Source organism: Dactylosporangium sp. NPDC050588 (assembly GCF_040654975.1).
Classification (GTDB): Bacteria; Actinomycetota; Actinomycetes; order Mycobacteriales; family Micromonosporaceae; genus Dactylosporangium; species Dactylosporangium maewongense.
The window spans coordinates 1-41,550 of sequence record NZ_JBFAJA010000108.1; the positions used below are offsets into that span (position 1 = coordinate 1).

General features: G+C 73.9%; 13 protein-coding genes. 11 read left to right on the forward strand and 2 right to left on the reverse strand.

From position 1 onward, the window contains the following. The 5 genes from AB0I21_RS49355 to AB0I21_RS49375 all read left to right on the forward strand — a co-directional run. Positions 1-3,207, forward strand: a 3,207-nt coding sequence (locus tag AB0I21_RS49355) for an amino acid adenylation domain-containing protein (protein ID WP_360571737.1), incomplete at its 5' end; no start/stop codon positions are given. Beyond that, entirely contained in the window at positions 3,207-16,673 is a 13,467-nt protein-coding gene (locus AB0I21_RS49360; protein WP_360571739.1) for an amino acid adenylation domain-containing protein, read from the forward strand. The genes AB0I21_RS49355 and AB0I21_RS49360, both read left to right, overlap by 1 nt. 191 nt (positions 16,674-16,864) lie before the next feature. Further along, positions 16,865-17,161 (forward strand): LysR family transcriptional regulator, encoded by a 297-nt coding sequence (locus AB0I21_RS49365; protein WP_360571740.1) that lies wholly within the window; start codon positions 16,865-16,867, stop codon positions 17,159-17,161. A gap of 324 nt (positions 17,162-17,485) precedes the next feature. Continuing rightward, positions 17,486-18,523, forward strand: a complete 1,038-nt coding sequence (locus AB0I21_RS49370; protein WP_360571742.1) for a ParB/RepB/Spo0J family partition protein — start codon at positions 17,486-17,488, stop codon at positions 18,521-18,523. Between the two features lie 31 nt (positions 18,524-18,554). After that, positions 18,555-19,760 carry a cytochrome P450 gene (locus AB0I21_RS49375; protein WP_360571744.1) on the forward strand — a complete coding sequence of 402 codons (1,206 nt, stop codon included), beginning with the start codon at positions 18,555-18,557 and terminating at the stop codon, positions 19,758-19,760. A gap of 58 nt (positions 19,761-19,818) precedes the next feature. Here the strand turns inward: AB0I21_RS49375 and AB0I21_RS49380 are convergent, their stop codons facing one another. Next, positions 19,819-21,783 carry an ABC transporter ATP-binding protein gene (locus AB0I21_RS49380; RefSeq protein ID WP_360571746.1) on the reverse strand — a complete coding sequence of 655 codons (1,965 nt, stop codon included), beginning with the start codon at positions 21,781-21,783 and terminating at the stop codon, positions 19,819-19,821. A gap of 101 nt (positions 21,784-21,884) precedes the next feature. Next, positions 21,885-23,474, reverse strand: a complete 1,590-nt coding sequence (locus AB0I21_RS49385; RefSeq protein WP_360571748.1) for an MBL fold metallo-hydrolase — start codon at positions 23,472-23,474, stop codon at positions 21,885-21,887. Positions 23,475-23,895: 421 nt separating this feature from the next. On the opposite strand from AB0I21_RS49385, the gene AB0I21_RS49390 reads away from it, so the two are divergent. The 6 genes from AB0I21_RS49390 to AB0I21_RS49415 form a co-directional block, all read left to right on the forward strand. Then, positions 23,896-24,135 (forward strand): MbtH family protein, encoded by a 240-nt coding sequence (locus tag AB0I21_RS49390; protein WP_360571750.1) that lies wholly within the window; start codon positions 23,896-23,898, stop codon positions 24,133-24,135. Between the two features lie 31 nt (positions 24,136-24,166). Continuing rightward, the gene (locus AB0I21_RS49395) at positions 24,167-25,939 is read left to right on the forward strand and encodes a fatty acyl-AMP ligase (RefSeq protein WP_360571752.1); all 1,773 of its coding nucleotides are present in this window, start codon (positions 24,167-24,169) and stop codon (positions 25,937-25,939) included. Further along, positions 25,936-27,645 carry an acyl-CoA dehydrogenase gene (locus AB0I21_RS49400; protein WP_360571754.1) on the forward strand — a complete coding sequence of 570 codons (1,710 nt, stop codon included), beginning with the start codon at positions 25,936-25,938 and terminating at the stop codon, positions 27,643-27,645. The genes AB0I21_RS49395 and AB0I21_RS49400 overlap by 4 nt, the downstream gene beginning before the upstream one ends. Continuing rightward, positions 27,635-29,320, forward strand: coding sequence for an acyl-CoA dehydrogenase family protein (locus AB0I21_RS49405; RefSeq protein ID WP_360571756.1), 1,686 nt, complete (start codon positions 27,635-27,637; stop codon positions 29,318-29,320). The genes AB0I21_RS49400 and AB0I21_RS49405 overlap by 11 nt, the downstream gene beginning before the upstream one ends. Then, positions 29,317-29,601, forward strand: coding sequence for an acyl carrier protein (locus AB0I21_RS49410; RefSeq protein ID WP_360571758.1), 285 nt, complete (start codon positions 29,317-29,319; stop codon positions 29,599-29,601). The genes AB0I21_RS49405 and AB0I21_RS49410 overlap by 4 nt, the downstream gene beginning before the upstream one ends. Positions 29,602-29,655: 54 nt before the next feature. Then, on the forward strand, positions 29,656-41,550 hold an 11,895-nt coding region (locus AB0I21_RS49415; RefSeq protein WP_360571760.1), incomplete at its 3' end, for an amino acid adenylation domain-containing protein.

The following is a 41,550-nucleotide window of genomic DNA, read 5'->3' on the forward strand; positions in this document are numbered from 1 at the left end:
GAGCTCACCGGCGACGAGGTGCAGGCGGTCGTCGGTACCGTCGACGGCGGCGCGGCGAACGTCGCCGACATCTACCCGCTCGCCCCGCTGCAGGAGGGCATGCTCTTCCACCACCTCCTGGCGGACGGCGGCGACGACGTCTACGCCGTGCCACGCATCTTCGAACTGCCCGACCGGGCCGGCCTCGACAACTTCGTCGCCGCGCTGCAGCGGGTCGTCGACCGGCACGACATCTTCCGCACCTCCGTCGTGTGGGCCGGGCTGCGCGAGCCGGTGCAGGTCGTGTGGCGGACGGCGGCCCTGCCGGTGACCCAGGTCGACGGGGTCACCGACGCCCAGGAGCTGCTGTCCGTGGTCGGCCTGTCGATGGACCTCGGCCGGGCCCCGCTGATCGACGTGCACGTCGCCGCCCTCGACGGCGGCCGGTGGCTGGCGATGGTCCGCATCCACCACCTGGTGCAGGACCACACGGCGGTCGAGGTGGTCTACAACGAGGTCCGGGCGATCCTGACCGGGCGGACCGGCGAGCTGACCGCGCCCCTGCCGTTCCGCAACTTCGTCGCCCAGGCCCGGTCCGGGCTCGGCACCGAGGAGCACGAGCGGTTCTTCCGCGACCTGCTCGCCGGGGTCGACGAGCCGACCGCCGCCTTCGGCATCAACGCGGTCCGCGGCGACGGATCCGGTGTCACCAGCGGGTTCGGCCGCATGGACGACGCCCTCGGGGTGCGGCTGCGGGAAGTGTCCCGTCGGCTCGGCGCCAGCCCCGCGACCGTCATCCACGTGGCGTTCTCGCGGGTCCTCGCCGTCGTCGCGGCCCGCGAGGACGTGGTCTTCGGCACGCTGCTCTTCGGCCGGATGAACGCCGGCGCCGGCGCCGACCGGGTCCCCGGCCTGTTCATCAACTCCCTGCCGGTGCGGGTGCGGACCGGCGATCTGAACGTGGTCGCCGCCGTCGCCGCGATGCGCGGGCAGCTCGCCGGTCTCCTCGAACACGAGCACGCGCCGTTGGCACTGGCCCAGCGGGCGAGCGGCGTGCCGGCGAAGACGGCACTGTTCAACTCGCTGTTCAACTATCGACACAACACGCTCGACCGGACGGCGCCGGAGACCGACACTGCCGCAGGTGACGACAACGACACGACCGCCGACGTGCGGCAGGTGTACGTCCGGGAGAGGACCAACTACCCGCTGTCCGTGGCCGTCGATGACGACGACGAGAGCTTCGGCCTGCTCGTCGACGCGGTCGCCCCGATCGACCCGGACGCGGTCGTGAGCATGATCTTCACCGCGGTCGCCGGTCTCGTCGAGGCCCTCGAATCGGACCTGAGCGGCGGGTCGACGACCCCGCTGTCGGCGGTGCCGGTCCTCGACGCGGCACACCTCGACCGGGTCCTCGCCGACTGGAACGACACCGCAGCGCCGTTGCGGGCCGACCTCGTCCCGGTGTTGTTCGCCGAGCGGGTGGCGCGGACGCCGGACGCGGTGGCGGTGGTGTGTGACGGCGTGGAGGTGTCCTATGTGGACCTCGATGCCCGCGCGAACCGTCTCGCCCGCTACTTGGCTGGTGCGGGGGTGGGGCCTGACTCTGTCGTCGGCCTGTACCTGCCGCGCGGCATCGACATGGTGGTGGCGCTCCTGGCGGTGTGGAAGGCGGGCGGCGCGTACCTGCCGATCGACCTGGCGTACCCGGCGGAGCGGATCGCGTTCATGCTTGCCGACGCGAAGGCCGCGGTGCTGCTGGGTCTTGAAGACGACCTGGACGAGCTGCCTGCGGGGCGGGTGCGGACCGTCGCGGTCGACGACCCGCGAATCGGCCGGCAGTCGCCGGATCCGCTGAACGTGGCGGTCCTGCCGGATCATCTCGCGTACGTCATCTACACATCCGGCTCGACCGGCACGCCGAAGGGCGTCGCGGTCACCCACGGCGGCCTGACGAACTACGCCCAGTGGGCCGCCGCCGAGTACGGTCCGGCCGGTCAGGGTGCGGTGCTGCACTCCTCCCTGGCGTTCGACCTGACGGTGACGAGCGTGATCGTGCCGCTGATCGCCGGGTCGCGGGTGGTGGCCAGCGTCGACGGCGGTGCCGAGGGCTTGGCGGACGTCGTCAACGGCTCGGGTGGGTTCGACGTGTTGAAGGTCGTCCCCGCGCATCTGCCGATGCTGAGCGAGCTGCTGACCGGCCCGACCGCCAAGGTCCTGGTCGTCGGCGGTGAGGCGCTGACCGCCGGACCGGTCCGGCAATGGCTGGACCTGGCACCCGGCTCGGTCGTCGTGAACGAGTACGGCCCGACCGAGACCGTCGTCGGCTGCTGCGTGTACCGCGTGACGGCGGGTCAGGAACTGGCGGATCAGGTGCCCATCGGCAGGCCGATCGCCAACACCCGCCTGTATGTGCTGGACGAGCGACTCCGGCCGGTGCCGGTCGGGGTGGCCGGTGAGCTGTACATCGGCGGCGCGCAACTGGCCCGCGGCTACGTGGGCCGGGGTGGGCTGACGGCGGCCCGGTTCGTCGCCGACCCGCTCGGTAGCGGTGAGCGCCTGTACCGCACCGGCGACGTCGTGCGCTGGAACGCCGACGGGAACCTGGTCTACCTCGGCCGCGCCGACGAGCAGGTGAAGATCCACGGGTACCGGATCGAACCCGGCGAGATCGAAGCGGTGATCGCCGGTCACTCGGAGGTCGCCCGGGCCGCCGTGATCGCCCGTGAGGACGTCCCCGGCGACCGGCGGCTCGTCGCCTACGTCGTGCCCGACGAGGACGAGGAGCCGGACGCGACCGCGTTGCGGGCCTACGTCGCGGCCCGGCTGCCGGAGTACCTGGTGCCGTCCGCCGTGGTCGTCCTCGACGCGCTGCCGCTGACCACCAACGGCAAGCTCGACCGGCGGGCGCTGCCCGCACCGGAGGCCGCCGCGACCACCGGCGGCGGCCGGTCGCCCGCCAACCCCCGCGAAGAAGCACTCTGCCGGGCGTTCGCCGAGGTGCTCGGCGTCGACCACGTCGGCGTCGACGACGACTTCTTCGACATCGGCGGCAACTCGCTGCTCGCCGTCCGGCTCACCAGCCGCATCCGCTCGCTGCTCGGCGTGGAGGTCACGCTGCGGCTGCTGCTCGACGAACCGACCGTCGCCCGGCTCGCCGCCCGGCTCGAGGACACCACACCAGCCCGGCCGGCGCTGCGGCCGATGCGAACCACGGAGGAATCCTGATGTACCCGTTGTCCTACGCGCAGCGCCGCCTGTGGTTCATCGACCGGCTCGAAGGCCCCAGCGCCACCTACAACATCCCGACCGTGCTGCCGCTGCCCGGTGACATCGACGCCGGCGCGCTCGGCGCCGCGATCCGGGACGTGATCGGCCGGCACGAGGTCCTGCGGACCGTCTTCCCGGTCGTCGGCGGCGAGCCGCAGCAGGAGGTCCTTGGCCTCGACGGCCTCGACTGGCGGCTGCACGTCCACACGGTCGCCCCCGGCGACCTGCCCGCCGCGATCGACCGGGCCGCCGGGCACGTCTTCGACCTCGCGACCGAGGTACCGATCCGGGCGTCGCTGTTCGAGGCCGGGCCGGACGAGCGCGTCCTCGTCCTGGTCGTGCACCACATCGCCAGCGACGGCTGGTCCCGCGGACCGCTGATCAGGGACGTGACCATCGCCTACGAGGCCCGGCTCGGCGGTCACGGCCCGCGGTGGGCGCCGCTGCCGGTCCAGTACGCCGACTACACGCTCTGGCAGCGGGAGCTGCTCGGCAGCGATGACGACCCGGGCAGCCTCGGCAACCGGCAGGTCGCGTACTGGCGGCAGGCGCTCGCCGGCATCCCGGACGAGCTCGCGCTGCCCTTCGACCGGCCCCGGGCCGTCGTCGCCGACCACGCCGGGCACGCCGCCGAGGTGCGGATCCCGGCGGCCGTCCACGCCCGGCTCATCGACGTCGCCCGCGAGCACGACGTCACCGTCTTCATGCTGCTGCAGTCCGCGACCGCGGTCCTGCTGTCCAGGCTCGGCGCCGGCACCGACATCCCGATCGGGGTCGCGGTCGCCGGCCGTACCGACGACGCGCTCAACGACCTGATCGGCTTCTTCGTCAACACGCTCGTGATCCGGACCGACCTCACCGGCGACCCCACCTTCGCGCAGATCCTGGCCCAGGTCCGGGACACCGGGTGGCGGGCGTTCGAACACCAGGACGTGCCGTTCGAGCGGCTCGTCGAGGAGCTCGCCCCGGCCCGCTCGCTGGCCCGGCAGCCGCTGTTCCAGGTGCTGCTCACCGTCGAGGACGCCGAGACCGTCCCCGACACGCCGGACCCGCGGCCGGGTCAGGGCGCCGGTGTCCCGGTCGCGAAGTTCGACCTCGACGTCAGCCTCGGCGAGACGTTCCACGCCGACGGCACCCCGGCCGGCGTGGTCGGCTCGGTGACCGGAGCCGCGGCGCTGTTCGACGCGCAAACCGTCGCGGCGGTCGCGGCCCGGCTCGCCAGGGTCCTCGGCGCCGTCGTCGCCGACCCCGGCCTGCGACTGTCCGAAGTGGACGTGCTCGACGCCGAGGAGCGGCGGCGGGTCCTGGTGGACTGGAACGCGACCGGGTTCACCGCGCCGGAGACCACGCTGCCGGCGCTGTTCGCGGCCCAGGTCGCGCGGACCCCGGACGCGGTGGCGCTGCTGTCCGGTGCCGAGTCGGTCACGTACGCGCAGCTGCACGAGCGGTCGAACCGTGTCGCGAACCGCTTGCGGGGCACCGGCGTCGGCCCGGAGACGGTCGTCGGTGTCCGGATGCGCCGCGGGATCGACCTGCTCGTCGCCGTGCTCGGCATCCTCAAGGCCGGCGGCGCCTACCTGCCCCTCGACCCGGATCTGCCCGACGAGCGGGTCGCATTCATGGTCGCCGACGCCGGCGCGGCCCTCGTGCTGTCCGATGTGGACGGCGACGACGCCACCGACCTCGACGCGGTGCTGCTCCCGTCGCACCCGGCGTACGTCATCTACACGTCGGGCTCGACCGGCACGCCGAAGGGTGTGGTGGTGGAGCATCGTTCGGCGGCGGTGTTGGTGCGGTGGGCGGGGGAGCGGTTCGGTGGTGCGCTGTTCGGGCGGGTGCTGGGTGCGACGTCGCTGAGCTTCGACGTGTCGGTGTTCGAGCTGTTCGGCCCGTTGTGCAGCGGCGGGTCCGTCCGCATCGTCGACGACCTCCTCGCCCTGGCGGACGGGGACGTGGACGACGTTTCACTGATCTGCGCTGTGCCGTCGGCGCTGATGCCGGTCGTCGGGTCGGTGTCCGCGGACATGGTGGTGCTCGCCGGCGAGGGCCTGTCCGCCCCGGTGCTCGGCACCATCGGTGCCGCGGTGCCGGCGGTGGCGAACATCTACGGCCCGACCGAGGCGACGGTGTACGCCACGGCGTGGTTCGACGACGGCGTCAGCCGGCCCGTGCCGCCGATCGGCCGCCCCATCGGCGGAGCCCGCGTGTACGTCCTCGACGACCGCCTGCAGCCCGTCGCGCCCGGCACGGCCGGTGAGCTGTACCTGGGCGGGACGGGCGTGGCCCGCGGCTACCTGAACCGGCCCGGGCTGACCGCCGAACGGTTCGTCGCGGACCCGTTCGGGCCCGGACGGCTGTACCGCACCGGCGACCTGGTCCGGTGGGACGCCGACGGCGACCTGGTCTACCTCGGCCGCACCGACCAGCAGGTGAAGGTCCGCGGGTTCCGGGTCGAGCCGGGCGAGATCGAGGCGGTCCTCGCCGGGCACGCCGACATCACGCAGGCCGTCGTCGTCGCCCGTGACGACCGGCTCGTCGCCTACGCGGCCGGCACCGCGGACAGCGCGGCGCTGCGCAGGCTCGCCGCCGCCCGGCTGCCCGACTACATGGTCCCGGCCGCGGTCATCGTCCTGGACGCGCTGCCGCTCAACGCCAACGGCAAGCTCGACCGCGCGGCCCTGCCCGCCCCCGACTTCAGCGCCGCCGCAGGCGCCGGCCGCGGACCCGCCGACGTCCGCGAGGAGCTGATCTGCCAGGCGTTCGCCGACGTGCTCGGCCTGGAGACCGTCGGCGTCGACGACGACTTCTTCGCCCTCGGCGGGCACTCCCTGCTCGCTGTGCGCCTCGTCGAACGGCTGCGGACCCGCGGGATGGCGGTGTCGGTGCGGGCCCTGTTCCTGACCCCGACCCCGGCCGGGATCGCGGCGGCCGCCGGCGGCGTCACCGTGGCGGTCCCGCCCAACCTGATCCCCGCGGACGCGCGGGCGATCACGCCGGAGATGCTGCCGCTGACCGACCTCACCGAGGCCGAGGTGCGGACGGTCGTGGCCGCGGTGCCGGGCGGCGCCGCCGGCATCGCTGACGTCTACCCGCTCGCCCCGCTGCAGGAAGGCATCTTCTTCCACCACCTCCTCGCCGACGGCGGCCAGGACGCGTACGTGACCCCGTTCGTCCTCGAGTTCGCCGACCGCGCCCGCCTCGACGCGTTCACCGCCGCGCTGCAGCAGGTCGTCGACCGGCACGACGTCTTCCGTACCTCGGTGGTGTGGTCCGGGCTGCGGGAACCGGTCCAGGTCGTGTGGCGGACGGCGACCCTGCCCGTCACCGAGGCCGGCGGCACGACCGGCGCCGAGGACCTGGTGGCGGCGGTCGGGCTGGCGATGGACCTCGGTCGTGCGCCGCTCATCGACGTCCACGCCGCGCAGGTCACCGGCGGGCCGTGGCTGGGCCTGGTGCGCATCCACCACCTCGTCCAGGACCACACCGCCCTCGAGGTCGTCCTCGCCGAGATCGCCGCGGTCCTCGCCGGCCGGGCCGGCAGCCTGCCGGAGCCGCTGCCGTTCCGGGACTTCGTCGCACAGACCCGGGCCGGCCTCGCCGACGGCACCCACGAGGAGTTCTTCCGCCGGCTCCTGGCCGGCGTCGACGCGCCGACCGCCGCGTTCGGGGTGACCGACGTGCACGGCGACGGCGCGGCGGCGGTCCGCACCGGCACGACGGTCGAGCCGGCGCTCGCGGCGCGGCTGCGCCGGGCCGCCCGCGACCTGCGGACCAGCCCGGCGACGGTGCTGCACGTGGCGTGGGCGCGGGTCCTGGCCGCCGTCTCCGGCCGCGATGACGTCGTCTTCGGCACCGTCCTGTTCGGCCGGATGAACGCCGGCGCCGGATCCGACCGGGTGCCCGGGCTGTACATGAACACCCTGCCGGTGCGGGTCCGCACCGGCGACCTCGACGTCCTCGGCGCCGTCACGGCCACGCGGCAGCAGCTCGCCGAGCTGCTCGAGCACGAGCACGCCGCCCTCGCCCTCGCCCAGCGGTCCAGCGCCGTCCCGGCGGACGCGCCCCTGTTCACGACCCTGCTCAACTACCGGCACAACACCGCCGGCGCCACCGGTGACCCGGACGAGGGCGGATTCGCCGGGATCCGGCCCGTGTACTCGCGGGAACGCACCAACTATCCGCTGACGGTGTCGGTCGACGACGACGGCGACGCGCTCGGCTTCGTCGTCGCCGCCGTCGCCCCCATCGACCCGGCCGCCGTGGCCCGCATGCTGCTCACCGCCATCGAAGGGCTGGTGCCGGCCCTCGAGGCGGGCGCGCCGCGCACCCCGCTGCCGGCCGTGCCGGTCCTCGACGCGGCCGAACTGGACCGGGTGCTGGTCCAGTGGAACGACACCGCGGCCGACGTGCCGTCCGGGACCGTGCCGGACCTGTTCGCCGCGCAGGCGAGCCTGACGCCGGACGCGCCGGCGGTGGAGTTCGAGGACACGGTGCTCACCTACCGGGAGCTGTCCGCCCGGTCCGACCGGATCGCCCACCGGCTCGCCGCCCTCGGGGTCGGCGCCGAGTCGGTGGTCGCGGTCCACCTGGACCGTGGCGCCGACACCGTCGCCGCGGTGCTCGGCGTGTGGAAGGCCGGCGCCGCGTACCTGCCGGTCGACCCCGAGCTGCCGGCCGAGCGGATCGCGTTCATGCTCGCCGACGCGGGCGCCGCGTGCGTCATCACCGGCGGACCGGCGACCGGTCTGGGCGTCCCGGTCGTCGACGTCCGCGACCCGGCGGGCGCGGCCGGCGACACGATCAGCAGGACAGTGCTGCCGGACCAGGCGGCGTACGTCATGTACACGTCCGGGTCGACCGGCGTGCCGAAGGGCGTCGTCGTCACCCACGCCGGGATCGTGAACCGGCTGGCGTGGCTGCGGACCCAGATCCCCCTCGCGGCCGGGGACCGGCTGCTGCACAAGACCCCGCCCGGGTTCGACGTCTCGGTGTGGGAGCTGTTCCTGCCGCTGGTGCAGGGCGCGGTCACGGTCGTCGCCCGGCCCGGCGGCCACCGCGACCCGGCCTACGTCGCCGAGCTGATCCGCGAGCGGGCCATCGACACCGTCCACTTCGTCCCGTCCCTGCTGGAGGCGTTCCTGGCGCTGCCGGAGGCCGCGGCGTGCACCGTCCTGCGGCGGATCGTGTGCTCCGGTGAGGCGCTCACGGCGCGGCTGCGGGACCGGAGCCTCGCTGTGCTGCCCGGGGTCGCGCTGTTCAACCTGTACGGCCCGGCGGAGGCGCCGACCGAGGCCGGATGCGAGGTCCCGGCCGGCGGCGCCGACGTCCCGATCGGCCGGCCGGTCGCCAACACCCGGGCGTTCGTGCTCGACGAGCGGCTCGCGCCGGTCCCGGTCGGGGTCGCCGGCGAGCTGTACGTCGCCGGCGCCCAGCTCGCCCGCGGCTACGCCGGCCGGGCCGGGCTGACCGCCGAACGGTTCGTCGCCGACCCGTTCGACACCGGCGGGCGGCTCTACCGGACCGGCGACGTGGTGCGCCGCGACGCCGGCGGCGACCTGGTGTATCTCGGCCGCGCCGACGACCAGGTGAAGATCCGCGGGGTCCGGGTCGAGCCGGCCGAGGTCGAGGCGGTGCTCGCCGCGCACCCGCTGGTCGCCCGGGCCGCCGTCGTCGCGAGGGAGGACACCGCCGGCGACCGGCGCCTCGTCGCGTACGTCGTCGGGACCGCCGACAGCGCGAGCCTGCGCGCGTACGCCCGCGGCCGGCTGCCGGAGGCCATGGTGCCGTCGACGGTCGTGGTCCTCGACGAGCTGCCGCTGTCGGTCAACGGCAAGCTCGACCGTGGGGCACTGCCCGCTCCGGACCTCACGACCGGGGCCGGGCGCGCCCCGGCGAACGCCCGCGAGGAGCTGCTGTGCCTGGCGTTCGCCGACGTGCTCGGCGTCGACGGGGTCGGCGTCGACGACGACTTCTTCGCCCTCGGCGGGCATTCGCTGCTCGCCGTCCGGCTCGTCAGCCGGATCCGGGCCACACTCGGCGTCGAGGTGTCGCTGCGCAGCCTGTTCGAGGCGCCGACCCCGGCCGGCCTCGCGGCCCGGATCGCGGGTGCCGGCGTCGCCCGGCCCGCGCTGGAGCCGGCGCGGCGCCCGGCGCGGCTGCCGCTGTCGTTCACGCAGCAGCGGCTGTGGTTCATCGGGCAGCTGGAAGGCCCCAGCGCCACCTACAACCGGCCGGTCGTCCTGCGGCTGTCCGGCAGCATCGACCGCGCCGCCCTCGACGCGGCGTGGCGGGACGTGATCGGCCGGCACGAGGTGCTGCGCACGGTCTTCCCGACCGAGGACGGGCAGCCGTTCCAGCACATTGTCGACGTCGCCGACCTCGACTGGCGGCTGCAGGCCGCGGACGTGACGGCACAGGAGCTGCGCGCCCGGGTCGCGGCGGCGGCGGACCACGCGTTCGACCTGGCCACCGAGATCCCGATCCGGGCGTGGCTGTTCACCGCCCCCGGCGAGCAGGTCCTCGTCGTCGTCGTGCACCACATCGCCAGCGACGGCTGGTCCACCAAGCCGCTCGCCGACGACCTGTCCACGGCGTACGCGGCCCGCCTGCACGGCCGGGCGCCGGTGTGGCAGCCGCTGCCGGTGCAGTACGCGGACTACACGCTGTGGCAGCGGACCCTGCTCGGCGACGACGAGGACCCGGACAGCCTGATCTCCCGGCAGGTCGCCTACTGGCGGCAGGCGCTCGCCGGCGCCCCCGGGGAGCTGGCGCTGCCGGTGGACCGGCCCCGCCCGGCGGTCTCGCAGCACCTCGGGCACACCGTGCCGGTGCACATCCCGGCCGGCGTGCACACCCGCGTCCGCGCCGTCGCCCGCGAGCAGGGCGTGACGGTCTTCATGCTGCTGCAGGCCGCGCTCGCCGTGACGGTCGCCAAGCTCGGCGCCGGCACCGACATCCCGATCGGTTCGGCGATCGCCGGACGCACCGACGAAGCCCTCGACGACCTCGTCGGTTCCTTCGTCAACACGCTCGTCATCCGCACCGACGTGTCCGGCGACCCGACGTTCGCGGAGCTGCTCGCCCGGGTGCGGGAGACCAGCCTCGCCGGGTTCGAGCACCAGGACGTGCCGTTCGAGCGGCTCGTCGAGGAGCTCGCCCCGTCGCGCTCCCTCGCCCGGCACCCGCTCTTCCAGGTGCTGCTGACGATGCAGAACAACGCCGCCGCGGAGCTGGACCTGACGGGCGTGAGCGCCGGGCAGGTGGCGGCGCAGTGGGCGACCGCGGCACCCGCCCCGGCGGGTGAACCGGCCGACGGGCCGGAGACGGTGGCGCCGGTGGTGACGGCGGCCAAGTTTGACATCGACGTCATCGTCGGTGAGGTCTTCGACCCGGACGGGTCGCCGGCCGGCATCCGCGGCGGACTGACCGGCTCCGTCGACCTGTTCGACGCCACGACCGTCGCCGGGTTCGCCGATCGGTGGGCGCGGGTCCTGGCCGCGGTCACCGCCGACCCGGACCTGCCGGTCTCGGCCGTCGACGTGCTCGCCGCCGGCGAGCGGCACCGGCTCCTCGTCCAGTGGAACGACACGCGCACGGCGCTGCCGGACCTGGCGGTCCCGGCGATGATCGCCGCGCAGGCGGCCAGAACCCCCGGCGCCGCCGCCATCGTGAGCGACGAGGCCGGGATCACCTACGCGGAGCTGGAAGGCCGGGCGAACCGCCTCGCCAGGTTCCTGACCGGGCTGGGGGTCGGCGCCGAGTCCGTGGTCGGCCTGTGCCTGCCGCGCGGGCTGGACATGATCGTGGCCCTCCTCGCCGTGTGGAAGGCCGGCGGCGCGTACCTGCCGCTGGACCCCACCCACCCGCCGGCCCGGCTGTCGTTCATGCTCGCCGACGCCCGCGCCGCCGTCGTGCTCGGCACCGAGGACCTCCTCGACGAGCTGCCGGCCGGCCGGATCCGCACGGTCGCGCTCGACGACCCGCGGATCGCCGCCCGGCTGGCCGCGACGTCCGGTGAACCCCTGGACGTCCGCGTCCTGCCGGGCCACCTGGCCTACGTCATCTACACGTCCGGCTCGACCGGCACCCCGAAGGGCGCCGGCATCACCCACGGCGCCCTGGCCAACTACGTGGCCGACGTGCCCTCCCGCGTCGGGCTGGCCGGCCCGGGCCGCTACGGCGTGCTGCAGGGGCAGGTCACCGACCTCGGCAACACCGTCGTGTTCGGGGCGCTCGCCACCGGCGGGACGCTCGTGGTCGCGCCGGAGACGGTTGTCACCGACCCGGCCGGGATGGCCGTGTTCCTCGACACGCGACGGGTCGACGCGCTGAAGGTGGTGCCGTCGCACCTGGCGGCGCTCGGCGCCGGGCCGGACGGGCTCGCCGGCGTCCTGCCCGGCCGCGGCGTGGTGCTCGGCGGCGAGGCGGCACCGGCGGGCCTGATCCGCGACCTCCTCGCCACGGACCGGGCCGTCCACAACCACTACGGGCCGACCGAGACGACGATCGGCGTGCTGACCGCCCGGCTGGACCAGCACACCGTGCGCGACGGGGTGGCGCCGATCGGCCGGCCGGTCGCCAACACCCGCGTCTACGTCCTCGACGACCGCCTCACCCCGGTCCCGGCCGGCGTCGCGGGCGAGCTGTACGTCGCCGGCGCGCAGCTGGCCCGCGGCTACGTCGGGCGGGCCGGGCTGACCGCGGGCCGGTTCGTCGCGGACCCGTTCGGCGCCGGCGAGCGGCTGTACCGCACCGGCGACGTCGTGCGCTGGAACCCCGACGGGCACCTGCTGTACCTGGGCCGCGTCGACGAGCAGGTGAAGATCCGCGGCTACCGGATCGAACCCGGCGAGATCGAGGCGGTGCTGACCACGCACCGGCAGGTGGCCTGGGCGGCCGTCGTCGCCCGCGAGGACACCGCGGGCGAACGCCGCCTCGTCGCCTACGTCGTGCCCGACGACGAGGACGACCTGAAGGACCCCGCGCTGCCGGCCACCGTGCGGCAGTACGCCGCCGGCCGCCTGCCAGACCATCTCGTCCCGGCGGCCGTGGTGGTCCTCGCCGCCCTGCCGCTGACCGGTAACGGCAAGCTCGACCGCCGGGCCCTGCCCGCGCCCGGTTTCGCGACCACCGCCGGCACCGGCCGGGGCCCGGCCGACGCCCGCGAGGAGCTGCTCTGCCAGGCGTTCGCGCAGATCCTCGGCCTGGACTCGGTCGGCGTCGACGACGACTTCTTCGACCTCGGCGGGCACTCGCTGCTGGCCGTGCGGCTGGTCAGCCGGATCCGGACGCTGCTCGGCACCGAGGTCGACATCCGCGCCCTGTTCGAGGCGCCGACCCCGGCCGGCCTCGCCGCGCGGCTGTCGACGGCACGGGCCGCGCGCCCGCCGCTCATCCCGCAGCCGCGCCCGGACCGGATCCCGCTGTCCTACGGCCAGCGCCGGCTGTGGATCATCGACCAGCTGGAGGGCCCCAGCCCGACCTACAACATCCCGGTCGCGGTCGGGATGCCCGGCCCCGTCGACCGGCCGGCGCTCGCCGCGGCGCTGCGTGACGTGCTGGGCCGGCACGAGGTGCTGCGCACGGTGTTCCCGTCCGCGGACGGCGAGCCGTTCCAGCGCATCGTCGACCTCGCCGACCTGCGGTGGGAGCTCGAGGTCGTCGAGGTGACGGAGGAGGAGCTGCCGGCCGCCGTCGAGCGGGCCCGCCAGCACGTGTTCGACCTGGCCACCGACGTGCCGATCCGGGCGTGGCTGTGCACCGCCGGGCCCGACACCGACGTCCTCGTCGTCGTGGTGCACCACATCGCCGGTGACGGCTGGTCGTGGACCCCGCTCGGCAACGACGTCGACGTCGCCTACACCGCCCGGCGGGCCGGCGTCGCTCCACAGTGGACGCCGCTGCCCGTGCAGTACGGCGACTACGCGCTCTGGCAACGGCAGCTGCTCGGCGACGACCGGGACCCGGACAGCCTGATCTCGCGGCAGGTCGCGCACTGGCGGCAGGCCCTCGCCGGGCTGCCGGAGGAGCTGGCCCTGCCGTTCGACCGGCCCCGGCCGGCGGTCATCGGCCACCGCGGCACCCGCACGGCGGTCGAGGTCCCCGCCGACGTGCACGCCCGGCTCCTCGCCGTCGCCCGCGAGCAGGGCGTCACCATGTTCATGCTGCTCCAGGCGGCGCTGGCGGCACTGCTGTCGAAGCTCGGCGCTGGCCAGGACGTCCCGATCGGTTCGGCGGTCGCCGGCCGCACCGACGAAGCCCTCGACAACCTCGTCGGCTACTTCGTCAACACGTTCGTGATGCGCACGGACCTCACCGGCGACCCGACCTTCGCCGAGCTGCTCGCCCGGGTGCGGGAGACGGCGCTGTCGGCGTTCGAGCACCCCGACGTGCCGTTCGAACGCCTCGTGGAGGAGCTGGCCCCGGCCCGGTCCCTGGCCCGGCACCCGCTCTTCCAGGTGATGCTGCTGCTGCAGGACCCGGCCACGGCGGGCGACGGCCCGCCCGCGGCCGGACCCGAGCCGCAGGAGGGCGCGGCGACGGCGAAGTTCGACCTCGACTTCAGCATCGGCGAGCTCTACGACGCCGCGGGCGCACCGGCCGGCATGGTCGGCGGGCTGGTCGCCGCGACCGACCTGTTCGAGACCGCGACGGCGCAGCGGATCGTCGAGCGCTGGGTCCGGCTGCTCGCCGCGGTGAGCGCCGATCCGCTGCTGCGCCTCAGCGAGGTCGAGGTGCTGTCCGGCGACGAGCGCGCGACGGTCCTCGGCGCCTGGAACGACACGGCCGCCGCCGTGCCGGACACGACGGTCGTCGGCATGTTCGAGGCCCAGGCCGCCCGCACTCCCCAGGCGGTCGCCGTCATCCGCGGCGACACGGAGGTGACCTACGCGGAGCTCGACGACCGCGCCAACCGCCTCGCCCGCCTGCTGATCGGCCGGGGCGTCGGGCCGGAGTCGATCGTCGCGGTCGTCCTGGAACGCGACGTCGACCTGCTCGTCGCGCTGCTCGCGGTGCTCAAGGCGGGTGCCGCGTACCTGCCGATCGACCCGGCCTACCCAGCGGGGCGGACCGCGTTCGTCCTCGCGGACTCCGGCGCGGTGTGCCTCGTCAGCGACGGCGGCCTCCTCGACCGGCTCGAGGAGTTCGAGGTGCGGGTCGGCGGGCACGACATCGTGCCGGTCGTGCTGCTCGACGACCCCGGCGTCGCCGGTGAGCTCGCCGCGCTGCCGGGCGCCCCGGTCGAGGAGGGTGAGCGGCGCGGTGCCCTGCTGCCCGAGCACCCGATCTGGGTCATCTACACCTCAGGCTCCACCGGCCGCCCGAAGGGCGTCCTCGTCGGGCACCGGGCCGTCGTCAACTTCCTGGAGTCGATGCGGCAGCGGTTCGCGTTCGGGCCCGGCGACCGGCTCCTCGCGGTCAGCACGGTCGGCTGCGACATGGCGGGGCTGGAATTCTACCTGCCGCTCGTCTGCGGGGTGCCGATGATCCTCGCCTCGCAGGAGCAGGTGCTCGACCCGTGGGCGCTGCGGGACCTGATCCGGTCCCGGGAGGCGACGGTCGTGCACGCCACCCCGAGCCTGTGGCGCGGCCTCGTCGCCGACGCCGACGACCGGGTCGACTGGTCCAAGGTTCGGGTGTACGTCGGTGCCGAGGCGCTACCGGACGACCTGGCACGCACGCTGCTGGAGCGGACCCCGGCGCTGACCAACCTGTACGGGCCGACGGAGACCACCGTCTGGTCCACCGCGCGGCACACGACCGCCGGCGCCGCGGACCTGACGTCGATCGGCGGGCCCATCGCCAACACGCAGGTGTACGTCCTGGACGACGCGCTCAACCCGGTCGCGCCGGGCGTGCGCGGCGAGCTGTACATCGCCGGGGACGGCCTGGCCCGGGGCTACCTCGGCCGCCCGGGACTGTCGGCCGGCCGGTTCGTCGCGTGCCCGTTCGGCGGCGGCGGGCAGCGGATGTACCGCACCGGCGACGTCGTGCGGTGGAGCGACGAGGGCGACCTCGCGTTCCTCGGCCGCGCCGACGACCAGGTGAAGATCCGCGGGTTCCGGGTCGAGCTCGGCGAGGTCGAGGCGGTGGTCGCCGCCCACCCGCGGGTCGCGCAGGCGACCGTGATCGCGCGGGAGGACGACCCGGGCGACCGGAGGCTCGTCGCCTACGTCGTCCCCGCCGACGCGTCAGCCTCGTCGGCCTCGTCAGGGGAGTCCGTCGACGACGAGCTGCCCGGCCAGGTGCGGGCGTTCACCGCGCAGCGCCTGCCCGCCTACATGGTGCCGTCGGCCGTGGTGGCGCTGCCGGTGCTGCCGCTGATGCCCAACGGGAAGCTGGACCGCAAGGCGCTGCCGGTGCCCGGCCCGGTGACCGCCGCGGTCGACGACGACATCCAGGTGACCGCGCTGGAGCGGCACATCCGCGAGGTGTTCGCCGAGGTGCTCGGCGTGGAGACGGTCGGCGACGAGGACGACTTCTTCGCGCTCGGCGGGCACTCGCTGCTGGCGGTCCGGGCGGTGGCGCGGCTGAAGGACCGGGGCCTGTCGTTCGCGGTGCGGGACATCTTCGCCGCCCCGACGGTGAAGGGCCTGCTGGGCCGCGCGGGCCTGTCGTCCCTGCGGGACGTGCTCGGGGTCCTCATGCCGATCCGGGAGGACGGCGACCAGCCCGCGATCTTCTGCGTGCACCCGGCGGGCGGCCTCGGCTGGTGCTACCTGCCGATGGCGGGGGCCGTGCCGCGCGACATCCCCCTGTACGCACTGCAGGCCCGCGGCCTGGACGGTGCCGCCCCGTTCGCCGCCTCGCTGGGCGAGATGGCGCAGGACTACATCGACCAGCTGCGGACGGTCCAGCCGGCCGGGCCGTACCGGCTGATGGGCTGGTCGTCCGGCGGGCGGGTGGCCCACGAGATCGCGGTGCGGCTGCAGGCTGCCGGGGAGGAGGTGTCGGCGTTGATCCTGCTCGACGTGTACCCGCCGCGCCCCGAGCCGGAGCACGGGCCGCTGGACGGCGAGGCGGCCGGTGGAAGTTCCACGGACCTCGAGGAGCCGGCGCCGCCGGACCCGGAGGCCGAGCTGCTCGCGCTGCGTGACTGGGTCCGCGGGATGGCGGGCCCGCTCGGCGGCCTGTCCGACGAGGACTGCGTGCACTTCGCGCACTGCTTCCTGAACAACCAGAGGATCTCCGCCGAGCACACCTACGGCCGGTTCGAGGGCGACGTGATGGTGCTCGTCGCCGGGGCGGACCGTCCGGCGGACGCCCGGTCGGCTCAGGACTGGCAGCGCTACGTGAGCGGCGCGGTCCGGGAGGCGGAGATCGACTGCCGGCACAGCCAGATGGTCGAGCCGCGGTGGCTCGGCGAGGTCTGGTCGGCCGTCGAGGAATACGTCCAGGGCGGCGAACGGATCGGCGACCAATGATGTATCGGCATACACTCACCCGGTCGGTTTTGGCCAGACTTGATCGACGGCGCCGGTTACGCAACGAATGCCCGCTTACTTCCTCGGAGTACGAGAAGGGCATTGACAACGTACTGAAATGTCGCGATCGTTGCCCCGGTAGACGGCCTTCTGCACGGGGTGGGAGGCCGTCCGCAACGGGGAGGCGTTGGATGCACGAGCGTGAACTTCGAGCTTTCACCTCAATCGCCCGGACCGGCCGCATCGATCTCGCGGCCAAAGCGCTCGGCTATTCGCAGCCCGCACTCAGCTATCAGCTCCGGCAGTTGGAGACCACGCTCGGCGCGACACTGTTCACGCGGGACTCCACCGGGGCGAAACTGACCGTGACCGGGCAGGTGTTACTGCCGACGGCGCAGGCGGCGCTCGCGCTGATCGAGAGCATGAAGCAGACCGCGGGCGCGGTCGACCGCCATGCCGGTGGGCGGCGCAACGACAAGAAGCGGTAGCCGCCGCAGCGCTCACCGACCGCGGTGCGCAACTGTGCGAGTTGACAGTTGCGCGCCGCGGTTTTCTCTGTTCGCGGGTGTTCAACTGTGCCCTTGCATCAGTTGAGCGGGCATTCCGGTCGTCGCGGGGCGTATACATGCCGCGACCCTGTGTGTCGATACCCCATTCGAGTGATTAGCAGACCGTACGGCCCCGCACAACCCAACATCAGGTTTGTCGATGTAGCCATGCAATCCCGTGGATGCGGTGGATACCGTTCCTGACGCATCGTCCAGTACAAGGAGGGCGGGCACGGGGGAGTGATGTTGGAACAGTCGAGCAATGTGGTGCCCAGGCTCGAGCGGCCAACGCTGCGGGGCACGGAATCCGTCGGTGGGAAACATCTGGACCTGTTGGTCGGCGGGGCGTCCCCGACCCAGTTCGTCCCCATCGACTCGTTACAACCGGCGGACTCGCCACGGCTCAACGGCGAGGACGTCGAACACATCCAGATGCTGGCCGGCGTGGAGACGAAGCTCCCGCCGATCCTGGTCCACCGGCAGAGCATGCGGGTCATCGACGGCATGCACCGGCTGCGGGCCGCCCAGCTACGCAATGACGAGCACATCGAAGTGCAGTTCTTCGACGGTTCGGAGCAGGAGGCGTTCGTCCTCGGCGTGAAGGCGAACGTGACGCACGGCCGGCCGCTGTCGCTGTCGGACCGCACCACCGCCGCCGAACGCATCATGATCATGCATCCGGCCTGGTCGGACCGGGCCATCGCGACCTCCGCCGGGCTCGGCGTCCGGTCGGTGGCAAACCTGCGGCGCCGGCTGCGGGACGAGATCGACGAGCTCGGCGAGGTGCAGGCCCGCACCGGCCTCGACGGGCGGGTCCGGCCGCTGGACAGCGCCGACAGCCGCCTGAAGGCGGCGGACTTCATCAAGAAGCACCCCGACGCGTCGCTGCGGGTCGTCGCGCGCAGCGTCGGACTCTCCGCGGCGACCGTGCGCGACGTCCGCCAGCGGGTCGAGCGCGGCGAGAGCCCGGTGCCGTCCAGCCGGGTCCGCCGGCAGGGCGGCGGCCAGGGCGAGGGGCACGGCGGCGGTCCCGGCCGGGACGGCGTGCCCGGCGACCTGATCGCCATCGAAGCGCTGGTCCACGGGCTGAAGGCCGACCCGTCGCTGCGGCTGACCGACTCCGGCCGCCGGCTGCTGCGCTGGGTCCTGACGAAGGTGCTCGTCCCCGAGGAATGGCAGGAGGTCAGCGACGGCCTGCCGCCGCACGCGGCCTACGTGCTGAGCAACGTCGCCCGCCGCTGCGCGACCGAATGGCAGCGGGTCGCCGACGACCTGGAACAACGCACCCGAAACATGGCCTGAGACGGACCCCTGAGGGTGCCGCACGACAGAGATGAGTGCCATCGTGGACACCGCGACGCCACCCAGGATCAACCTCGTCGACCCAGGCCTCTACCGGGCCGGCGACCCGTTCGCCCAGTGGCGGTGGCTGCGCGCCAACGACCCCGTGCACCGGCACGAGGCGACGGAGTACCCGTCGTTCTGGGCGCTGACCCGCTACGACGACATCAAGGCCGTCTTCCGTGACGCCGAGACGTTCAGCTCGGCCGGCGGCATCCTGCTGCGCCCCGCCGGTCACGGCGCGGACCCCGGCGGCGGGCAGACCCTCGCCCTCACCGACCCGCCCCGGCACCGGCAGCTGCGCGGCCTCGTCGACGAGTGGTTCGCCGTCCGCGCCGTGCGAGGCATCGAGCCGCGGATGCGCGAGATCGCCGGCAAGGTCGTCGACCTCGCGATCCGGCGCGGACAGGTCGACTTCGTCGAGGACATCGCCGCGCGGATCCCGCTGTACATGATCTGCGGCATGATGGGCGTTCCCGAGTCCGACTGGGAGCGGCTGTTCACCCTGAGCCGCCAGGCGTTCGGCGGCGACGACGCGATGACCCGCCGGTTCGCGCACCTGGACATCATGGGCTACTTCGAGGGCCTCGCCACGGCCAAGCGCAAGAACCCGGGCGAGGACCTCGTGAGCGTCCTGGTGACCGGCGAGATCGACGGCAAGCCGCTGACGCAGGGCGAGATCCTGCTCAACTGCGACAACCTGTTCGTCGGCGGCGCCGAGAACACCCGCATCGCCGCGGCCGGCGGCATGCTCGCCTTCCTGGAGCACCCGGACGAGTGGCGTCGCGTCGCCGCCGACCGGTCGCTCATGCCGTCCGCGGTCGAGGAGGTGCTGCGCTGGACGTCCACGCCGACGCACATCCTGCGCACCGCGACCCGGCCGGTGGAGCTCCGCGGCCGGCGGATCGAGGCCGGCGACCCGGTGACGCTGTGGCTGCCCTCGGCGAACCGCGACGAGGAGGTGTTCGCCGACCCGGACCGCTTCGACGTGGGCCGCCAGCCGAACCGGCACCTGTCGCTGGGCTTCGGCGAGCACTTCTGCGTCGGCAGCGTCCTGGCCCGGGTCGAGATCCGGTTCCTGTACGAGGAGCTGATCGACCGCAACATCGGCGTCGAGTTCGACGGCGACCCGGTCCTGCTGGACTCCATCGTCGTGAACGGCCCGGAGCGGCTGCCGGTCAAGCTGACCCCGGCGTAACAGGCGCACACGAAAAGCGGCGGTGTCCCCGAGGGGCACCGCCGCTTCGGCGTCCAGTTCAGCTGACCATCGCCGTGCGCTGCTGCGGGGCGAACTGGGTGCGGTACAGGTCCGCGTACATTCCGCCCGCGGCGAGCAGCTGGTCGTGGGTGCCGCGCTCGCGGATCCGCCCGCCGTCGATCACGAGGATCTGGTCGGCGTCGCGGACCGTCGACAGGCGGTGCGCGATGACCAGCGACGTGCGGCCCGTGAGCGTCGTCTCCAGGGCCCGCTGGATCGCTGCCTCGGACTCGGAGTCCAGGTGCGCCGTCGCCTCGTCGAGCACCACGATCGGCGGCGACTTCAGCAGCAGCCGGGCCAGCGCCACCCGCTGCTTCTCCCCGCCGGACATGCGGTAGCCGTGGTCGCCGACGATCGTGTCGAGACCGTTGGGCAGCGCGGCGATCATGTCCCAGATCTGCGCCGAGCGGCACGCCGCGACCAGCTCGTCCTCGGTCGCCCGCGGCTTCGCGAACAGCAGGTTGGCCCGGATCGTGTCGTGGAACATGTGCGCGTCCTGGGCGACGACACCGACCAGCTCGCTCACCGACTCCAGTGTCACGTCCCGCAGGTCGTGCCCGCCGACGCGGACCGCCCCCGCGACCGGGTCGTACAGGCGCGGCACCAGGTGGGTGATGGTGCTCTTGCCGGCGCCGGACGGGCCGACCAGAGCCGTCATCTTCCCGGCCGGGACCCGGAAGCTGACGCCGTGCAGCACCGTCGCGTTCTCGGCCCGCTCCGCCGGCTTGCCGGAGAAGGTCTCCAGCGACGGCAGCGACACGTCCGCCGCCGACGGGTAGCGGAACTCGACGGCGTCGAACTCGATGTCGGGGGCGACGCCGCCGGTGCCGGCCGGCAGTGCCTGTGCGCCGGGCTTGTCGTCGATGAGCGGCCGCAGGTCCAGGATCTCGAAGATCCGGTCGAAGCTGACCAGCGTCATCAGGATGTTCACCTGGATCGAGTTCAGCTGGATGACCGGGTTGTACAGGCGGGTGATGAGCGCGAACAGTGCGACCAGCGTGCCGATCTGCAGCGCGCCGTCGACGACGAGCCAGCCGCCGAGCCCATAGATGACCGCGCTGGTGAGGGCGGTGAGCGTGGCGAGGAGGATGCCGAGGAGGTTCTCGTAGGCGTTGCCGACGATGTCGATGTCGCGCATCCGGGCGGCCCGCTTCGCGAACGCCCGCGACTCCTGCCGGGGCCGGCCGTACAGCTTGCTCAGCATCGCGCCGGCGACGTTGAACCGCTCGTTCATCAGCGAGCCGATCTCGGCGTCCTGCTGCATCCCTTCCCGGGCCAGCCGCTGCAGCCGGGCACCGACGACCCGGCCGGGCCACAGGAACAGCGGGATCAGCACCAGCGCCGCGAGCGTGACCTGCCACGACAGGTAGAACATCGAGGCGAGCACGAACACCAGCGTCAGGACGATGGACAGCGACTGCGACAGCAGCGTGGTGACCGCCCGCTGGGTGCCGATCACGTCCGCGTTCAGCCGGCTGACCAGCGCGCCGGTCTGGGCCCGGGTGAAGAACACCAGCGGCTGGCGCTGCACGTGGTCGAACACCCGCACGCGCAGGTCGTAGACGAGCCCGTGGCCGACCTTGCCGGCGAACCAGGACTCGAGGAACGAGACCAGCGCGCCGAAGAGGGCCAGCCCGCCGATCGCCGCGGCGACCGCGATGACCGTGCCGGTGCTGCGCTTCACGATGCCGTCGTCGATGAGCATCTTGACCAGCAGCGGCGCCGCCGCGACGACCGCCGACTGCACCGCCGTCAGCGTCAGCAGGGTGACCAGCCCCCACCGGCGTTCCTTGAGGAACGGCAGGATCCGCTTCCACGTCCCCGGGCGGATCCGCTGGCGGGTGACGTCGTCGTCGATGTGCAGCGACTGCAGGACGCCGCCCGCGCCCGCGGGAGCCTCGTCCGGGTCCTCGGTGTCGTCGTGGAGCGGCGCGGCGCCCGGCGGGCCGACCGTAGTTGCCATGGGGAACCATCCCTGCCTTGGAGAGGACCGGCGGCGGCCGGTGGGTGTGCGGACGAAGAAGGCCGGCACCCGGGAAGGATGCCGGCCATGTCAGGGTTCGGTCAGGACCAGCGCCACTCACGCTTGTTGAAGAGGTGCTCGGCGGTGATGTTCCGGTCCTTGCACCAGGAGAGGAACTCTTCGATCTGCTTGATCTGGTAGGTGTCCTCGTTGTAGGTCGTCGCCATGACGTGGCCCTGCCAGCTCTCCTCGCCCATGGCGTAGATGTAGGCCTCGTCGGAGCCCAGCTCCGTCATGATGGCGGCGGCCTGCTCGGCGTTGGACCCGGACAGCTTCCGCGACTTGCTCATCTTCTTCGACACGGTGACGGTCAGGATCGCCTGGTAGAGCCAGGTCAGCGGCGCGCCGTCGCACTCCATGCCGAGGAAGGCCATGTCGGCCTTGCCGAGGTGGTTGCGGATGTGCCGGTACAGCACCGGGTCGATGCCGGAGGAGTCCGCGCCGACGAAGATGTTCTTCCCCGCGAGCTCCACCCAGTAGGTCGACTTCGAGCGGATGTCGAGGTCCGAGTGCTCGCCCAGGAACGGCGTCGCGGTGACCTTCCCGCCCGGGAACGGCACCTCGTCGAACTCGTCGACCTCGATCACCGGCAGGTTCATCGACCGCAGGTATGCACCCAGCGACGGGTCGACGATGCTGCCCTTCGACGACCGGGGCACCACCACGGCGCCGAGCCGGCCGCGCAGCTGCAGCAGCGTCTCCAGCACGATGTGGTCCTGGTGGCCGTGGGTGATGAGGACCAGGTCGATGAAGTCGGGCAGGTCGTCGAGGGTGTAGCGGTCGCCGTGGGTGTTGTCGGCCGAGATGAACGCGTCGGTGATGATCGCCGCCTGCGCGGTCTGCATGACCAGGCAGGCGTGCCCGAAGTAGCGGACCCGGCCGCCGGACTCGATGTGCCGGTCCGGGCTGAGGCTCGGCTTGGTGTCCAGCAGCCGGTCCAGGAACACCGCCTGGCTCGCGTCCAGCTCCAGCGCCTCCCGCAGCTGCCCGGCGGTCGTCGGCTGGACGCGGGCCTTCACCAGCGCCTCCAGCCCCGGGTGCCGGAACGGCAGGTCCAGGTCGAGGACCTTCGGGCCGGGGAGGCGGGGTGTGGCAAGGATGAACGGCCGCTCGACGCCGTCCTCGAGGGACAGCTGCACCGACTGGCGGCGCTCGTCGAACATCGAGCTCTTGTAGACCACCGGCTCCATGAAGTGCAGCGACGCCTGGTTGCCCGCGTCGTACGCCAGCTCGACCATGCCGTTCAGGATGGACGGCAGCTTCGGGTACAGCGGCGTGAGATCGAAACCGTTCGCGGACTCGCGGACCAGGTCGGCGCCCTCGATGATGGCCTTGGCGAAGGCGAGCATGTCCGCCCGGTCCCGCTTGATCGCCGCGAGCAGGTCCGCCACCTCGTCCTTGCGGGCCTCCTCGATGCCGACGAAGTACCCGCCGCGAAGCTCCGGGTTGTTGACCGCGGCGATGTGGACCTGCGGGTTCTCCAGGTAGGACTCCAGCAGCGGCACCTGCAGGAACGCGAGGTTCATCGAGCCCTGGACCGGCGCGACGGTGTGCAGCCACGCATAGAAGCGGTCGACGAGAGGTTCCAGGATCGCGTTGGAGCGCAGGAAGCGCGGCTCGGTGTCACTCATCAGTGTCCTCCACATGGGTTGTCAGTGCCGCGGATTCCTCATGGGGGACGGCTGTCACTACCGCATGTCGGTCACGTCTCCACCACCACGCGCACCTGGCAGGGCGAGACCTTACTGACGGGACCGCGCGATGACCAGAACGCGCGGAAACCCCTGCGGCGACGCTGAACAGCACGGCGCGGCGGTGTTCAACTGACGCCCGGCCGCCGGTTGAACACCGTGTCCGCGGGGACGCCCGGACACCGTTGATCGGATCGCCGGTGGGGGTCATAGTAGGTCCGCCTCCGGCACCGCCGGAGGAACGCGGCCCGCCGGCGTGTGGCGGGCACCGACTCTCCCGAGGCCTCACGGAACCCTCCGGGCGCGAGCGCCCGGCTTCCGTCGTGCCCCGACCCAGTCACCTTTGAGAAAGGGCGGCGTGATGAACCCGTTCGACGACCCCGAAGGCACCTTCCTCGTCCTGGTCAACGACGAGGGGCAGCACTCGCTGTGGCCGGTCTTCGCCAACGTCCCCGCCGGCTGGACGAAAGTGTTCGGGGAGGCCGGTCGCGAGGAGTGCCTCGAGTACATCGAGAAGAACTGGACCGACATGCGCCCCAAGAGCCTCATCGAGGCGATGGAGCGGATGGAGAACGAGAAGGTCGAGGCTTCGCAGAGCTGAGGCCGGAACCTACCCGCTGGGGAGTCTGCTCATGAGTGTCGATCCGCGCCGGACCGTGGGCGCCGTGTTTCTGGAACGGGCCGCCGCACAACCCGGCCAGGTCGCGCTCACCGTCTACCGCGGCGCGGGCGAGGCGGAGAGCCCGGGGCACCCCGGTCTGACCTACGGCGAGCTCGCCCGGCGAGCCGGTCTGCGCGCCGAACGTCTGGCGGAGCGGCTGGCGCCGGGGGAGCGGGTCGTCATCTCGCTGCCGACCGGCACCGACTTCGTCGAGCTCTACCTGGCGTGCCTGCTCGCCGGGCTCGTCGCGGTGCCGGCACCCCCGCTCGGCGGTTCCGCGCTCGCCGCCGAGCGGGTCGCCGTCATCGTCGGCGACTGCGCCCCCGGCCTGGTCTTCACCGAGGCCCGGGACCGGGCGGCGATGGCGGAGCGGCTCGCCGCGCACGGCCTGGCGCACGTCCCCGTCGAGGAGCCCGGCGACGCGGGCCCCGGCGACCTGCCGGGCCCGTCCCGGCTCCGGCTCGACGCCGGGCCCGGCGCGCTCGCCGTCCTGCAGTACAGCTCCGGGTCGACGGGCTCACCCAAGGGCGCGATGCTCGAACACCGCAACGTCCTGGCGAACGTGCTGTCCCTGCACGACAACGCCGGTCACGGCCGGCCCGGCGACACGTTCGGCACGTGGGTGCCGCTGCACCACGACTTCGGGCTGTTCGGGCAGCTGACCGTGGCGCTGCTGTACGGGTCCCACACCGTCCTCATGTCGCCGAGCGAGTTCGTGAAGCGGCCGGTCGAGTGGTTCCGGCTCATGTCCCGGTTCCGGTGCACCGTGACCGCCGCGCCCAACTTCGCGTTCGGCCTGTGCCTGCGGCTCATCCAGGACCACCACCTCGACGGCGTCGACCTGTCGGGCATGCAGCAGTTCGTCAACGGGTCCGAGCCGATCCACGTGCCGACGGTGACCGCGTTCGCCAAGCGGTTCGCCGTCACGGGACTGCGGCCCGAGGCGTTCACGGCCGGCTACGGCATGGCCGAGTCGGTCGTCTACGTGTCCTCGACCCCGCGCGGCGCGGCGCCGAGCGTGTTCGTCGCCGACCCGGCCGGCACCATGTCCGCCGAGCGTCCGGCGCTCAACCACAGCACCGGCGGCGAGGGCAAGGAGATCGCCGGCGTCGGCACCCCCCGCGCGCACGCGGCCCGCGTCGTCGACCCGCAGACCCACCAGGTCCTGCCGGACGGCGCGATCGGCGAGCTGTGGCTGCGCGGCGACAGCGTCGGCCCCGGCTACTGGGGCCGGCCCGAGCTCAGCGAGGAGATCTTCAACGCCCGCCTCGACGGCGAGCCCGGCTGGCTCCGCACGGGCGACCTGGCCGCGTTCCGCGACGGCGAGCTGTTCATCACCGGCCGGCTCAAGGAGATCGTGATCGTCCGCGGCCGCAACCTGTTCCCGCACGACCTGGAGCAGCAGGCCCGGCAGGCGCACCCCGCGCTGGCGGCGTTCGCCGGGGCCGCGTTCGGCGTCTCCGTGCCGGACGAACGCGTCGTGGTCGTCCACGAGGTCGACCCGCGGACCAAGGCGGAGGACCTGCCGGCCGTGGCACTGGACGTCGCGCGGCACCTCACCGAGTTCTTCGGCGTCCCGGCCCGCAACGTCGTGCTGGTCCGCCGCGGCACCGTCCGCCGCACCACCAGCGGCAAGATCCAGCGGCGGGCGATGCGGGACCTGTTCCTCGCCGGCGGCGTCCCGACCCTGCACAGCCGGCTCGACCCCGACGTGCGGCGCCTGCTGCCGGTCGATGCGCAGTGAGCACCACGACCGCGGCCGCTGATCCGGTCGCGCGGCTCGACGCCGCGCTCGGCGACCCCGGCGAGGGCGGCCGCGTCGCCGCCGAGGCCGACGCCGGCGAACGGTTCCCGGCCGAGGCGTGCGCCCGGCTCGACGCCGCCGGCCTCGCCGCGTACTACGTGCCCGTCGCGCACGGCGGCCGGCTCGACGACCACGAGATGCTGCTGCGGCTGCTGCGCACCGTCGCCCGCCGCGACGTGACCGCCGCGGTCGCGCACGCCAAGACCTACCTCGGCGCCGCACCCGTGTGGGTCGCCGCGGACCGCCCGCAGGCCCGCACGGTCGCCGCCGCCGTCCTGGCCGGCGATCCGGTCGGCTGGGCACTGTCCGAACCGGACCACGGCGCGGACCTGCTCAACGGTGCCTGCACCGCCGCGCCGCAGCCCGGCGGCTACCGGTTGACCGGCGTGAAGTGGCCGGTCAACAACGCCACCCGGGCCGACCTGCTGACCGTGCTGGCCCGCACCGGCGACGGCGGCGCCCGCGGCCACAGCCTGTTCCTGTTCGACAAGGCGGCCGCACCGGCCGGCTCGTGGCGGGAGCTGCCGAAGGTGGCCACGCACGGCATCCGCGGCGCCGACATCTCCGGCGTCGAGTTCACCGGCGCCGACGTGCCGGCGTCCGCGCGGATCGGCGCCGAAGGCACCGGCGTCGAGACCGTCCTGCGGGCGCTGCAGCTCACCCGGACCATGTGCGCGTCGCTGTCCCTCGGCGCGGGCGAGCACGCGCTGCGGCTCACCGCCCGGTTCGTCGCCGGCCGTGTCATCCAGCGCCGCCCGCTCATCGAGCGGCCGTTCCACGCATCGGTCCTCGGCCGCGCCGCCGCGCACCTCGCCGCGGTGGAGGCCGCCACCATCGTCGCCTGCCGCGGGATCCACAGTCTGACGGCGGAGCTGAGCGTGCTGTCCGCCGCGACGAAGGCGCTCGCCCCGACGCTCGTGGACTCGGTCCTCGCCGACCTCGCCGAGCTGCTCGGCGCCCGGTCGTTCCTGACCGGCGTGCACGAGCACGGCGCATTCCAGAAGCTGCGCCGCGACCACCAGGTGGTGGCGATCTTCGACGGCAGCACCCCGGTGAACCGGGCCGGTCTGGTGCAGCAGTTCCCGCGGCTCGTCCGCGGCTGGGCTTCGCGTGGCGCCGACCCGGACGGCCTGCGTGAGGCGGTACAGGAGCGAACACCGCCGCGGCCGCTGGACACCGGTGCGCTGACGCTGCTGTCGCGGCGGGGCTGCTCGGTGGTGCAGTCGCTGCCGGACCTCGCCGCCACCCTGACCGGCGTGCCGGCCGCGCTCGCGACCGCGCTGTGCGGCGACCTGGACGAGCTGCACGCCCGCATGGCGCTGGCCCGGCCGGCGGCGCGCCCCGCGATGGTGGCCTATGAACTGGCCGCCGCCTACGAGCTCGGCTTCGCGGCCGCCGCCAGCCTGCACCTGTGGGCCGCCGGGCAGGACCGGCACCGCGGCGAGCCGCTGTGGGAGGACGCCCTGTGGCTGCGGGCGGCCCTGCAGGCGCTGCGGTCCCGCATCGCCGCGACCCTCCGGCTGCCGCAGCCCCCCGCCGCCGACGACGACGAGCGACTCGCCCACGTCGTGGCCGACGCCGCGCGGACCGGCGCGCCCGTGACGCCGTTCGGCGACCCCGTGCCGGGAGCCCCCGGTGGGCGCTGAGGAGCTCGACACGCTGCTCGGCGACCCGTGGGACCCGCAGAACCCGGCCGGGCACGCCGCGGCGCTCGCCGCCGACGAACGCGCCGAGATGTTCGCCGAGGGCGAGCGCCGGCTCGACCGCTACGGCCTCAACGCCGAGTTCGTCCCCGCGGCCTACGGCGGCCGGCTGACCAGCGCCGACCGCCTCGCCGACGTCCAGCGCACCCTGTGGCGGCTCGACCCGTCCCTCGCGGCCGGGCACGGCTTCAGCTCGTTCATCGGCTGGGTCAACGTCTGGGTCGCCGGCACCGACGACCAGCGCCGCGAGGCCGCCAGCCTGCTCCTCGGCGGTGGCCGGATCGCCGCCGCGTTCCACGAGCTCAGCCACGGCAACGACCTCGCGAGCGCCGAGTTCGCCGCCCGCCGCGACGCCGGGCGGTGGCTGCTGACCGGCCGCAAGGAGGTCGTCGGGAACCTGCGCCGAGCCGAGGCGTTCGTGCTGTTCGCGCGGACCGCCGACACCGCCGGCAGCCGCAGCCACAGCCAGTTCCTGATCTCCCGGGCCGCCCTGCCCGCCGGCTCGGTGCGGGACCTGCCGCGGGCCGGTAGCTCCGGGCTGCGCGGCCTGCAGCTCGGCGGCATGGAGCTGCGGGACTGCCCGGTGCCGGCCGGCACCCTCCTCGGCAAGGAGGGCGAAGGCCTGGAGTCGGCGATGCGGGCGTTTCAGATCACCCGGGCGGTCATCCCGTCGTTCATGACCGGCCCGCTGGACACGGCGCTGCGGGCCGCGATCGGCTTCGCGTCCGGGCGCCGCCTGTACGGCGCGACCGCCGCCGACCTGCCCTACGTCCGCTCGGTCATCGCCCGCGCCCACGCCGACCTGCTCGCCGTCGACGCGGTCTCGACGGTCGTGCTGCGGGCGCTGCACCTGTCCCCGGCCGTCTCGCTGTACGCCCCGGCCGCCAAGTACCTGACGTCGCGGATGGCCCTCGACGCGTTCGAGGACCTGCGCTCGGTCCTCGGCGCGCAGGGCTACCTGCGTGAGGGCCCGTACGCGATCTTCCAGAAGATGGCCCGGGACGCGGCGTCGGCCACGTTCATCCACATCTCGCGCTCCGCGTGCCTCGCCGCGATGCTCCCGGCGCTGCCACGGCTGGCCCGCCGGTCGTGGCTGCTGTCCCCGCCGGCCGCGCGGGAGCTGTTCGAGCCGGGCGGCGCGCTGCCGCCGCTGGACCCGGACCGGCTCAGCGTCGGCGCGCCGACCGAGGACCCCGTCATGGGCACCCTCGCCGCGATCGGTGACGGGGCCGGTGACCGGGCCGGCGGTGGGCCGGCCGCCCGGTTCGCCGCCCGGTTCGCCGCCGAGCTGCGTGAGCTGCGCGACGCCTGCCTGGCCCTGCCGCCGCGGGACATCACCATCGGCGCGTCCCCGGCCGCGTATGCGCTCGCCGACCGGTACAGCGTCCTGCTCGCGGCGGCGTCGGCGCTCGCCCTGCGGGACCGGTTCGGCGACGCGGAACTGCTCGGCGTCCTCGACCGGCTGGCCGGCCGGCTCGGCGGCGCCTCCGTCCTCACCGACGCCGAACGCGCCGGGGTCGAGGAACAGCTGTACCTCGCCGCGGCCGCCCGCCACCGGGACCGCGAACTCTTCGATCTGACGGCCCGGCGCCTGCCGGGACAGGGAGGCCAGCCATGACCGAGCAGCACACCGTCGCCGTCGAACCGACCGCCGGCGGCATCCGCACCTGGCTCGTCGGCCGCGTCGCGCACTACCTGGACGAGACCCCGGACGCGATCGACCCGCACGCGTCGCTCGCCGGGTACGGGCTGGACTCCGTCTACGCGTTCGCGCTCTCCGGCGAGATCGAGGACACCCTGCGGGTCACCGTCGAACCCACGCTCATCTGGGACGTGGCGAGCATCGCCGACCTCACCGACCGCATCGTCGCGCTGATCGGTGATTCCTCCGCGGGGTGATCGGCACCCGGTTCGTCGTCGTCGTTCCACTTCACACGATCGAGGTTGGCAGTCATGGGTGGGTCTGAGCACGAACTCCGCGAGCTGATGTCCGGCCAGCTCGGTGTCTGGTACGCCCAGCAGCTCGCTCCGGCCAGCCCGACCTTCAACATCGGCGACTACCACGAGCTGCGCGGCGACCTCGACGTCGACGCGTTCGTCGCCGCGCTGCGCCGCACCGTCGCGGAGGCGGGCGCGTACCGGCTGCGGCTCACCACCGACGCCGGGACGCCACGGCAGTACGTCGACGACGCGACGCCGTTCCCGATCGCCGTCGTCGATCTGCGCGACGCACCCGACCCGCGGGCCGCCGCCGAGGCGTGGATGCGGGCGGATGTCGACACCCCGGTCGACCTGACCGCCGGCTGGCTCACCGCCCAGGCCGTGCTGCGGCTCGGCGACCGGCACACGATCTGGTATCAGCGCGCCCACCACATCGCCGTCGACGGCGAAGGCCTGGCGGTGTTCGCCCGGCGGCTCGCCGGCACCTACGCCGACCTCGCCGGCGTCGATGCCAGCGAGGCCCTCGCGCCGGTCGGCGTCCTGATCGACTCCGACGACGCCTACCGGGACTCCGCCGACCGGGACCGGGACCGCGACTTCTGGCGGGTCGTCCTCACCGGCGCACCCGAGCCGGGCGGCTGGCGCGGTCACCACACCGGCCGGCTGGCGCACCGCCCGGTCCAGCACCGCGAGCACGACGACCTCGACGCCCTCGCCGCGCTGCGGGCGGCGGCGAAGCGGCTGCGGACCAGCCTCGCCGGTGTCGTCATCGCCGCCACCGCGGTCTACCGCCACCGGGTCACCGGCGCCGACGACATCGTCCTCGGCGTCGCCGTCAACGGCCGGACCCGGATGCGCGAGTTCGGCATCCCGGGCATGACCGCCAACACCGTCCCCGTCCGGCTCGCCATCACCCCCGGCACGACCGTCGCGGACCTCGTGCGGCAGGTGTCGGCGGCGACCCGGCAGGGCCTGGTGCACCAGCGGTACCCGTACACCGACATGATGGCCGACCTCGGCATGGTCGGCGGGCTGCTCTACGACACGGTCGTCAACGTCATCCCGGCCGACGAGCCGGTCCGCTTCGGCGACTGCGCGGTGGACTGGACCGGCCTGTACACCGGCCCCGTCGACGACCTGCGCATCGACCTCTACCACGGCCGTGCGGCCGGCGGCGTCTTCACCGCCGTCGAGCTCAACCGCGACCTGCACGCCGACGACGAGTGCGCGGACGTCTCGCGGCGCTTCCACCGCGTGCTGCGCTGGATCGCCGCGGCGGACCCGGGCGAGCGGGTCGGTGACGTGGACCTCCTCGACGACGACGAGCGGGACCTGGTCCTGTGCCGGTGGAACGACACCGCCACCGAGCTGCCCGGCGGGCTCGTCCCCGAGCTGTTCGCCCGTCAGGTGGCGGCGACGCCGGACGCGGTCGCCGTGGCGTGCGACGGCGACGAGGTGTCCTATCTGGACCTCGACACCCGCGCGAACCGTCTCGCCCACCACCTGACCGCCGCGGGCGTCGGCGCCGAGTCCGTCGTCGGCCTGTACCTGCCGCGCGGGATCGACATGGTCGTCGCGCTCCTGGCAGCCTGGAAGGCGGGCGCGGCCTACCTGCCGATCGACCCGGCATACCCGGCGGAGCGGATCGCGTTCATGCTCGCCGACGCGAAGGCCGCGGTGCTGCTGGGCCTCGAGGACGACCTCGACGAGCTGCCCGCCGGCCGGGTGCGGACCATCGCGGTCGACGACCTGCGGATCGCCCGCCGGCCGGCGGACCCGCCGCGCGCGCCGCTGCTGCCCGGCCAGGTCGCGTACGTCATCTACACGTCCGGCTCGACCGGCACCCCGAAGGGCGTCGCGGTCACCCACGACGGCCTCGCCAACTACGTGTCCTGGGCGATCGGCGACTACGGGCCGGCCGGCCGCGGCGCGGTCCTGCACTCGTCGCTCGCGTTCGATCTGACCGTCACCAGCGTCCTCGTGCCCCTCGCCGCCGGCTCCCCGGTCGTCGCCAGCCCCGAGGGCGGCGCCGAAGGCCTCGCCGGGCTGGTGAACGGCGGCGGGTTCGACGTCCTCAAGGTCGTGCCCGGGCACCTGCCGCTGCTGGCCCGGCTCATCGACGACGCCGCCGCGCCGGACGCCGCCCGGGTCCTCGTCGTGGGCGGCGAGGCCCTCACCGCCGGCCCGGTCCGGCAGTGGCTCGACCGGGCACCAGGGTCGGTCGTCGTCAACGAGTACGGGCCGACCGAGACCGTCGTCGGCTGCTGTGTGCACCGCGTGACCTCGGACCAGCCGATCGACGGCGACCTCGTCCCGATCGGCCGGCCGATCGCCAACACCCGCCTCTACGTCCTCGACCGGCGGCTGCGCCCCGTCGCCGTCGGCGTGCCCGGCGAGCTGTACATCGCCGGCGCGCAGCTGGCCCGCGGCTACGTCGGCCGGCCCGGCCTCACCGCGGACCGGTTCGTCGCCGACCCGTTCGACGCCGGCGGGCGGCTGTACCGCACCGGCGACGTCGTCCGGTGGACCACCGCCGGCGACCTCGTCTACCTCGGCCGCGCCGACGAACAGGTCAAGGTCCGCGGCTACCGCATCGAACCGGGCGAGGTCGAGGCCGTCCTCACCGTCCACCCGCTCGTCGTGCAGGCGGCGGTCGTCGCCCGCGAGGACGTGCCCGGCGACCGGCGGCTCGTCGCCTACGTCGTCGCCGAGGACGGCGCCGACCTCGCCGGCGTCGACCTTCGGCAGTTCGCGGCGGCGCGGCTGCCGGAGCACATGGTGCCGTCCGTCGTGCTCGCCCTCGACGCCCTTCCGCTGACCCACAACGGCAAGCTCGACCGCAAGGCCCTCCCCGCACCCGACGCCGCGACCGCGGGCACCGGCCGCGGCCCGGCGAACGCCCGCGAGGAGCTGTTCTGCCAGGGGTTCGCGGAGGTCCTCGGCGCCGCCACCGTCGGCGCCGACGACGACTTCTTCGCCCTCGGTGGCCAGTCGCTGCTCGCCGTCCGCCTCGTCGAATGGCTGCGGGTCCGTGGCGTGCCGGTGTCGGTCCGCGCCCTGTTCGACATGCCGACGCCGGCCGGTCTCGCCGCGGCGGTCGTCGCCGCACCGTCCACCACCGCCGTCCCCGCGAACCGGATTCCGGCCGGCGCCACCGAACTCACCCCTGACCTGCTGCCCCTGGTCGAGCTGACCCAGGCCGAGCTCGACGCGGTCGTCGCCGCCGTGCCGGGCGGCGCCGCCAACGTCGCGGACGTCTACCCCCTCGCGCCGCTGCAGGAAGGGCTGCTGTTCCACCACCTCCTGGCGGCCGGCGGCGACGACCTGTACCTCAGCTCCTTCGTCCTGGAGTTCGAGGACCGGTCCCGGCTCGACGCGTTCACCGCCGCCGTGCAGCGGGTCGTCGACCGCCACGACGTGTTCCGGACCGCCTTCCGGTGGGAAGGCCTGCGAGAGCCGGTCCAGGTGGTGCAGCGGACCGCGACGGTCCCGGTCGTCTCCGACGGCGCCGGTGCCGCCATGGACCTGCGCCGGGCCCCGCTCCTGGACGTCCACGTCAGCCCCGCCGAGGCCGGCCGCTGGCTCGGCGTCCTGCGCATCCACCACATCGTCCAGGACCACACGACGATGGAGGTGCTGCTCGAAGAGGTCCAGGCGGTCCTGGAAGGCCGCGCGGACACCCTGCCGGCGCCGCTGCCGTTCCGTGAGTTCGTCGCCCGCTCCCGCGCCGGCGCCGCCACCGAGCGGCACGAGGCGTACTTCCGGTCCCTGCTCGACGGTGTCGACGAGCCGACCGCCGCGTACGGCGTCACCGACGCGCACGGCGACGGCAGCGGGGTCGTCTCCGCGCACCTGGCGCTGGACGCGGACCTCTCGGCCCGGCTGCGTGAGGCCGCCCGCCGGGTCGGCGCCAGCCCCGCGACCGTCGCCCACGTCGCCTGGTCCCGGGTGCTGTCGGTGGTCGCCGGCCGCGACGACGTCGTGTTCGGCACCGTCCTGTTCGGGCGGATGAACGCCGGTGCCGGCGCGGACCGGGTCGCCGGCCTGTTCATGAACACCCTGCCCGTCCGCGTCCGCACCGCCGGGACCGGCGTCCTCGCCGCTGTCGCCGCGATGCGCGGGCAGCTCGCCGCCCTCCTCGAGCACGAGCACGCGCCGCTCGCGATCGCGCAGCGGGCCAGCGCCGTCCCGGCGGATCTGCCGCTGTTCACCACGATGCTCAACTACCGGCACAACGTGGAGGACAACGCGCACCGGGACCGCCACCTGCCCGGCATCCGCCAGGTGTCCTACCGCGAGCGGACCAACTATCCGCTCGCGGTCGTCGTCGACGACAACGGCGACAGCTTCGGCCTCGTCGTGGACGCCGTCGCCCCGATCGACCCGCACGCGGTCGCCGTGATGCTGCGCGCCGCGTTCGCCGGTGTGGTGTCGGCGCTCGAGGGCGACGCCGCCGGCGTGCCGCTGTCCGACATCGGCGTGCTCGGCACGGCCGAACTCGACCGGGTGCTGCGGGACTGGAACGACACCGCCACGGAGGTGCCGCCGGGGACGCTGCCGGCGCTGTTCGCGGCGCAGGTACGCCGGACCCCCTCCATGCCGGCGCTGGTGTTCGAAGGCGTGACGGTTTCCTACCAGGAGTTGGACGCGCGGTCGAACCGGTTGGCGCACCGGCTGGTCGCTGAGGGTGTGCGGACGGACTCCGTCGTCGGTGTGCGCCTGCCCCGTGGTGTGGACCTGGTGGTGGCGTTGCTGGCGGTGGTGAAGGCCGGCGGCGCATACCTGCCGATCGACCCCGACCTGCCGGTGGACCGCAGCGCGTTCATGGCCGCCGACGCGGGTGCCGTGTGCGTGCTGACGTCCGTCGCCGCCGACGAATGGCCGGACACGGATCCGGGCGTGCACGTGCTACCGGGCCACGCGGCGTACGTCATCTACACGTCCGGCTCCACCGGACTGCCCAAGGGCGTCGTGGTGCCGCACGAGGGCATCGTGAACCGCCTGGTCTGGATGCAGGCCCGCTTCGGGCTCGTTGCAGGCGACCGGGTGCTGCACAAGACCCCGTTCGGGTTCGACGTGTCCGTGTGGGAGCTGTTCTGGCCGCTCATCCAGGGCGCCGCGATGGTGATCGCGAGGCCCGGCGGTCACCGCGACCCGTCGTACGTCGCCGAGCTGATCCGCGCTGAGCGTGTCGACACCGTTCACTTCGTCCCGTCGATGCTGGACGCGTTCCTGGCCGCGCCGGAATCCGGGGAGTGCTCCGGGCTGCGGCGGGTCGTCTGCTCGGGTGAGGCCCTCGGCACCGCGGTCCGCGACCGGTTCTTCGAGGTGCTGCCGGCTGTTGGCCTGTTCAACCTGTACGGCCCGACCGAGGCGTCCGTGGACGTCACCGAGTTCGAGGTGCTGCCGGACGGTGCTCCGGTGGTGCCGATCGGCAGGCCGGTGTTCAACACGCGCGTGTACGTCCTGGACGACCGGCTCGCTCCGGTGCCGGCCGGCGTCGCCGGAGAGCTGTACCTCGCAGGCGTCCAGCTCGCCCGGGGCTACGTGAGCCGTCCGGCGCTGACGGGCGAGCGCTTCGTCGCCGACCCGTTCAGCGACGGCGAGCGGCTCTACCGCACCGGTGACGTGGTCCGCTGGTCCGACGAGGGTGACCTGGTCTACCTCGGCCGCGCGGACGAGCAGGTGAAGATCCGCGGGTTCCGGATCGAGCCCGGCGAGATCCAGGCCGTCCTCGCCGCCCACCCGCAGGTGGAGCAGGCCGCCGTCGTGCTCCGCGACGACCGGCTCGTCGCCTACGTCGTCGGCCAGGTCGACGGGCTGCGGGAGCACGCCGCGTCCCGGCTGCCGGAGTACATGGTCCCGTCGGCGTTCGTCACCCTCGACGCGCTGCCGCTGACCGTCAACGGCAAGCTCGACCGCCGCGCCCTGCCGGCGCCGGTGTTCGAGACCGGCGCCGGCCGCGGGCCGCTCAACGTGCGCGAGGAGCTGCTCTGCGCCGGCTTCGCCGCCGTCCTCGACCTGGACACGGTCGGCGTCGACGACAACTTCTTCGCCCTCGGCGGGCACTCCCTCCTCGCCGTCCGGCTCGTCGAGTGGCTGCGGGTCCGGGGTGTCACCGTGGCGGTCCGGGCGCTGCTGGACACGCCGACCCCCGCCGGTCTCGCCGCCGCGGCGGGCACGGCCGCGGTGCCGGTGCCACACAACCTGATCCCGGCCGGCGCGCAGACCATCACCCCCGAGATGCTGCCCCTCGCCGACCTCACCGCCGACGAGCTCGACCGGGTCCTCGCCACCGTGCCCGGCGGCGCGGCCAACGTCGCCGACATCTACCCCCTGGCACCGCTGCAGGAGGGCCTGCTGTTCCACCACAGGCTCGCCGACGGCGGCGACGACGTCTACGTCCTGCCCGGCGTGTTCGAGTTCGACAGCCGTGACCGCCTCGACGCGTTCACCGACGCCCTGCAGACCGTCGTCGACCGCCACGACATCTTCCGCACCTCCGTCGTCTGGGCCGGCCTGCGGGAGCCGGTCCAGGTCGTGTGGCGGACGGCGACGCTGCCGGTGACGCAGGTCGAAGGGGTCGCCGGCGCCGAGGGGCTGCTGTCCGCCGCCGGCCTGTCGCTGGACCTCGGCCGCGCGCCGCTGCTGGACGTGCACGTCTGCCCGGCCGCCGACGGCCGCTGGCTCGGCCTCGTCCGCATCCACCACCTGATCCAGGACCACACCGCGCTCGACGTCGTCCTCGGCGAGATCCGCGCGATCCTGCACGGCCGTGCCGCCGAGCTGCCGCAGCCGCTGCCGTTCCGCGACTTCGTCGTCCAGGCCCGCGCCGGCCTGCACACCGGCGAGCACGAGCGGTTCTTCGCCGGTCTCCTCGGCGACGTCGACGAGCCGACCGTCGCGTTCGGGGTCGCCGACGTCCACGGCGACGGCAACGCCGTGGTCCAGGCCGCCCTGCCGCTCGACGCGGACCTCGCCGCCCGGCTCCGCGAGGCGGCCCGCCGGTGCGGGTCCAGCCCCGCCACGCTCATGCACGTCGCCTGGTCCCGGGTCCTCGCCGCCGTGTCGGGCCGCACCGACGTCGTCTTCGGCACCCTGCTGTTCGGCCGCATGAACGCCGGCGCCGGCGCCGACCGGGTCCCCGGCACGTTCATCAACACGCTGCCGGTCCGCGCCGGCACCGCGGGCGTCGACGTCACGTCCGCGGTCACGGCGATGCGCGGCCAGCTGGCCCGGCTCCTGGAGCACGAGCACGCGCCGCTCGCCCTCGCGCAGCGGGCCAGCGCCGTCCCGGCCGACCTGCCGCTGTTCACGACCTTGTTCAACTACCGGCACGACGCGGTCACCGGCTCCGGCGACGCGGTCGCGTTCGACGGCATCCGGCAGGTGTACTTCCGGGAACGCACGAACTATCCGGTGGCCGTGTCCGTCGACGACGACGGCACCGGCTTCACCCTCGACGTCGACGCGGTCGCCCCGATCGACCCGCACACCATCGCCGCGATGTTGCGCACCGCTACCGCCGGGCTCGTCACCGCGCTGGAGGCGGGCGCCCCGGCGGAGCTGGCGTCGCTGCCCGTCCTCGACCCGGCCGGCCGCGAGCAGGTGCTGAGCGAGTGGAACGGCACCGCCGTCGCCCGCCCCGCCACCACCGTCGCGGACCTGTTCGCGGTGCAGGCCGCCCGCACACCGCAGGCTCCCGCGGTGGTGTTCGACGGCGCCACGGCCACCTTCGCCGAGCTCGACGCGCGGGCCGCGCGGGTGGCGGCCCACCTGCGGAGCCTGGGCGCCGGGCCGGAGTCGGTGGTCGCCGTCCGGCTGCCGCGGAGCATCGACCTGGTGGTCGCCGTCCTCGGCGTGGTCAAGGCCGGCGCCGCGTTCCTGCCGGTCGACCCGGACCTGCCGGACGAGCGGGTGGCGTTCATGCTCGCCGACGCGGACGCCCGGATCGTGCTGTCCGACGTGGACGTTCCCGCCACCGGCGCTCAACAGCCGGTGACGGTCGATCCCGGTCACCCGGCGTACGTGATCTACACGTCCGGGTCGACGGGCACCCCCAAGGGCGTGGTCGTGTCGCACGCCGCGATCGCCAACACGCTGCGGTGGCTGACCGACGGTTACGGCATCGGCGCCGCCGACCGGATCCTGCACAAGACCCCGGTCGGGTTCGACGTGGCGGTGTGGGAGCTGTTCCTGCCCCTCGTCGCCGGCGCGACCCTCGTCGTCGCCCGCCCCGGCGGTCACCGCGACCCGGCGTACCTGGCCGCGCTCATCCGCGAGCAGCGGGTCACGGTCGCGAAGTTCGTGCCGTCGATGCTGCAGGTCCTGCTCACCGAGCCGACCCTGCCGGAGTGCGAAACACTGCGGCACGTGTTCGGCGGCGGCGAGGAGCTGCCCGCCGCCCTCCGCGACCGGTTCCGTCAGGTGCTGCCGGGCGCCCGGCTGCACAACACCTACGGCCCGACCGAGGCGGCCGTCACCGTCACCTCGCACGAGTGCGACCCGCACGCCACCGGGACGGTCGTGCCGATCGGCCGGCCGATGGAGAACGTGCGCACCTACGTCCTCGACGACCGCCTCCAGCCGGTCCCGGCGGGGGTGCCCGGCGAGCTGTACCTGGCCGGCGTCCAGCTGGCCCGCGGCTACGTGAACCAGCCGGCGTTGACGGCGCAGCGGTTCGTCGCCGACCCCCTCGGCATCGGGGAACGGCTGTACCGGACCGGTGACGTGGTCCGCTGGACCGCCGGCGGAGACCTCGTGTTCCTCGGCCGCGCCGACGAACAGGTCAAGATCCGCGGCTTCCGGATCGAGCCGGGGGAGATCCAGGCCGTCCTTGCCGGGCACCCGCAGGTCGGCCAGGTCGCCGTCGTCGCGACCGCGGACCAGCGGCTCGTCGCCTACGTCGTCGGCGCCGCCGACCTGGGGGAGCTGCGCGCGTTCGCGGCGGCGCGACTCCCGGAGTACATGGTGCCGGCCTTCGTGTCCCTCGACGCGCTTCCCGTGACCGTCAACGGCAAGCTCGACCGGCGGGCGCTGCCCGCACCCGACTTCGCCGCCGCCGGCACCGGCCGCGGACCGGCGAACATCCGCGAGGAGCTGCTCTGCCTCGGGTTCGCGGACGTCCTGGGGCTCGACCCTGCCGGTGACCCCGTCGGCGTCGACGACAACTTCTTCGCCCTCGGCGGCCACTCGCTGCTCGCGGTCCGGCTTGTCGAGTGGCTGCGGCTGCGCGGCGTGTCGGTGTCGGTCCGGGCGCTGCTGGAGGCGCCGACCCCGGCGGGTGTCGCCGCCGCGGCGGGCCCGGTGACGGTGCCGGTCACGGCGAACCTGATCCCGGCCGGGGCGCGGACGATCACGTCCGACATGGTGCCGCTGGCCGACCTGACCCCGGCAGAGCTCGACGCGGTGCTCGCCACCGTGCCGGGTGGCGCGGCGAACGTCGCCGACATCTACCCGCTCGCCCCGCTGCAGGAAGGGATCCTGTTCCACCACATCCTCGCCGCCGGCGGCGAGGACACCTACGTCGCGCCGCTCGTGCTCGAGTTCGCGGACCGGCCGAGCCTCGACCGGTTCACCGCCGCGATGCGGCGGATCATCGACCGGCACGACGTGTTCCGCACCTCCTTCGTGTGGTCGGGCCTGCGCGAGCCCGTCCAGGTCGTGTGGCGGACGGCGACCCTGCCGGTCACCGAGGTCCGCGGCACGGCCGGCGCCGAGGACCTGGTGGCGGCGGTCGGGCTGGCGATGGACCTCGGCCGCGCGCCGCTGCTCGACCTGCACGTCGCCGGCGTCAGCGGCGGTCGCTGGCTCGGTCTGGTCCGGCTGCACCACCTCGTGCAGGACCACACCGCGATCGAGGTGGTCCTCGACGAGATCCGGGCGATCCTCGCCGGTGCGTCCGCGGACCTGCCGGAGCCGCTGCCGTTCCGCGACTTCGTCGCCCAGGCCCGGGCCGGGCTGTGCGACGGCCGGCACGAGGAGTTCTTCCGCGACCTGCTCGCCGGCGTCGACGAGCCGACCGTCGCGTTCGGGGTCGCCGACGTGCACGGCGACGGCACCGACGCCGTGCAGGTCTTCGCCGGCATGGACGGCACCCTGGCGGCCCGGCTGCGTGACGTCGCCCGCCGCGCCGGCGTCAGCCCCGCGACGGTGCTGCACGTCGCGTGGTCGCGGGTCCTCGCGGTCGTGTCCGGGCGCGACGACGTCGTCTTCGGCACCGTGCTGTTCGGCCGGATGAACGCCGGCGCGGGCGCCGACCGCGTCCCCGGCCTGTTCATGAACACCCTCCCGGTGCGGGTCCGCACCGCAGGCACCGACGTCGTCACTGCGGTCGCGGCGATGCGGGCCCAGCTCGCCGGGCTCCTCGAACACGAGCACGCGCCCCTCGCGCTCGCCCAGCGGGCCAGCGCCGTCCCGGCGGACGAGCCGCTGTTCACGACCCTGTTCAACTACCGGCACAACGCCGCCACCGGCCCCGTCGAGCTCGACGGCGTCCGGCAGGTGTTCTTCCGGGAGCGGACGAACTACCCGCTGTCGGTGTCGATCGACGACGACGGCACCGGGTTCGGCTTCGACGTGGACGCGGTCGCCCCGATCGACCCGCACAACGTCACCGCGATGCTGCACACCGCGACCGCCGGCCTCGTCGAAGCCCTGGCACAGGCGCTGGGCGGCGACCGTCCCCGTCCGCTGTCGGCGGTGTCCCTTCTCGACCAGGCCGGTCTCGACCGGGTGCTCCGCGAGTGGAACGCCACCTCCGCCCCCTGGCCCGCCGCCACCCTGCCGGGCCTGTTCGCGGCGCGGGTCGCCGCGGCCCCGGACGCGACCGCGCTGCTCTTCGAGGGCGCCACGGTCACGTTCGCCGACCTGGACGCGCGGTCGGACCGGGTCGCCGGCCACCTGCAGGGCCTCGGTGTCGGTCCGGAGTCGGTGGTCGGTGTCCGGCTGCCGCGGGGTGTGGACCTGGTCGCCGCGGTGCTGGGCGTCGTGAAGGCGGGTGCCGCGTTCCTGCCCATCGACCTGGATCTGCCGGCGGACCGGGTCGGGTTCGTGCTCGCCGACGCGGGTGCCACGGTGGTGCTGTCCGACGTGGACGTGGACGGTGTCTTCGCGCCGGTGGCGGTGGATCCGGCGCAGGCGGCGTATGTCATCTACACGTCCGGGTCGACGGGCACCCCGAAGGGTGTCGTCGTGCCGCACGCGGCGGTGGTGAACACGCTGCGGTGGCTGGCGGACGAGTACGACCTCGGCTCGTCCGACCGGATCCTGTTCAAGACGCCGGTCGGGTTCGACGTGTCGGTGTGGGAGTTGTTCCTGCCGTTGACGTTCGGTGCGACCATGGTCGTCGCCCGCCCCGACGGGCATCGCGAGCCCGCCTACCTGGCGGCGCTGATCCGCGACCAGCGGGTGACGGCGGCGGAGTTCGTGCCGGTCCTGTTGCAGGCGCTCCTGGAGGAGCCGTCGACCGCGGAGTGCCGGTCGCTGCGGCACGTGCTCAGCGGCGGCGAGGAGCTGACGACCGCGGTCCGCGACCGGTTCTTCGAGGTGCTGCCGGATGCCCGGCTGTACAACACGTACGGCCCGACCGAGGCAGCGATCACCGTGACGTCGGGAGAGTGCGGACCCGGCGGGGCGGTGCCGATCGGCGGGCCGATGGCGAACGTCCGCGCGTACGTCCTCGACAGCCGGCTGCTGCCGGTGCCGGTGGGTGTGGCGGGCGAGCTGTATCTGGCCGGAGTCCAGATCGCTCGCGGCTATCTGAACCGGCCGACGTTGACGGCGGAGCGGTTCGTGGCGGACCCGTTCGGGCCCGGACGGTTGTACCGTACCGGTGACCTGGTGCGGTGGACGGTCGATGGGCAGTTGGTGTTCCTGGGCCGGGCCGACGAGCAGGTGAAGCTGCGC

Coding starts and splice junctions, on each gene's coding strand:
- AB0I21_RS49360 (WP_360571739.1), top strand. CDS start 3,207: ATGTACCCGTTGTCCTACGCGCAGCGCCGCCTGTGGTTCATCGACCGG.
- AB0I21_RS49365 (WP_360571740.1), top strand. CDS start 16,865: ATGCACGAGCGTGAACTTCGAGCTTTCACCTCAATCGCCCGGACCGGC.
- AB0I21_RS49375 (WP_360571744.1), top strand. CDS start 18,555: ATGAGTGCCATCGTGGACACCGCGACGCCACCCAGGATCAACCTCGTC.
- AB0I21_RS49380 (WP_360571746.1), bottom strand. CDS start 21,783: ATGGCAACTACGGTCGGCCCGCCGGGCGCCGCGCCGCTCCACGACGAC.
- AB0I21_RS49385 (WP_360571748.1), bottom strand. CDS start 23,474: ATGAGTGACACCGAGCCGCGCTTCCTGCGCTCCAACGCGATCCTGGAA.
- AB0I21_RS49390 (WP_360571750.1), top strand. CDS start 23,896: ATGAACCCGTTCGACGACCCCGAAGGCACCTTCCTCGTCCTGGTCAAC.
- AB0I21_RS49395 (WP_360571752.1), top strand. CDS start 24,167: ATGAGTGTCGATCCGCGCCGGACCGTGGGCGCCGTGTTTCTGGAACGG.
- AB0I21_RS49410 (WP_360571758.1), top strand. CDS start 29,317: ATGACCGAGCAGCACACCGTCGCCGTCGAACCGACCGCCGGCGGCATC.